At 61.6% G+C, this 56544-nt stretch carries 57 protein-coding genes (1 of these 57 cut by a window edge); 21 read left to right on the top strand and 36 right to left on the bottom strand.

Features of this window, described 5'->3' with window-relative positions; genetic code table 11:
- Positions 1 to 255: 255 nt before the first annotated feature.
- Positions 256 to 1002: a class I SAM-dependent methyltransferase gene (locus ACP15O_RS16515; RefSeq protein ID WP_425097220.1), complete on the bottom strand. Its 747-nt coding sequence runs from the start codon at positions 1000 to 1002 to the stop codon at positions 256 to 258.
- 63 nt (positions 1003 to 1065) lie between these two features.
- Here ACP15O_RS16515 and gloB point away from each other — a divergent pair, with 63 nt between their 5' ends.
- The 3 genes from gloB to ACP15O_RS16500 all read left to right on the top strand — a co-directional run bounded on the left by gloB (position 1066) and on the right by ACP15O_RS16500 (position 5291).
- A complete protein-coding gene (gloB, locus tag ACP15O_RS16510; RefSeq protein ID WP_425097219.1) occupies positions 1066 to 1833 on the top strand; it encodes a hydroxyacylglutathione hydrolase in 768 nt (255 codons plus the stop codon).
- Between the two features lie 171 nt (positions 1834 to 2004).
- Positions 2005 to 4338, top strand: a complete 2334-nt coding sequence (gene clpA, locus ACP15O_RS16505) for an ATP-dependent Clp protease ATP-binding subunit ClpA (RefSeq protein ID WP_425097218.1) — start codon at positions 2005 to 2007, stop codon at positions 4336 to 4338.
- Positions 4335 to 5291, top strand: coding sequence for a M23 family metallopeptidase (locus ACP15O_RS16500; protein ID WP_425097217.1), 957 nt, complete (start codon positions 4335 to 4337; stop codon positions 5289 to 5291). The genes clpA and ACP15O_RS16500 overlap by 4 nt, the downstream gene beginning before the upstream one ends.
- Here ACP15O_RS16500 and ACP15O_RS16495 read toward each other — a convergent pair whose 3' ends face one another.
- The 3 genes from ACP15O_RS16495 to ACP15O_RS16485 all read right to left on the bottom strand — a co-directional run bounded on the left by ACP15O_RS16495 (position 5292) and on the right by ACP15O_RS16485 (position 8829).
- Complete coding sequence (locus tag ACP15O_RS16495; protein ID WP_425097216.1) at positions 5292 to 7061, bottom strand: peptidoglycan -binding protein; 1770 nt, start codon at positions 7059 to 7061, stop codon at positions 5292 to 5294.
- A gap of 2 nt (positions 7062 to 7063) precedes the next feature.
- Positions 7064 to 8233: a biopolymer transporter ExbB gene (locus ACP15O_RS16490; RefSeq protein ID WP_425097215.1), complete on the bottom strand. Its 1170-nt coding sequence runs from the start codon at positions 8231 to 8233 to the stop codon at positions 7064 to 7066.
- Between the two features lie 68 nt (positions 8234 to 8301).
- Positions 8302 to 8829, bottom strand: a complete 528-nt coding sequence (locus ACP15O_RS16485) for a gamma-glutamylcyclotransferase (protein ID WP_425097214.1) — start codon at positions 8827 to 8829, stop codon at positions 8302 to 8304.
- 64 nt (positions 8830 to 8893) lie between these two features.
- Here ACP15O_RS16485 and ACP15O_RS16480 point away from each other — a divergent pair, with 64 nt between their 5' ends.
- On the top strand, positions 8894 to 9892 hold the full coding sequence (locus tag ACP15O_RS16480; protein ID WP_425097213.1) for a DUF2125 domain-containing protein: 999 nt from the start codon (positions 8894 to 8896) through the stop codon (positions 9890 to 9892).
- Position 9893: 1 nt separating this feature from the next.
- On the opposite strand, the gene ACP15O_RS16475 is transcribed toward ACP15O_RS16480, so the two are convergent.
- The 7 genes from ACP15O_RS16475 to ACP15O_RS16445 form a co-directional block, all read right to left on the bottom strand.
- Positions 9894 to 10691, bottom strand: a complete 798-nt coding sequence (locus ACP15O_RS16475; protein ID WP_425097212.1) for an extensin-like domain-containing protein — start codon at positions 10689 to 10691, stop codon at positions 9894 to 9896.
- Complete coding sequence (locus tag ACP15O_RS16470; protein WP_425097211.1) at positions 10688 to 11605, bottom strand: prephenate/arogenate dehydrogenase family protein; 918 nt, start codon at positions 11603 to 11605, stop codon at positions 10688 to 10690. Before ACP15O_RS16470 ends, ACP15O_RS16475 begins: the two co-directional genes overlap by 4 nt.
- Positions 11602 to 12687, bottom strand: coding sequence for a histidinol-phosphate transaminase (gene hisC / locus ACP15O_RS16465; protein ID WP_425097210.1), 1086 nt, complete (start codon positions 12685 to 12687; stop codon positions 11602 to 11604). Before hisC ends, ACP15O_RS16470 begins: the two co-directional genes overlap by 4 nt.
- A gap of 100 nt (positions 12688 to 12787) precedes the next feature.
- Positions 12788 to 13318 (bottom strand): TIGR00645 family protein, encoded by a 531-nt coding sequence (locus ACP15O_RS16460; RefSeq protein WP_446033531.1) that lies wholly within the window; start codon positions 13316 to 13318, stop codon positions 12788 to 12790.
- 214 nt (positions 13319 to 13532) lie between these two features.
- Positions 13533 to 13880 carry a hypothetical protein gene (locus ACP15O_RS16455; protein ID WP_425097209.1) on the bottom strand — a complete coding sequence of 116 codons (348 nt, stop codon included), beginning with the start codon at positions 13878 to 13880 and terminating at the stop codon, positions 13533 to 13535.
- 168 nt (positions 13881 to 14048) lie between these two features.
- Positions 14049 to 14669, bottom strand: coding sequence for a 30S ribosomal protein S4 (gene rpsD, locus ACP15O_RS16450; protein WP_425097208.1), 621 nt, complete (start codon positions 14667 to 14669; stop codon positions 14049 to 14051).
- A 246-nt stretch (positions 14670 to 14915) separates the two neighbouring features.
- On the bottom strand, positions 14916 to 15980 hold the full coding sequence (locus ACP15O_RS16445) for a Hint domain-containing protein (RefSeq protein WP_425097207.1): 1065 nt from the start codon (positions 15978 to 15980) through the stop codon (positions 14916 to 14918).
- A 430-nt stretch (positions 15981 to 16410) separates the two neighbouring features.
- On the opposite strand from ACP15O_RS16445, the gene nirB reads away from it, so the two are divergent.
- Both nirB and nirD read left to right on the top strand, forming a co-directional pair.
- Complete coding sequence (gene nirB, locus ACP15O_RS16440; protein WP_425097206.1) at positions 16411 to 18858, top strand: nitrite reductase large subunit NirB; 2448 nt, start codon at positions 16411 to 16413, stop codon at positions 18856 to 18858.
- A complete protein-coding gene (nirD, locus tag ACP15O_RS16435; protein WP_425097205.1) occupies positions 18855 to 19175 on the top strand; it encodes a nitrite reductase small subunit NirD in 321 nt (106 codons plus the stop codon). Before nirB ends, nirD begins: the two co-directional genes overlap by 4 nt.
- A 51-nt stretch (positions 19176 to 19226) precedes the next feature.
- Here the strand turns inward: nirD and hpaR are convergent, their stop codons facing one another.
- The gene (gene hpaR / locus ACP15O_RS16430) at positions 19227 to 19682 is read right to left on the bottom strand and encodes a homoprotocatechuate degradation operon regulator HpaR (RefSeq protein ID WP_425097204.1); all 456 of its coding nucleotides are present in this window, start codon (positions 19680 to 19682) and stop codon (positions 19227 to 19229) included.
- Between the two features lie 99 nt (positions 19683 to 19781).
- Here hpaR and ACP15O_RS16425 point away from each other — a divergent pair, with 99 nt between their 5' ends.
- The 6 genes from ACP15O_RS16425 to hpaH are packed head-to-tail and all read left to right on the top strand — an operon-like array spanning position 19782 to position 25265.
- The gene (locus ACP15O_RS16425) at positions 19782 to 20165 is read left to right on the top strand and encodes a 5-carboxymethyl-2-hydroxymuconate Delta-isomerase (RefSeq protein WP_425097203.1); all 384 of its coding nucleotides are present in this window, start codon (positions 19782 to 19784) and stop codon (positions 20163 to 20165) included.
- Between the two features lie 3 nt (positions 20166 to 20168).
- Positions 20169 to 21680, top strand: coding sequence for a 5-carboxymethyl-2-hydroxymuconate semialdehyde dehydrogenase (gene hpaE, locus ACP15O_RS16420; RefSeq protein ID WP_425097202.1), 1512 nt, complete (start codon positions 20169 to 20171; stop codon positions 21678 to 21680).
- 46 nt (positions 21681 to 21726) lie between these two features.
- Entirely contained in the window at positions 21727 to 22581 is an 855-nt protein-coding gene (hpaD, locus tag ACP15O_RS16415) for a 3,4-dihydroxyphenylacetate 2,3-dioxygenase (RefSeq protein ID WP_425097200.1), read from the top strand.
- Between the two features lie 26 nt (positions 22582 to 22607).
- Entirely contained in the window at positions 22608 to 23588 is a 981-nt protein-coding gene (hpaD, locus tag ACP15O_RS16410; protein WP_425097199.1) for a 3,4-dihydroxyphenylacetate 2,3-dioxygenase, read from the top strand.
- A gap of 22 nt (positions 23589 to 23610) precedes the next feature.
- Positions 23611 to 24468 (top strand): fumarylacetoacetate hydrolase family protein, encoded by an 858-nt coding sequence (locus tag ACP15O_RS16405; RefSeq protein WP_425097198.1) that lies wholly within the window; start codon positions 23611 to 23613, stop codon positions 24466 to 24468.
- Positions 24465 to 25265 (top strand): 2-oxo-hept-4-ene-1,7-dioate hydratase, encoded by an 801-nt coding sequence (gene hpaH, locus ACP15O_RS16400; protein ID WP_425097197.1) that lies wholly within the window; start codon positions 24465 to 24467, stop codon positions 25263 to 25265. The genes ACP15O_RS16405 and hpaH overlap by 4 nt, the downstream gene beginning before the upstream one ends.
- On the opposite strand, the gene ACP15O_RS16395 is transcribed toward hpaH, so the two are convergent.
- Positions 25252 to 26244, bottom strand: a complete 993-nt coding sequence (locus tag ACP15O_RS16395) for an acyltransferase family protein (protein WP_425097196.1) — start codon at positions 26242 to 26244, stop codon at positions 25252 to 25254. The genes hpaH and ACP15O_RS16395 overlap by 14 nt on opposite strands.
- Positions 26245 to 26368: 124 nt before the next feature.
- On the opposite strand from ACP15O_RS16395, the gene ACP15O_RS16390 reads away from it, so the two are divergent.
- Positions 26369 to 27781: an FAD-binding oxidoreductase gene (locus ACP15O_RS16390; protein ID WP_425097195.1), complete on the top strand. Its 1413-nt coding sequence runs from the start codon at positions 26369 to 26371 to the stop codon at positions 27779 to 27781.
- Here the strand turns inward: ACP15O_RS16390 and hemC are convergent.
- Positions 27768 to 28724 carry a hydroxymethylbilane synthase gene (hemC, locus tag ACP15O_RS16385; RefSeq protein WP_425097194.1) on the bottom strand — a complete coding sequence of 319 codons (957 nt, stop codon included), beginning with the start codon at positions 28722 to 28724 and terminating at the stop codon, positions 27768 to 27770. The two genes, ACP15O_RS16390 and hemC, sit on opposite strands and share 14 nt — an antisense overlap.
- A 99-nt stretch (positions 28725 to 28823) precedes the next feature.
- Between hemC and hemE the strand changes: the two genes are divergently transcribed.
- Complete coding sequence (hemE, locus tag ACP15O_RS16380) at positions 28824 to 29858, top strand: uroporphyrinogen decarboxylase (protein ID WP_425097193.1); 1035 nt, start codon at positions 28824 to 28826, stop codon at positions 29856 to 29858.
- Between the two features lie 207 nt (positions 29859 to 30065).
- On the opposite strand, the gene hemF is transcribed toward hemE, so the two are convergent.
- From hemF to clpS, 4 genes are all read right to left on the bottom strand, one after another.
- Positions 30066 to 30959, bottom strand: a complete 894-nt coding sequence (gene hemF / locus ACP15O_RS16375; protein WP_425097192.1) for an oxygen-dependent coproporphyrinogen oxidase — start codon at positions 30957 to 30959, stop codon at positions 30066 to 30068.
- 72 nt (positions 30960 to 31031) lie between these two features.
- Positions 31032 to 31832 (bottom strand): SDR family NAD(P)-dependent oxidoreductase, encoded by an 801-nt coding sequence (locus ACP15O_RS16370; protein WP_425097191.1) that lies wholly within the window; start codon positions 31830 to 31832, stop codon positions 31032 to 31034.
- Between the two features lie 39 nt (positions 31833 to 31871).
- Positions 31872 to 32846 carry a class I SAM-dependent methyltransferase gene (locus ACP15O_RS16365; protein WP_425097190.1) on the bottom strand — a complete coding sequence of 325 codons (975 nt, stop codon included), beginning with the start codon at positions 32844 to 32846 and terminating at the stop codon, positions 31872 to 31874.
- A gap of 33 nt (positions 32847 to 32879) precedes the next feature.
- Positions 32880 to 33197 carry an ATP-dependent Clp protease adapter ClpS gene (gene clpS, locus ACP15O_RS16360; protein ID WP_425097248.1) on the bottom strand — a complete coding sequence of 106 codons (318 nt, stop codon included), beginning with the start codon at positions 33195 to 33197 and terminating at the stop codon, positions 32880 to 32882.
- Between the two features lie 121 nt (positions 33198 to 33318).
- On the opposite strand from clpS, the gene ACP15O_RS16355 reads away from it, so the two are divergent.
- From ACP15O_RS16355 to ACP15O_RS16340, 4 genes are all read left to right on the top strand, one after another.
- Positions 33319 to 34026 (top strand): HAD family hydrolase, encoded by a 708-nt coding sequence (locus tag ACP15O_RS16355; RefSeq protein ID WP_425097189.1) that lies wholly within the window; start codon positions 33319 to 33321, stop codon positions 34024 to 34026.
- Between the two features lie 54 nt (positions 34027 to 34080).
- The gene (locus ACP15O_RS16350; RefSeq protein WP_425097188.1) at positions 34081 to 34623 is read left to right on the top strand and encodes a helix-turn-helix domain-containing protein; all 543 of its coding nucleotides are present in this window, start codon (positions 34081 to 34083) and stop codon (positions 34621 to 34623) included.
- 7 nt (positions 34624 to 34630) lie between these two features.
- Complete coding sequence (locus ACP15O_RS16345; RefSeq protein ID WP_425097187.1) at positions 34631 to 35185, top strand: GNAT family N-acetyltransferase; 555 nt, start codon at positions 34631 to 34633, stop codon at positions 35183 to 35185.
- 195 nt (positions 35186 to 35380) lie between these two features.
- Positions 35381 to 36838: a D-alanyl-D-alanine carboxypeptidase family protein gene (locus ACP15O_RS16340; RefSeq protein ID WP_425097247.1), complete on the top strand. Its 1458-nt coding sequence runs from the start codon at positions 35381 to 35383 to the stop codon at positions 36836 to 36838.
- Positions 36839 to 36906: 68 nt separating this feature from the next.
- Here the strand turns inward: ACP15O_RS16340 and ccoS are convergent, their stop codons facing one another.
- From ccoS to ACP15O_RS16315, 5 genes are all read right to left on the bottom strand, one after another.
- Positions 36907 to 37065 (bottom strand): cbb3-type cytochrome oxidase assembly protein CcoS, encoded by a 159-nt coding sequence (gene ccoS, locus ACP15O_RS16335; protein WP_425097186.1) that lies wholly within the window; start codon positions 37063 to 37065, stop codon positions 36907 to 36909.
- 3 nt (positions 37066 to 37068) lie between these two features.
- Positions 37069 to 39255 (bottom strand): heavy metal translocating P-type ATPase, encoded by a 2187-nt coding sequence (locus ACP15O_RS16330; RefSeq protein ID WP_425097185.1) that lies wholly within the window; start codon positions 39253 to 39255, stop codon positions 37069 to 37071.
- 16 nt (positions 39256 to 39271) lie between these two features.
- Positions 39272 to 39739, bottom strand: a complete 468-nt coding sequence (locus tag ACP15O_RS16325; protein ID WP_425097184.1) for a FixH family protein — start codon at positions 39737 to 39739, stop codon at positions 39272 to 39274.
- Positions 39739 to 41175, bottom strand: coding sequence for a cytochrome c oxidase accessory protein CcoG (gene ccoG / locus ACP15O_RS16320; protein WP_425097183.1), 1437 nt, complete (start codon positions 41173 to 41175; stop codon positions 39739 to 39741). The genes ACP15O_RS16325 and ccoG overlap by 1 nt, the downstream gene beginning before the upstream one ends.
- 122 nt (positions 41176 to 41297) lie before the next feature.
- Positions 41298 to 42197: a LysR family transcriptional regulator gene (locus tag ACP15O_RS16315; protein WP_425097182.1), complete on the bottom strand. Its 900-nt coding sequence runs from the start codon at positions 42195 to 42197 to the stop codon at positions 41298 to 41300.
- Between the two features lie 354 nt (positions 42198 to 42551).
- Between ACP15O_RS16315 and ACP15O_RS16310 the strand changes: the two genes are divergently transcribed.
- Positions 42552 to 43238, top strand: coding sequence for a DUF2270 domain-containing protein (locus ACP15O_RS16310; protein ID WP_425097246.1), 687 nt, complete (start codon positions 42552 to 42554; stop codon positions 43236 to 43238).
- 120 nt (positions 43239 to 43358) lie between these two features.
- Here ACP15O_RS16310 and ccoP read toward each other — a convergent pair whose 3' ends face one another.
- From ccoP to ccoN, 4 genes are read right to left on the bottom strand one after another with little or no spacing between them, the layout of a single operon-like run.
- Positions 43359 to 44231, bottom strand: coding sequence for a cytochrome-c oxidase, cbb3-type subunit III (ccoP, locus tag ACP15O_RS16305; protein ID WP_425097181.1), 873 nt, complete (start codon positions 44229 to 44231; stop codon positions 43359 to 43361).
- 3 nt (positions 44232 to 44234) lie between these two features.
- Positions 44235 to 44429 carry a cbb3-type cytochrome c oxidase subunit 3 gene (locus tag ACP15O_RS16300; RefSeq protein WP_425097180.1) on the bottom strand — a complete coding sequence of 65 codons (195 nt, stop codon included), beginning with the start codon at positions 44427 to 44429 and terminating at the stop codon, positions 44235 to 44237.
- Between the two features lie 15 nt (positions 44430 to 44444).
- Positions 44445 to 45173 (bottom strand): cytochrome-c oxidase, cbb3-type subunit II, encoded by a 729-nt coding sequence (ccoO, locus tag ACP15O_RS16295; RefSeq protein ID WP_425097179.1) that lies wholly within the window; start codon positions 45171 to 45173, stop codon positions 44445 to 44447.
- A 15-nt stretch (positions 45174 to 45188) separates the two neighbouring features.
- Positions 45189 to 46790 (bottom strand): cytochrome-c oxidase, cbb3-type subunit I, encoded by a 1602-nt coding sequence (gene ccoN / locus ACP15O_RS16290; RefSeq protein ID WP_425097178.1) that lies wholly within the window; start codon positions 46788 to 46790, stop codon positions 45189 to 45191.
- A gap of 203 nt (positions 46791 to 46993) precedes the next feature.
- On the opposite strand from ccoN, the gene ACP15O_RS16285 reads away from it, so the two are divergent.
- On the top strand, positions 46994 to 47833 hold the full coding sequence (locus tag ACP15O_RS16285; protein WP_425097177.1) for a universal stress protein: 840 nt from the start codon (positions 46994 to 46996) through the stop codon (positions 47831 to 47833).
- Positions 47834 to 47896: 63 nt separating this feature from the next.
- On the opposite strand, the gene fnrL is transcribed toward ACP15O_RS16285, so the two are convergent.
- Positions 47897 to 48643 carry a transcriptional regulator FnrL gene (fnrL, locus tag ACP15O_RS16280; protein ID WP_425097176.1) on the bottom strand — a complete coding sequence of 249 codons (747 nt, stop codon included), beginning with the start codon at positions 48641 to 48643 and terminating at the stop codon, positions 47897 to 47899.
- Positions 48644 to 48710: 67 nt separating this feature from the next.
- Here fnrL and hemN point away from each other — a divergent pair, with 67 nt between their 5' ends.
- On the top strand, positions 48711 to 50066 hold the full coding sequence (hemN, locus tag ACP15O_RS16275) for an oxygen-independent coproporphyrinogen III oxidase (RefSeq protein ID WP_425097175.1): 1356 nt from the start codon (positions 48711 to 48713) through the stop codon (positions 50064 to 50066).
- Between the two features lie 9 nt (positions 50067 to 50075).
- Here the strand turns inward: hemN and era are convergent, their stop codons facing one another.
- The 8 genes from era to ACP15O_RS16235 form a co-directional block, all read right to left on the bottom strand.
- Entirely contained in the window at positions 50076 to 50984 is a 909-nt protein-coding gene (gene era, locus ACP15O_RS16270; protein ID WP_425097245.1) for a GTPase Era, read from the bottom strand.
- A gap of 89 nt (positions 50985 to 51073) precedes the next feature.
- Positions 51074 to 51757 carry a ribonuclease III gene (rnc, locus tag ACP15O_RS16265; RefSeq protein ID WP_425097174.1) on the bottom strand — a complete coding sequence of 228 codons (684 nt, stop codon included), beginning with the start codon at positions 51755 to 51757 and terminating at the stop codon, positions 51074 to 51076.
- Complete coding sequence (gene lepB / locus ACP15O_RS16260; RefSeq protein ID WP_425097173.1) at positions 51754 to 52584, bottom strand: signal peptidase I; 831 nt, start codon at positions 52582 to 52584, stop codon at positions 51754 to 51756. The genes rnc and lepB overlap by 4 nt, the downstream gene beginning before the upstream one ends.
- Before the next feature lie 55 nt (positions 52585 to 52639).
- Positions 52640 to 53041, bottom strand: coding sequence for a holo-ACP synthase (gene acpS, locus ACP15O_RS16255; RefSeq protein WP_425097172.1), 402 nt, complete (start codon positions 53039 to 53041; stop codon positions 52640 to 52642).
- Positions 53042 to 53044: 3 nt separating this feature from the next.
- Positions 53045 to 53461, bottom strand: coding sequence for an ABZJ_00895 family protein (locus tag ACP15O_RS16250; protein ID WP_425097171.1), 417 nt, complete (start codon positions 53459 to 53461; stop codon positions 53045 to 53047).
- Positions 53458 to 54219 (bottom strand): pyridoxine 5'-phosphate synthase, encoded by a 762-nt coding sequence (locus ACP15O_RS16245; protein WP_425097170.1) that lies wholly within the window; start codon positions 54217 to 54219, stop codon positions 53458 to 53460. Before ACP15O_RS16245 ends, ACP15O_RS16250 begins: the two co-directional genes overlap by 4 nt.
- A 44-nt stretch (positions 54220 to 54263) precedes the next feature.
- On the bottom strand, positions 54264 to 54926 hold the full coding sequence (locus ACP15O_RS16240; RefSeq protein ID WP_425097169.1) for a DUF2062 domain-containing protein: 663 nt from the start codon (positions 54924 to 54926) through the stop codon (positions 54264 to 54266).
- A 17-nt stretch (positions 54927 to 54943) separates the two neighbouring features.
- Positions 54944 to 56544, bottom strand: the 3' portion of a protein-coding gene (locus ACP15O_RS16235) for a RelA/SpoT family protein (RefSeq protein WP_425097168.1). Its footprint extends 532 nt past the window's final position; only the last 1601 of its 2133 coding nucleotides appear in the window; its start codon lies off the right edge, out of view; it ends in the stop codon at positions 54944 to 54946.

Genomic DNA, 56544 nt, shown 5'->3' with positions numbered 1-56544 from the left:
GTTGCTTTTCAGCAGCTTAGCCCAACTGCGACGCTTTGGACCTGTTTTTCAGCTGCATTTTTTTCACCAAAATGGTTGTTTTCGATCCCTCCAATGCCAAGGCGGCCGGGCAAGTTATCGCTATCACTGTCCAAGATGGCGAATGACGTAGCGAAATTTCCACAATCAACCCCGTCTGACGCAAGGATTCGGGTATTCTCTGATTGTTAGGATTCGCAACATTTGCGCACAGAAATCAGGCAGAAAAATGCCCGGTCAGACTGGCTTGGCCTCTTTTGCGGCGGTCGGAGCCAGCACTGACAGCGGGCGGCGCACGGCCTCTTTCAGCCCTGGCCCGCTGGGCGCATGAACCCGTTTCGAGGCCTCAACCATGATCACCCCGCCGGACACGATCACAGACATCGAGGCCCCCAGTTTTTCCCACATCTCTCCGGTTTTGCGCCAGAAACGGCGCTGCGAGGGCGGCTGAAAAAGCGTGGTCGCCGTGCGTTCCGGCATGAAATTATGCCGTTTCAGCTGGGTCTCCAACTGGCTATGCGTATAGGGGCGTCCATAGCCAAAAGGCGTGCGATCACTGCGCGACCACAGGCCCGCGCGGTTGGGCACGATGAACATCGCCTTGCCCCCCGGCCCCAGCACCCGCCAGCATTCCTCCAGCACGGCCGAGGGCTGCTCGCTGGTTTCCAGCCCGTGCAGCACCACCAGACGATCCACATGGCCGGTCTCGATCGGCCACAGCGTTTCCTCGCACAGAACCGACAGGTTGGGCATCCCCGCAGGCCAGGGCATCACCCCCTGCGGGCCCGGCATCAGGGCCGTCACCCGGCGCGCCTCGGCCAGATAGGGCCGCAACAAAGGCACCGCGAATCCGAACCCCACAACCGTCTGACCTGCCGCCTCGGGCCACAGGCTGACCAATTGATCGCGCACGGCCTTCTGCGCCGCTCGGCCCAGCGTACTGCGGTAATAGAAATTGCGCAGATCCTGCACATCAAGATGCATTGCAGCCAGCCCTGTGATCAGCCTAGTCTGACCCTAAGAATAACCAACAGCGGAGGAAACACCATGCCCCTTGAGCTTGTTACGGTGCCATGCCTGTCCGATAACTACTCTTTCGTGATCCACGATGCCGAAACCGGCGACACGGCCGTTGTGGACGTCCCCGACGCGGCCCCGATCAGCGCCGAGCTGAAACGGCGGGGATGGCGACTGACCCACATTCTGCTGACCCATCATCACTGGGACCACATCGACGGAGTGCCCGACCTGCTGGCCGCCCATCCCGCCAAAGTGGTCGGCGCGGCGGCCGATGCGCACCGCCTGCCCCCGCTGGACATCGCGCTGTCCGAAGGCGACACGCTGAAGCTTGGCTCTGAAACCGCCAGCGTTCTGGACGTGTCCGGGCATACGATCGGGCATATCGCCTTTCATTTCCCCGACAGCCAGTTGCTGTTCACCGCGGACAGCCTGATGGCCCTGGGATGTGGCCGCCTGTTCGAAGGCACCCCCGATCAGATGTATGCCAGCCTGTCCAAACTGGCCGCCCTGCCGCCCGAAACCACCGTGTGTTCGGGGCATGAATATACGGCCTCGAATGCTAAATTCGCGCTGACGGTTGATCCCGGCAATGCGCAGCTTATCTCTAGGGATGCAGCCATCGCCCAGGCCCGCGCGGCCGGCCAGCCAACCGTCCCGTCCCTTCTGTCGCAAGAGCTGGCCACCAATCCGTTCCTGCGCTGCCATACCGAAGGGGTTCAAAAAGCGGTGAATATGATCGGCGCGGACCCCGCCCTGGTCTTTGCCGAAGTCCGCAAGCGCAAGGATAATTTCTGAAACAGGCCCGCCCAAACACAGCCCAGACACACAGCAGCTCCGGATTTTGTGTTGAAAAAATCACAGAAAAGACTTGAAGCCCGGCGCTTATCGACCAAACTTTAATCTTATGAGGCCAAGGTTGGGTGAACACCCCGTTTGTCCGGCCCAGATCAGGAAGGAGCACCCGCCGTGCCTTCATTCTCGAACACATTAGAACAGGCAATCCACGCTGCACTGGCCCTGGCCAATGCACGCAAACACGAATTTGCAACGCTTGAGCACCTACTGCTGGCGTTGATTGACGAACCCGACGCCCTGCGCGTGATGAAGGCCTGCTCGGTCGATACGGATGAATTGCGCACCACCCTGGTGGAGTTCATCGACGAGGATCTCTCGAATCTGGTCACCGATATCGAAGGCTCCGAGGCCGTGCCCACCGCCGCCTTTCAGCGCGTCATTCAGCGCGCCGCGATCCACGTGCAATCCTCGGGCCGGACCGAGGTGACGGGGGCCAACGTGCTGGTCGCCATCTTCGCCGAACGCGAATCCAACGCCGCCTATTTCCTGCAAGAACAGGATATGACGCGCTATGATGCGGTGAATTTCATCGCCCATGGCGTGGCCAAAAACCCCGCTTTTGGCGAACAGCGCCCCATCACCGGCGCCACAGAAGAAGAGGAAAGCACCGCCTCGGGCAGCGCCTCTCAGGACACGGTGGAACAAAAGGAATCCGCGCTGGCCAAATATTGCGTGGACCTGAACGCCAAGGCGAACAAAGGCGACGTGGATCCGCTGATCGGCCGCGATTCCGAGGTGGAACGCTGCATTCAGGTGCTGTGCCGCCGTCGCAAGAATAACCCGCTGCTGGTGGGCGACCCCGGTGTCGGCAAAACCGCCATCGCCGAGGGGCTGGCCCGTAAAATCGTGCAGGGTGAAACACCCGAAGTCCTGTCGAAAACCACGATCTATTCGCTGGACATGGGCGCGCTGCTGGCTGGCACCCGCTACCGCGGCGATTTCGAGGAACGGCTGAAGGCTGTCGTGACCGAACTGGAAGATCACCCCGACGCCGTGCTGTTCATTGATGAAATTCATACGGTTATCGGCGCGGGCGCAACCTCGGGCGGGGCCATGGATGCCTCGAACCTGCTGAAGCCGGCGCTTCAGGGCGGCAAATTGCGCTGCATGGGCTCGACCACCTACAAGGAATTCCGCCAGCATTTCGAAAAGGACCGCGCGCTCAGCCGCCGGTTCCAGAAAATCGACGTGGTGGAACCCTCGGTCGAAGACGCGGTGAAAATCCTGAAGGGCCTGAAACCCTATTTCGAGGAACATCACAGCGTCCGCTACACCGCAGATGCGATCAAAACTGCGGTTGAACTGGCCGCGCGCTATATCAATGACCGCAAATTGCCGGACAAGGCGATTGACGTCATTGACGAAGCGGGCGCCGCACAACATCTGATCGCCGAATCCAAACGCCGCAAAACCATCGGCGCCAAAGAGATCGAGGCCGTGGTCGCCAAAATCGCGCGCATCCCGCCGAAAAACGTCTCTAAAGACGATGCCGAGGTGCTGAAAGACCTGGAGAAAACGCTCAAACGCGTGGTCTTCGGTCAGGACAACGCGATCGAGGCCCTGTCCAGCGCCATCAAACTGGCCCGCGCAGGCCTGCGCGAGCCCGAAAAACCCATCGGCAACTACCTGTTCGCTGGCCCCACTGGCGTCGGCAAGACCGAGGTTGCCAAACAACTGGCCGATACGCTGGGCGTGGAATTGCTGCGTTTCGACATGTCCGAATACATGGAAAAACACGCCGTCAGCCGCCTGATCGGTGCGCCTCCGGGCTATGTTGGGTTTGATCAGGGCGGTCTGCTGACCGATGGTGTTGACCAGCACCCCCACTGCGTGCTGCTGCTCGATGAGATCGAGAAGGCCCACCCCGATGTCTACAACATCCTGCTACAGGTGATGGATCACGGCAGCCTGACCGATCACAACGGTCGCACCGTCGATTTCCGCAATGTGGTGCTGATCATGACATCGAATGCCGGGGCGGCCGAACAGGCCAAGGCGGCCATCGGCTTTGGCCGTGATCGTCGCGAGGGCGAGGATACCGCCGCCATCGAACGCACCTTCACCCCTGAATTCCGCAACCGCCTGGATGCCGTCATCAGCTTCCAGCCGCTGCCGAAAGAGGTGATCCTGCAAGTGGTCGAAAAATTCGTCCTGCAACTCGAAGCGCAGTTGATGGATCGCAATGTCCATATCGAGCTGACACGCCCCGCCGCCGAATGGCTGGCCGAAGAAGGCTATGACGCGAAAATGGGGGCCCGCCCGCTGGGCCGCGTGATTCAGGAAAACATCAAGAAACCCCTGGCAGAGGAGCTTCTCTTTGGCAAACTGTCCAAGGGCGGCGTGGTTCAGGTTGGTGTCAAGGATGGCAAAATTGACCTGCGGATCGACGGGCCGGGCCAGAAACGTCTGTCAGGCGACAAGCCTCCGCTGCTGACAGCCGAATGAAGCAATGGGCGACGCTGGTCGCTCTGAGCACCCTCGCCACTCCAGCCGTGGCGGGGGATTTTATATTGCAGTTTCCGCTGGAGTGCGCCCTGGGGGATAGCTGCTTCATTCAGCAATATGTGGATCACGACAGGGGGCCAGCCGCGCTGGATTTCACCTGCGGGCCGCTCAGTTATGATGGCCATAAGGGCACCGATTTTGGCCTGCCATCGTTCCAGGCGATGCGCAAAGGCGTGACCGTCATCGCCGCCGCCTCCGGAGTGGTCCGCGGCCTGCGCGATGGTGTGCCCGATGTCGGCATCCGTGCGCAGACGGACGGGCAGGAATGCGGCAACGGTATCGTGCTGGACCACGGAGACGGCTGGATCACGCAGTATTGCCACCTGAAACGTGGTTCGATCAAGGTAACCCAGGGGCAGCATGTCAGCGCCGGCGAGGCGATGGGACAGGTTGGATTCTCCGGCCGCACACAGTTTCCGCATCTGCACCTGTCCGTGCGCCACAAGGGGCAGGTGATTGACCCGTTTGACCCCGATGGGCAGATCACCTGCGGTACTGCCGATCCGGAGACACTTTGGCAGATGGCCCTGCCCTACACGCCCGGATCCCTGATCAGCACCGGATTTTCCAGCAAAATTCCCGCATACGACCAGATCAAAGACGGCCGCGCAGGGCAAACGAGCCTTCCGGGCAAAACCGATGCGCTGGTTCTGTGGGCATATGCCTTTGGCAGTCGCGCGGGGGACGTGCTGCGCCTGCAAATCGACGGTCCAAACGGGGTGTTCCTGACCAAAGAAATCCAGTTGGACAAGCCTCAGGCGCAGTTTTTCCGGGCCGCTGGAAAACGCCGCCCCCCTGAGGGGTTCGCGCCTGGCCGCTACACGGGCCTGATTCAGCTGATCCGGAACGGGGCCATCATCGACAGTCAGACCACCCGAACGCAGCTTCGCTGATCATTTCTCGGTCAGTTTCAGCTCAATCCGCCGGTTTTGCGCGCGCGCTTCGGCGGTGTCGGCCAGGTTAACCGGCTGATATTGCCCAAAACCGTTCGCGCTTAGCCGATCGGGGGGCAAGGCCAGGAAGTTCACCATATAGCGCACCACGGACAGCGCGCGCGCCTGGCTCAGTTCCCAATTGTCGGCGAATTCACCTGTTCCGGACAGCGGCACATTATCCGTATGGCCATCGACACGGATCACCCAGTCGATTTCAGGGGGAATATCATCCGCGATGCCACGCAGGATACGAGCGATCTTGGCAATTTCGGCCTGGCCCGCGGGCGACAGTTCAGCACTGGCGGATTCGAACAGAACCTCTGAGGAAAAAACAAACCGATCCCCGACAATCCGCACGCCCTCTTGTGCGCCCAGCACATCCCGCAGGCGACCGAAGAAATCGCTTTTGTAGCGCTCCAGATCCTGCTTTTCGGCCTCAAGCGCCTGTTTTTCCTGTTCCAGACGCAGGCGCTCGGCCTCTTCCAGCTCCCGTCTTTTGCGCTCTTCCGAGGCCGCGCGGGCAAGCGCCGCGTTCAGATCGCTGCCCAGCGTTTCCAGTTGCACGCGCGCGGCGGCATCCCGTTCCTGATAGTCATCCAGCAACGCCTGAAGGCTGCCCAATTGCGTGCGCAACGCGGCGATTTGCTGGTTCAAGAGCGCCTGCTGACGCTGCGCTTCGGCGGAAACTGCCTGCTCTTGGGCCAGCGCACGATTGGCTGTGGCCAGCAACAGAGCCTGACGCTCCGCCTCGGTCAGCTGTGCCTGATTGGCCTGCTCGGCGGCCAGTTTCTCTGCCAGAGCCCGCGCCAAAGCGGTCTCTGCCTGCTGCAATTGCACCTGCAAATCCGCGCGCGATTCAGCGTCCAGCCCCTGTTGCGCCAGCGCTTCTGCCAGTTTCGCCGCCAAATCCTCGCCTGCGGCCTCGGCGGCGGCCAGCAGGGTCAGAGTTTGCTCGGCCTTCTTGCGCTGCGCCTCTAATGCCAGCGTCATCGCCGTCAATTCAGTGTCCGCATTTTGCAGCCGCTCCCGCAGGGCCTGAGCGGCGGCGGCTTCGGCCAGGCGTGTTTTCTCGGCCTCGGATAGTTGCGTTTCCAGATCGCTGACACGGCTGTCCAAGACCGCGCGGGCGGCTTCGGTCTGGGCCTGATCGGCACGCAGATCGGCGATCAACGCCTCCAGCGCCGCGCGTTTCGCTGCGGCCAGACGGGCGGCCTCGGCCCCTTCATCAATCTCATCCCGCGCCTGCGCCAGGGCCAATTGCAACGCCGCCCGTTGATCGGTCAGCTCCTGCCGCTCCCCTTCCAGGCTGGCAACTTGCCCCAAAGCCTGATCGCGCTGTGCGAGAAGCGTGGCAACCTGCGTTTCGAAATCCGCAATCCGCCCGGCCTGCGCGTCACGTTCAGCCGTCAAAGCCGTGATCAGCGCCAATTGCTGCCGTGTCTGTTCCTGCGCATCCGCCAACGTGGCGTTCAATTCCCCCATTTCGGCGGTCAGCTCGGCTGATTTCTTGCGCTCCAACCCCAGCGCACTGGCCAGCGCGGCGACCTCGGTCGAGAGTTCATCCAACTGGCTTTCCTGCCCCGAGATCGTCTCTCGCAACACGAATTGCACCACCATGAAAATGGTCAGAACGAACATCAGAACCAGCAGCAGCCCGGTCATCGCATCGACGAACCCCGGCCAGATAGAGGCCTGAAAACGCTGTCCTGTTCGCCGGGAAAGCGCCATGATCAGCTCTCCGAGGGGCCGTCAGACCCGCGGCGGCGGGCCAGATACCCCGTAAGCGAGGACAGGTTCGTGCGCAGCTCGGCCATGGTTTCCTGACGTCCGGCGCTGATTTCCTCAAGAATGCGCAGCAATTGCACGTCGATCGAGCGCAGGCGCATCCGGCTTTCGGCGTCCATCCCGTCAGAGCCCTGCTCGGACAGCAATTCGATCAGGCGGTCCTGCCCCTCGGCCATGCGGACAATCGCATCATTGGCCCGCGCGGTGCCGGCCATCCGGTCGGTCAGACGTTCGATGGACACCGCCAAAGAGGACAGTTTTTCATCCACCATCGCGCGGCTGACGTCAGATTCCACGAACATCTGCTGCATGGCCTCGATCTGCTGGGTCATGTGATCCAGAACCGACGCCACGGGCGAGCCATCCCCCGATCCGTCCCCATCCGAGAATCCAACGCGGGTGATCGTGGACAGCCATTCCTCCAGTTCGCGATAAAAACGATTCTGCCCGTGCCCGGCGAACAGCTCCAGCAGGCCCACAACCAGCGACCCCGCCAGCCCCAGCAAGGACGAGCCAAAGGCCACGCCCATACCCGACAGCTGCGCATCCAACCCGTTCATCAGGCGGCCAAACACCTCGACTCCGGCCTCGCCCTCTTGTGGGGCCAGGCTGCGGATCGTGTCCACCAGCGCGGGAACGGTGGTAGCCAGCCCATAGAATGTACCCAAAAGGCCAAGGAAAATCAGCAGGTTAACGATATACCGCGTGATCTCTCGCGCTTCGTCCACGCGGGTGCCGACAGAATCCAGAATCGAGCGGGTCGAAGAGGCGCTGATCTGCATCCGTGCCCCGCGCGTGCGCAGCAATGCCGCCAAAGGGGCCAGCAGGCGCGGCGCGTGCAGCCCGTCGGTAACGGAATGATCCCGAGCAAAGGACTCGATCCAGCGGACAGAATTCACCAACTGCGCCACCTGCCAGAAACAGGCGATCACCCCCACCGCAAAGACGAACATGATGAACCCGTTTAGATAGGGGTTCGCCTCGAATACGGGCAGAATGCGCGGCAGGGCCAGAAACACCACAAAGGATGTCAGGCCAAGCACCAGGACCATCGACATGATCTGGCGGACGGGTTGCGAAAATTGCGGCTCGGCCTCGCGGTCTGGCAGCTCCATGGCGGTCAGATCCTGACACAGTTATAGTTGCGCAAAGCTTACGGAATGCGCCCCCTCAAGCCAAGGATTTATGCAAGAATCTCACGCACTCTTGCAGTTAACCAGTCCAGTTCGTGATCCTGAATGCCCAATTCGTGAAGATGCGCCGCCGTGTTGAACAGATATTCGGTGTTGGGCCCGCGCCCGCCGACCGCATGAGCGATGATATGGGCCTGCTCTTCCAGCGGCAGACCGCCGCAATATTGCACGTGATCGGGGTCAATGATGTAGGTGACGGCCTGCACCTGCCGCCCATCGCGCAGGCTGACCACCTGTTGCGTTTCCACATAGGCCGAGGACACCAGCTCGCGCTCGCGTAGCGCGGCCAGCACCTGATCCTCCTGGCCCGAACGCACCGAAAGAGCCAGCCCATGACAGACGGCCTCGGCCCGGTCCAGGGCCAGCACCAGGCCCGGATTTTCCTGAGATCCACGATGATGAACCGACCGCATACAAAAACTGCGATGAAAGCCGGGAAGCTGCGCCAGATGGCTTTCGGCCGGGTCAAACCCCGGATTCCACAGCAACGATCCGTATCCGAACACCCACATCGTCATCAGTCTGGCCCTTTCCTGTTGCCCCCTGTAAACACCACGACAAGCGAACATGAAAGGCCCTGGGATGAAACGTCTGCTGATTGCGATTGTCGTCATTGCTGCCCTTTGGGCCGGCTATTGGGTCTTTGCCTCGCAAACGCTGAAATCCGAAATGGAGGGCTGGTTCGCCGACCGTCAGTCCGAGGGCTGGGTGGCCGAATACAGCGCGCTGAACGTGTCGGGGTTTCCCAACCGTGTGGATGCCACGTTCACCGATCTGTCGCTGGCCGATCCGAAATCCGGCTGGGCATGGGAGGCCCCCCTGTTTCAGCTGCTGACGCTTAGCTATCAGCCGAACCACATCATCGCGGTTTGGCCGAACCAGCAGCTTCTGGCCACGCCGGATCAGAAACTGGACATCACCGCAGCCAAGCTTCAGGCCAGCGTCATTCTGGATACCGGCGCGGCGCTGCCGCTGAACCGCTCGAATCTGGTGGCCGATACGCTGACCCTCCAAACCCGCGATGGCCAGGCCACCACCATGACCGCCCTGCGCGCCGCCATTCAGAAAACCGAGACCGCCCCCAACACCTATCAATTCGCGATCGAGGCCCAGGATTTCGCCCCCCCGATGCAGATGCGCGGATTGCTGGGCGCAGCCGAGCTGCCCCGTACCTTCGATGCCCTGCGCGCGCAGGTGCAGGTGTCATTCGATGATCGGTGGGATCTCAGCTCGGTGGAAACGCGGCGCCCGCAGCCCACGCATATCGACCTGACCCTGGCCGAGGCCCGCTGGGGCGAGTTGGAGCTTTGGGTCGCCGGAGCCGCCGATGTGGATGATCTGGGCCGCCTGACGGGCGATGTCACGATCAAGGCCCGCAATTGGCGCGAAATCATTCAGATGGCGGTGAACTCGGGCCAGGTTTCGCGCAAAATGGGCGAGAATCTAGAGGAAACCCTGGCGCTTCTGGCCGCGCTGGCAGGTAACCCCAAAACGCTGGATCTGCCGCTGGAGCTGCGCAAAGGCACGGCCTATCTGGGCCCCGTCCCCGTCGGCAAACTGCCCCGGCTAGAACTGCGCTAGGTTATTTGCAATAGGATCCGCTGCGATACCGCGCCGTGTCAAAATGGAAGTGATCCTTGTGATACTTATCCGAATTCGGCCCCAGAACCGTGCCGAACGGACCGCAGGCCTCGGTGTGCATCTCTTTGAGAATACGGCCCTTTTTACCGCGCCCCCAGTCCTTTAGCACGGAAATCTCGGATCCGTCCTTTAGCGTGAAGGCCCCGATGTCAATCGCCCGCCCCTTACCATGTTCCGAGATTTTCGCCCCCTTCTTGTTGTTGCGCGTCCGGCAGGCATAGCTGGCAAACACGCGCATTTTGGAAACGCCTCCGCCCCGTCGCCCGACCGCCGGTTTCATTCCGCGCTCGACCCATAGTTTCAGGGATTTCGCGGTGGTGCAGTCAATCAAGGCGCTGGTGGACAGCTGTACCCCAGATACAGAATGGACGCGCACCGCATCAGACAGCCCACAGCCCGAAATCTTACCCGGAACCCGCCCCACAGGCTGGCCCAAAATCGCCGGATCCCCACAGACCGAGCCCCGACGCGCCGCGCCCCCACTGGTTGCGGCCACCGAGGTCACCTTTGTTTTCAATCGCTTGGGCCGCAGATGAGGGCGCAACGATCGCGCCAGCCCCGCCCGTTCGGGCTGCGCCACCGTCGCAGTGACACCCAGCGTTTTGGGGTCAATGGACACGATCAACGCGGGGTGGACCTCGCCCCGTGCGATGGGGCGCAAGGACTGTTCGGGGGCATAGGCCACAGCCATCGTGGCCAGGCACAGCGCCCCAATCATCCCCGCCGTCAGCGCCTTCATTTGGGCAGCTGCGCGCGCCCGAAATTGGGGGCGTCCGTATCCTGCCCGGCCTCGATAATCCCGCGGCGAATGGCTCGGGTCCGGGTAAAGTAATCGTGCAGTTGGTCCCCATCGCCAGTGCGAATGGCCCGTTGCAGGGCGAACAGCTCTTCGGTGAAGCGCCCCAGGATTTCCAGCGTCGCCTCTTTGTTGGTCAGGAAGACGTCGCGCCACATCGTGGGGTCCGACGCGGCAATCCGGGTGAAATCCCGAAAACCAGCGGCCGAGAACTTGATAACCTCGGTATCCGTCACGCGGTTCAGATCATCGGCCACACCGACCATCGTATAGGCGATCAGGTGCGGGATATGGCTGACCACTGCGCAGACGATATCGTGGTGCTGCACGTCCATCCGTTCGCAATTGGCCCCCAGAGCGCGCCAGAAATCCTCCAGCGTTTGGGTGGCCGTTTCGTCCGCACCGTTGGGCACGATCAGGCACCAGCGGTTATCAAACAGGGTGGCAAACCCGGATTCGGGGCCGGAATGTTCCGTCCCTGCCATAGGGTGCGCGGGAACGAAATGCACGCCTTCGGGAATATGCGGGCCGACGGCCTCGATCACCGATTTCTTCACCGAGCCCACATCCGACACGGTTGCGCCAGGTTTCAGATGCGGAGCAATATCGGCCATCACCGCCCCCATCGCCCCGACAGGCACACACAGGACGATCAGATCGGCATCGCGCACGGCCTCGACCGCGCTGTCGCAGACGTGATCGCACAGGCCGATCCGGCGGGCGGTATCGCGGGTTTCCTGCGAGCGGGCATAGCCTGTCACCTCGCCGTCAAATCCAGCCCGTTTCAGCGCCCAGTACATGGACGAGGCGATCAGCCCCAGCCCGATCAGCGCCACACGTTGATAGGGGGTATTCACGCGGCACCCCCTTTGAATTGCCCGATCGCATGGGCCACGCGGCGGCAGGCGGGTTCATCGCCGATGGTGATCCGCAAACAGTTGGGCAGGCCGTAGCCGCCAACTTTGCGCACGATAAGGCCCTGAGATTTCAGGTATTCATCGCAGGCGCTGGCCTCGGGTTCGTCCTTGAAACGCGCCAGAATGAAGTTGGTCTCCGACGGGTCGGACGGCACCCCATGCGCCGCCAGAGCCTCGGCCAACCAGTTCCGCAAACGCGTGTTATCGGCCCGGCACTTTTCCGTATAGGCGGTATCGCGCACCGCGGCCTCGGCGGCGGCCAGCTGGATGTTAGACAGGTTGAAAGGCTGGCGCACCCGGTTCAGCACGTCAATGATCGCGCGCGGCGCATAGCCCCAGCCGATCCGCAGCCCGCCCAGCCCGTAGATCTTGGAAAACGTCCGGGTCATGATCACGTTGTCGCGGGTTTCCACCAGTTTGGCGCCGCCGTCATAACCTTCGACGAACTCGGCATAGGCGCCATCCAGCACCAGCAGAGCGCCCTGGGGCAGGCCCTCGGCCAGGCGTGCGCAGTCGTCCAGATCAATCATCGTGCCGGTCGGATTGGCCGGGTTGGCGATGAACACGATGCGGGTTTTATCGGTGCAGGCGGCCAGGATGGCATCCACGTCCACCACGCGTTCGTTTTCAGCCACCTTGACCGGCGTCGCGCCCACCGCATGGGCCAGGATCGGGTACATGGAAAACCCATGCTCGGTATAGATCACCTCGTCGCCGGGGCCGGCAAACGACTGTGCGACGAACTGCAACACCTCGTCCGAGCCAACGCCGCAAATGACATTGTCAGGGGCCACGCCGTGGATGTCGCCAATCGCGGCGCGCAGCCCTGCATGATCCGTGGACGGGTAACGGTGCAATTCAAACGAAGCCCGCCGCAGCGCTTCGACCGCCGCCGGGCTGGGCCCATATGGGTTTTCATTCGAGCTGAGCTTGACCACATCGCTCACACCATCCACATGGCTGGCACCGCCGACATACAGGGCGATTTCCATGATGCCGGGTTGGGGCGTGATCTGGGTCATGTTCGTGTCTCCTTCGGACCTTCCTTACAAAGCCCGTTCAGGCAAGGGAAGATCGAAACCGGCGATTTGAAACCAGTGTGACGCGAAGGACTCGCCCCGATCAGCCCTTTTTGGACTTTGCGCCCAGCCAGTCCGCCGCGGCCATCAGAACGCCCGAGCCGACAAACACCATATGAATCACGACCAGCCAGTACAGGGCCGCCTCGTCCAGAGGCTTGCTGGATTTGCCGATCTCCATGAACTGTTTCAGCAGGTGAATGGCGGAAATCGCCACGATCGAGGCGATCAGCTTCATTTTCAGCCCGCCGAAATCCACGGTGCCCATCCAGCTGGGCCGGTCGCCGCCGTCATCAATATCCAGCTTCGAGACGAAGTTTTCATAGCCCGAGAACAGCACGATCAGCAGCAGGTTCGCCGCCAGCGACAGGTCAATCAGCGTCAGCACCACCAGAATGGCCTTATCGGCGGTCATGCTCAGAACCTGGGGGGCATAGTAGATCAGCTCGCGGCAGAACACGATGGTTAGCATCCCCAGTGACACGACCAGCCCCAGATACATCGGTGCCATCAACCAGCGCGAGGCAAACAGCCCCTGTTCGAATTTCCGTTCCAGCGCGGGTTTCTCGGCCATGTCAGCTCTCCTGTCCTGTCGCAAGGGCGGTTTAGGCGATGCCGCACCGCCGCGCAATGCGTCAGGGTGTATCCGGGGCGGTCATTGTGAATGGCGGGACTGCGGGATGAAGCAACATTTCAATGTCAGATCATGAATGGCCGCCCTGGCGAAACGACCCAAACCAAACCATCTACCGCGAAATAATGAAAACTACTGACGAGCCATCGCAAATTTAGCTGTCAAAACCTATGCTACCGAAAAATCCCGTCCAGTTTTCTGGTTCGGGATAAGCCGAAACAAATTTATCAACGTCTGGTCTGTCGAGAGAGCGTATCCATTGATGGAATGCATGCCAGTAGTCTTCACCAGGCCCCATTCTCCAACCCACTGAATATCTTTCGTATTCTGGAAAGGCTGTCCATGGTGGTTGCTTATGATCTACGGCGTTTTCTTTCATTTCTGCAAGTGCGTCTGTGAGGGTTTCCCTAAGTTCAAAGGACATGGAACCATCAGGTAAAATGTGGTCTTGGACGCTGATGCTGTTTTTTTTCATCCCCGAAGCATAGCCATTCTCGCTCAAAAACTGAAGCTTTTCGGCTTACTAAGCCCGTAGGTCTGACAACTGACCCTCATTCCTGCTGCAGCAACCTATAGAACGGACAAATTCTGGACCTTGGACAGAAACATCAAAAGAAAAACCCGACCGCTGGGGCCGGGGTTTCCTGAATTTTGTCTGGATCGGCGAAGATTAGTTCTTCGCGTAGAATTCCACGACCAGGTTCGGTTCCATCATCACCGGGTAGGGCACGTCCGACAGGCCGGGGGTGCGCACGAAGGTGGCTTTCATCTTCGAGTGGTCGGCGTCGATGTAGTCGGGCACGTCGCGCTCGGGCAGTTGCACGGCTTCCAGCAGGACGGCCAGTTGTTTGGACTTGTCACGAACTTCGACAACGTCGCCTTCTTTGACGCGGTAGGACGCGATGTTCACGCGCTTGCCGTTCACCAGGACGTGTCCGTGGTTCACGAACTGACGGGCCGCGAACACGGTGGGCACGAATTTGGCGCGGTAGACAACGGCGTCCAGGCGGCGCTCCAGCAGGCCGATCAGGTTTTCACCCGTATCGCCTTTGACACGCTCGGCTTCGCCATAGATGCGACGGAACTGTTTCTCGGTCAGGTCGCCGTAGTAGCCTTTCAGCTTCTGCTTGGCGCGCAGCTGGGTGCCGAAGTCGGACAGTTTGCCCTTGCGGCGCTGACCGTGCTGGCCGGGGCCGTAATCACGACGGTTGACGGGGGATTTGGGGCGACCCCAAATGTTTTCGCCCATGCGGCGATCGATCTTGTACTTGGCAGCAGTTCTTTTGGTCATCTGCTGATCTCCTTCAATGTAAAGCATTGCAGCGCGATCCGAAAACCGTTTCCCACTTTTCGGACTGCAATCGCGGGTTCGAAGGGCGTTGTCCTCTCGCCAGGTTTGCCGACGTGACAGGCATCCCCTTGCGGGGGCCACCAACACCAATGAAGCCGCGCTTATAGACAGATTGCCCCCGGAGTCAACAGTTTCTCGGGGCCATTCTCTCAGGCCTATTTTTCTGGTCTCTTTTCAGGTCTCTTTTCAGGCCCGCTCGTGCGTCAGAATGGCTGCTTCGGACTTGTTCAGCGTGCGGCGCACGTATTCGCCATAGGCTGCGGGGTCTCGGGCCACCTCGGGGCGGGCTTGCTCCAGGCGCCGCCGGTCGCTGGCCTCCAACGCGTCGAAATGAGCGCTGGCAGGATGGAAGCTCTCGGTTTCCACGCCATTGGCCCGGATCAGATGATGCTGCGGCAGCAGGATATGGATATAGGTCACCTCGCGCAGGGCCATGTCCACATTGACCCGGTGCCCATCCACCAGATCACGCGCAGCGACCAGAACCTCGGGGGTGTTGAACAAAGCGCGGGCGGCATCGCCTTTCAGCAAAATCCGGTGATCGGGCGAGACCAGCAACTCCTCATCCGGGCGCCCCAGGCCCACGGCACCGGCCCGAATCCGGATCGGGCGCAGATAGGGCATGGTATAAAGACGCGCCCCCGTCATCCGGCGCTTGCCGATCCACTGAATTTCCTGCGCACCGCTGTCCAGCGTCTGCACCGCGTCGCCCTCGCGCAGCTCTTCCACAAGGCGCGGCCCCTCTGGCGTGTCAATCCGCGTGCCGGGGGTAAAGCAGATCACCCCGCGCCGCGCCTCCAGCGCCACCGTGTCCGGCTCCGAGCGCAGGGCCGTATGCACGATCCACAGCTCGCGTTTCTGAGGCGGCATTTCCCCGACGAACATCGCCAGCGGCGCGCCCCCGGTTTCTGGATCAATCAGCGTCACCGTATAAGACCGCTGCCCATCCGTGACGATAAAGTAGCGATCACGCAAAAGAAGCTCGGGATCCGCCTCTTGCGATTCCCGTTCGTGCGACATTGCCATGCCCACCAGCCGCGACACCATGCGCGCGGCGCTTCGTCTTAGGGTTTCTTCTCCGTCCGCATTCTCAAGACGCAGCAGATCATTGCGGCCATCCACGCGCAGCGCCTCGCCGTGCCAGGCCCATATGGCTCCGACAGCCAATTGCCCGACCGAGGCAGCCCGAAGACCGTCCAGTTCCGTTTGCGACCAAGAGATAACGAACGTGCCACGATAGCCCGTCCTCATTACCTGTATACCTGCCGATATTCTTTTTATTCCGGGCAAGATAGCAGATCGCCGAATCGCTGCCTACCCCGAAAGAGCCCGCACTGGGCCGAATTCGGGGGAACTTGCGGGGAATTTTTTGCATCCATTGTCAGCGCCCGGCAATTCCAGGGCAAATCCCTGACAGCGCCAGACAAAGGCTGCACAAAAACTAAGCAGACAGAGGCCGCAAACACGGTTTTCCCGCTTCGGCGCCGCAATGCAGCAACAGCCTGCTTGCAACCTCTCCCGCAGGGCCTGTAACTTATCATGGTCTATCAAGGCACGGCTGCAATGACGTGGCCCTATTCTTTTATGGTCCGGCCCGTCGGATCATCGCGGCAATGGCGCTGCACATCACTCACTGTAAATCCCCGAGTCCCCAGAGACTCTTGTGACGATGGAGCGCCACATGCCTAAACAACGCCTTGTCATCATCGGTAATGGTATGGCCCCCGGCCGGATGCTGGAACATCTGTTCGACCTGACCGATCAATACGAAGTCACCATTTTCAACGCCGAGCCGCGCGTGAACTATGACCGCATCATGCTGTCGCCCGTTCTGTCCGGCGAGAAAAGCTTTGACGACATCGTGATCCACGATGACGCCTGGTACGCCGATCACGGCATCACCCTGCACAAGGGCCAGAAGGTCACGCAGATCGACCGCGAGGCCAAGACCGTCACCTCCGAAGGCGGCGTGACCGAGGCCTATGATAAGCTGGTGATCGCCACCGGCTCGTCCCCGTTCATCATCCCGGTTCCGGGCAAGGATCTGCCCGGCGTTCTGGCCTACCGCGATCTTGATGACGTGGACGGAATGCTGGAGGCCTCGGACAAGGGCGGGCGCGCCGTTGTCATCGGGGGTGGCCTGCTGGGTCTGGAGGCCGCCGCCGGCCTGAAGGCGCGCGGCATGGACGTGACCGTCATTCACCTGATGCCCACCCTGATGGAGCGTCAGCTGGACCCCGCCGCCGGCTACCTGCTGCAACGCGAGCTGGAATCGCGCGGGATCGAAGTAAAGTGCGAAGCCAACACCAAGCAAATCCTGGGCACCGATAAGGTGGAGGGCGTGGAACTAGCCGACGGCACGGTGATCGACGCCTCTCTGGTGGTCATGGCCGTGGGCATCCGCCCCAGCACCCAACTGGCCGCCGATGCGGGCCTGGAGGTCAACCGCGGGATCGTCACCACCGCGTCGATGCAGACCTCGGACGCCGATATTTATTCGGTCGGCGAATGTGTCGAGGTCGGCGGCATGGTTTACGGCCTGGTCGCCCCGCTGTATCAGATGGCGCGCGTCGCCGCCGCCCATCTGGCCGGCCCTGCGGACACCGAATTCAAACACGCCGAAACGCCGACAAAACTGAAGGTCACGGGCTGTGATCTCTACTCGGTCGGTGATTTCGCCGAAGGCCCCGACCGCGAGGATATCGTCCTGCGCGACGCCACCCGCGGCACCTATAAGCGCGTGATCTTGCAAGACAACAAGGTGATCGGCGCGGTTCTGTACGGCGATGTCGCCGACGGCGCCTGGTATAATGAGCTGCTGAAATCCGGCGAAGACATCGAGGAAATGCGCGAAACCCTGATCTTCGGTCAGGCCTATCAGGGGGGCGCGGCGGCCGATCCGCTGGCCGCCTTGGCGAACCTGCCCGATGACGCGGAAATCTGCGGCTGTAACGGCATCTCCAAGGGTCAGATCATGACCGCGATCAAGGATAAGGGCCTGACCACCCTGGCCGAGGTCCGCGCCGTGACCAAGGCCAGCGCCTCGTGCGGGACATGTACCGGCCTGGTCGAAGGCGTGATGGGCCTCGCCCTGGGCGATGATTTCGTCCTGCCCGCAGCCGAGGGCATGTGCCCCTGCACCACCCACACCCACGGCGATGTGCGTCGCCTGATCAAGGCCAAGGAACTGAAATCCATCCCCGAGGTCATGCAGGAACTGGAATGGTCCACGCCCGAAGGCTGCGCCAAATGCCGCCCTGCGCTGAACTACTATCTGGTCGCCGATTGGCCGGGTGAATACGTGGATGACATGCAGTCGCGCTTTATCAACGAACGCGTCCACGCGAATATCCAGAAGGATGGCACCTACTCGGTTGTGCCGCGTATGTTCGGCGGCCTGACCACCCCGGACGAGCTGCGCGCCATCGCCGATGTGGCCGACAAATACGAGATCCCCACCGTCAAGGTCACCGGCGGCCAGCGGATTGATCTGCTGGGCGTGAAAAAAGAAGACCTGCTGCCGGTCTGGAAGGATCTGAACGATGCGGGCATGATCTCGGGCGCGGCCTATGCCAAGGGTCTGCGGACGGTGAAAACCTGCGTCGGCACGGACTGGTGCCGCTTTGGCACGCAGGATTCGACGGGTCTGGGCGTGAAGCTTGAGAAAATCCTGTGGGGCTCGTGGTCCCCGGCCAAGCTGAAACTGGCCGTCACCGGCTGCCCGCGCAACTGCGCCGAGGCCACCTGCAAGGACATCGGCGTGATCTGCGTCGATAGCGGCTATCAGATCGTCTATGGCGGCGCGGCGGGTCTGCACATTCAGGGCACCACCGATCTGGGCACCGTGAAAACCGAAGAAGAATGTATCGAGACCATCTGCGCCATGACCCAGATGTATCGCGAACAGGGCTACTATCTGGAACGCATCTACAAATGGGCCGATCGCGTGGGCTATGACCACATCAAAGAGGTCATCTTTGACGATCTGGAACAGCGCCAAGCCTATTACGAACGCTTCGTCTATAGCCAGCAATTCGCACAGGTCGATCCCTGGGCCGAACGTGTGGCCGGCGCCGAAGCGCATGAATTCGCCCCGATGGCTGAAATCAAACTGGAGGCGGCAGAATGAACGTCCAAGCACAACAATGGGTCTCGGTCGGAGACATCTCGGACATCCCGCGCCAGGGTGCGCGCTGCGTGAAAAACGGCGACATGACCATCGCGATTTTCCGCACCAGCGATGACCGCATCTTCGCGCTGGAGGATAAGTGCCCGCATAAAAACGGCCCGCTCAGCCAGGGCATCGTGCATGACGGATGCGTCACCTGCCCGCTGCATAACTGGGTGATCTCGCTGGAAACCGGCGCTGCTCAGGGCGCGGATGAGGGGCAAACCGCCAGTTTCCCGGTCAAACTGGACGGTCAGACGGTTCTGCTTGGCCTATAGCGGAACCTACCGGAACGAATCGAGCTGGCGGGCCCTGCGGGGCCTGCCGCTTCAGTGATCTTCCAGACGCTCCAACGCGTCCAGCTCGTTCAGAAGATCCAGCAAGGCATCCAGCTTTTCATCACCAAAGGACTCTCGCAGCCACGCGTTCAGGCGCTGGCTTTCCTTCATGTTGTCCAGAATCATCTGCTGACCGGCCCCGGTGATCGTGACCAGCTGCTTGCGCCGGTCCGTCGGATGCGGTGCGCGTGAAATCAGCGCTTTGCTCTCCAGCGTTTGTAAAATCCGCGTCAAGGACGGCAGCAGCAGGCAGGATCGCTCGGCGATCTCGGTCGGGTCCAGGGTGCCGCATTCGTTCAGCACACGCATCACGCGCCACTGCTGTTCCGTCACGCCGACATCCATCAGCATAGACCGGATCGGCCCCATCACCTTTTCGCGCGCCCTGAGCAACGCAATTGGCAAAGACCGATTCGTTTCCGGCGGGAGGTGTCCTTTTGCATCCATAACCCTGTTTTGCCCCGGTTTTTTGCGCCTGACAATACGGGGGCTTGACGCAGCTTCGGAATTTTATTTAACATGTTAATGACTGAGCGGGGAGGACACATGCCGCATTTCATGATCGACTATTCCGCCAACCTCGAAGAGGCGGTGGATTGGCCCGCATTCTGCGACCTGCTGCGGCGCGAAGCGATTGCCACGGGTGTTTTCCCCATGGCCGGCGTCAGAGTGCGGGCCTTTCGGGCCGATCATGTCAGCCTGGCCGACGGAGACCCCAAACACGGCTATATCGACCTGAGCGTTCGCCTGCGGGCCGGCCGGGATCTGGACACGCGCAAACGCGCCACAGCCGCCATTTTCGACGCTGCCCAGGTATTTCTGAAACCCGTGCTTGAGACGCGCTCGCTGGCTCTGTCGATGGAGATGCGCGACATCGACCCCCAGCTTTCCCCCAAAACCGGCACTATCCGCGACCATCTGAAAGGCTGAGACATGTCCGATCTGCAAACCAATATCGAGAAACTGAGCGGCTATCTGGCGCGGTTCAAGGACACCGGCGTGCTGAACCGCATCGGTGGGCAGGATCTGCCCGCGGGCAGCGGGCTGACCTTTGAAAACCGCTCGCCCGTGGATGAGACCTTCATCTGCAACGTCGCCAAATCGGATGCTTCGGACATTGACGCCGCCGCCAGGGCCGCCAGCGATGCCTTCCCTGCCTGGCGCGACATGCCCGCCGCTGAACGCAAAAAGATTCTGCACAAAATCGCCGAAGGCATCGAGGCGCGCGCCGAGGAAATCGCCCTGTGCGAATGCTATGACACCGGCCAGGCGCTGCGGTTCATGTCCAAGGCCGCGCTGCGCGGGGCCGCGAATTTCAAGTTCTTCGCCGACAAAGCGCCCAGCGCGCGGGACGGTCAGGCCCTGCCCTCGCCCACGCTGATGAACCTTACCACGCGCACCCCCATTGGCCCTGTCGGCGTGATCACCCCGTGGAACACGCCCTTCATGCTGTCCACCTGGAAGATCGCTCCGGCGCTGGCGGCGGGCTGTACCGTGGTGCACAAACCGGCCGAGTTCAGCCCTGTCACCGCGCGCATCCTGATGGAGATCGCCGAAGAGGCGGGCCTGCCCCCTGGCGTCTGGAACCTGGTCAACGGCTTTGGCGAGGATGCAGGCCGCGCGCTGACCGAACACCCCGACATCAAGGCCATCGCCTTTGTGGGCGAATCCAAGACCGGCTCGATGATCATGAAACAGGGCGCCGACACGCTGAAACGCGTCCACTTTGAGCTGGGCGGCAAGAACCCCGTCATCGTCTTTGACGACGCCGATCTGGACCGCGCGCTGGATGCCGCGATCTTCATGATCTATTCGCTGAACGGTGAACGCTGTACCTCGTCCAGCCGCCTTCTGGTGCAATCCACCATTGCGGAGGCGTTCATTGAAAAACTGATCGCCCGTGTGAACAATATCCGTGTCGGCCACCCTCTGGACCCGAAAACCGAGGTCGGCCCGCTGATCCATCAGACCCATTTCAACAAGGTGTGCAGCTATTTCGACATCGCCAAACAGGACGGCGCCACCATCGCCGCCGGCGGCGAACCGCTGGATCAGCCCGGATACTACGTCAAACCCACGCTGTTCACCGGCGCACAGAACGACATGCGCATCGCCCAAGAGGAAATCTTTGGCCCGGTGCTGACCGCCATTCCCTTCGACACCGAGGAACAGGCGCTGCAAATCGCCAATGATGTGCAATACGGGCTAACCGGCTATGTCTGGACAAACGATCTGACCCGCGCGCTGCGCTTTACCGATAAGCTGGAGGCCGGGATGATCTGGGTCAACAGCGAAAACGTCCGCCACCTGCCCACGCCCTTTGGCGGGGTCAAGGCCTCGGGCATCGGGCGCGACGGTGGCGACTGGTCCTTCGAATTCTACATGGAGCAAAAACACATCGGTCTGGCCATCGGTCAGCACAAGATCCCTCAGCTGGGCGCGTAAATCGCCCACAGGAAACGCGCGACAGTTTCTATCGGAGGAGAAAGAGATGGGTGAAATCGTCCTTGCCGCCAAGGTAACCCACGTTCCGACAATGCTGATGTCGGAACAGCCCGGCCCGATCCAGGGCAAACGCCAGCCGGCCATCGAGGGCCACTATGAAATCGCGCGCAGGGCCAGAGCCCTGGGGGCCGACACCGTGGTGATCTGTGATACCCATTGGGTGATCAACGCGGGCTTTCATATCAACGCGAACCATCGCTTCCACGGGATGTTCACCTCGAATGAGTTTCCGCAGTTCATTCAGGATCTGCCCTATGACTATCCGGGCAATCCCCAACTGGGGGATGCGATTGCGCAGGCGGCCTCGGATATGGGGGTGTATACGCTGTCGCACCACCTGGACAGTCTGGAGCTGGAATACGGCTCGCTGGTGCCAATGCGCTTCATGAGCCGCGAACACGACCTGAAGGTGGTCTCAATTGCGGCCTGGTGCACCGTGCACGACCATGACGAAAGCCGTGTGATCGGCGAAGCGATCCGCAAAGCGGTCGAGGCCAGCGATCACAAGGTCCTGCTGCTGGCCAGCGGCAGCCTGTCCCACAAAATCTGGGCCAACAAGGACTATGCCGCCAACAACGGCACCTTCACCATCAGTTCCGAATTCAACCGCCAGATGGACCTGCATGTGCTGGAGATGTGGAAAAACGGCGATCACGCGAGCTTTCTGAAGATGCTGCCAGAATATGCCGCACATTGCTGCGGAGAAGGCGCAATGCATGACACCGCCATGCTGTATGGCGCGCTGGGATGGGACCGATATGACCAGAAATGCGAGATCGTGACCGAGTATTTCCCCAGTTCCGGCACCGGCCAGACCAACGTGATTTTCCCGGTCCCATAGGGCCGACCCGACGACAGGAGACCCTTATGCCCGTTCCCGCCCCAAACCTTTACCCCGCGTTCAACATCGTGCGCCTCAGCCATGTCGAGCTGATCGTCAGGGATCTGGCCGCCAGCCGCGCCTTCTATGTGGACACGCTGGGCCTGCAAGTCACTGACGAGGATGACAGCACCCTCTATCTGCGCGCCATGGAAGAGCGCGGCCACCACTGCATGGTTCTGAAACAGGGGGATGCGCCCTCGGTCAGCTATCTGTCCTATAAGGTGTTCTCCGAAGAAGACCTGGACAAGGCCGCCGAGTGGTTCGCCGCCAAGGATCTGCCCGTCGAATGGGTGGATCGCCCCTATCAGGGCCGCACCCTGCGCAGCACCGACCTGTTCGGCGCGCCGATGGAATTCTACTTCAAAATGGACCGCCTGGCGCCCATCCATCAGGAATATAAGCTGTACAACGGCGTGAAACCCCTGCGGATCGACCATTTCAACTGCTACAGCCCCGATGTGGACGCCAGCGTTGAATTCTACAATGAGCTGGGCTTCCGCGTCACCGAATACACCGAGGACGACGCAAGCAAGAACCTGTGGGCCGCCTGGATGCACCGCAAGGGCGGCATCCACGACATCGCCTTTACCAACGGCAAGGGCCCGCGCCTGCACCACACCGCCTTCTGGGTGCCCACGCCGCTGAACATCATCGACCTGCTGGACCTGATGAGCACCACAGGATACCTGGATAACATCGAACGCGGGCCGGGCCGGCACGGGATTTCCAACGCGTTCTTCCTCTATATTCTGGATCCGGACGGCCACCGGATCGAGATTTATTGCTCGGATTATCAAACGGTTGACCCCGATCTGGAGCCGATCAAATGGGATCTCAAAGACCCGCAGCGCCAGACCTTGTGGGGTGCGCCTGCGCCGAAATCGTGGTTCGAACATGGCAGCGTTTTCCGCGATACCGAATTGCGCGACAGCAAGATGAAAGCGCAACCGATCATCGCTCCCTGACCCGCTGAAGAAAGTGAATAGCATGAAATTTGCGACTGTATCGACAGAGGACGGCCAGCTTTACGGCGCCGTGATCGAAGGGGGATTTGTCGCCCTGTCCGGGGATTTCCCGCAATGGCCCACCCTGCGCGAGGTGATCGCCGCAGACGGTCTGAGCGCCCTAACCAAAGCCGCCGAGAACCGCGCCGTGACGCATCCGGAGGGGACGTTCGAATATGACATCCCGATCCCCGCGCCTGAAAAAATCCTGTGTGTGGGCGTCAACTTTCCCGACCGGAACGCCGAATACAAGGACGGCTCCAGCCAGCCCAAACACATGTCGCTGTTCCCGCGGTTTGCGCGCAGCTTTACCGGCCATGGCCGCCCGCTGATCCGCCCGCCGGAAAACCACACGCTGGATTACGAGGGCGAGGTGGTCATCGTCATCGGCAAGGGCGGCCGCCGCATCAAACCCGAGGACGCCTATGACCACATCGCCGCCCTGACCCTGTGCAACGAGGGCACGATCCGCGACTGGGTGCGCCATGCGAAATTCAACGTGACTCAGGGCAAGAACTGGGACAATTCGGGCGCCATCGGCCCTTGGCTGGTGCCCTTCTCCGATGCCAAACAGCTGGATGACGCGCGCATCATCACCCGCGTGAACGGCGAGGTCCGCCAGGACGACGTGCTGGCGCGCATGATGTTCCCGATCCGCGAGGAAATCGCCTATATCAGTACCTTCACCACGCTGGTGCCCGGCGACATCATCGTGACCGGCACTCCTACCGGCGCGGGCGCGCGGTTCGATCCGCCCAAATACCTGGTCCCCGGCGACGTGGTCGAAATCGAGGTCGAAGGCATCGGCACCCTGACCAACACGGTGGAGGACGAGGCATGACCCCCGACCAGCATGTCGAGGCCGCCGAGGCCCTGTGGCAGGCCGAACAATCGGGTCAGCAGATCGGGCTTTTGTCACTGAAATACCCCGGCATGACGATGGATGACGCCTATGCCGTTCAGGCCGCGTTGATCGCGCGGCGCAAGGCGGTGGGGCGCAAGGTGATCGGCTGGAAAATCGGCCTGACCTCAAAGGCGATGCAGGCCGCGCTGAATATCGACATCCCCGACAGCGGCGTTCTGATGGATGACATGGCCTTTGAAAACGGCGGGGTGGTGCCCAAGGGGCGGTTCATTCAGCCCCGGATCGAGGCCGAGATCGCCTTTGTGATGAAGGCCCCCCTGGCCGGACGCCACGTGACGGCCGCCGATGTGATCGCCGCCACCGATTACGTGACGCCCGCGCTTGAGATTCTGGACACGCGCATTCTGCGGGCGGATCCGGCGACGGGCCAAACCCGGATCATCACCGACACGATCAGCGATAATGCGGCCAATGCCGGGATTGTGCTGGGGGACGAGCGCCACCAGATCGACGCCCATGATCTGCGCTGGGTCGGCGCGATCGTGCAGAAAAACGGCGCGGTCGAAGAAACCGGGCTGGGTGCCGGGGTGCTGAACGATCCTGTGCAGGGCATCGTCTGGCTGGCGCACCGGATGGACCAGTACGGCCAGCAGATCAAACCGGGGCAGGTGATCCTGTCCGGCAGTTTCATTCGCCCGGTCGAGGCCCCCTCGGGGGCGGTCATCGAGGCCGATTTCGGCCCGTTCGGCGGTGTCTCGGTCAGTTTTGCATAGTCGCGCGTCCAGGGCGCTGGCCGAACCCGGCCACTTTCCCCCATCCCAGCCGCTGCACTGCCGCATCCACGATCAGCGGCACGCCAATGCCCATCAGCACCCCCGCCACCAGATGCGGCCCCAGGGCGGTGACGCCCAGTTTCAGCAGGGTCACGCGGGTGGCTGCGGTCAGGATGATATGGATCAGATAAATCGGCATGGTCCGCGCGCCCAGCCAGGCAAAACCGCCCCCCGCCCAGGTGTTGCCGATCCGGGCGAACACACCGCAAAAGCCCATCACCGCCAGCAGAGCCGTGACCTGAAACCACGGCGCGCCGATCCCCTCTTTCAGATGCACGACCTCGGACAGGATCAGCATCAGCGCCCCCACAACAAAGGGCAGGGGCAGCGGGTGGGCCAGCTCTTTGCGGATGGGACGCATCAGGATACCGGCCAGAAAATACGGCGCATTTTCGATAATTGTGACAAAGATTCCCGGATTCAGCCCCAACAGGAAAAACAACACGGACGCGATGGCCAGCCCCAGCATCGCCACCAGCGCGCCCGCCCGGAACAGCCGCTGAACCAGATAGGCGCCGATTTGCAGCACGAACAGCGCCCACAAAAACCAGAACACGCTTTTGACAGGAACCGGATAGGCCAGCACATCCAGCAGCCCCGAGACCCCGCGATCCCCTCCCTGCCCCGAGACCAGCAAGGCCAGAGCTTCGATCCAGCTCCACAGCAACAGAGGCCAAAGCAGGGTCAGCACCTTATGGCGCAAAAACGGGACCGGCGCGGGCTTCGGCATGAAAAACAAGCCCGAAACGAAGAAAAACACCGGCATATGGAACAGGTAGATGGCCTCTTCTACCGTGCGGAACAACTGGGCGTCGCCGATCAGCCCGGCACTGCCCAGCCCCAGCCAGACATGGCCGAAAACCACCAAGATAATCGCTGCGCCCTTGATTGCGTCAAAGCCGTTTTCACGCCCTGTCATGCCTGCTCACCTGTTTATTCCGTTTCAGCATTCCCGCAGGCTTGTTTTGGGTCAAGCCCGCTGTGACATCGCTAGACTTCTGCATACCAATCCGACACAAATACCCGGCGACGAGGGGGGCATCATGATCGAAGAACTTTCACAAATCGTTGGCGCGACACATGTTCTAACCGGCAAGGACATGGCCAAATATACGCGCGACTGGGTGGGGAAATACAGCTATCAACCGGCCGCCGTCGTGCGGGCCGGCAATACCCAAGAGGTCTCGGACATTGTGAAATGGGCCAATCGGACGGGCACGGTGATCGTGCCGGTGTCGGGCAATACGGGGCTTGCGGGTGGGGCCGTGGCCCAAGGGGCGGTGATGCTGTCGCTGGAGCGGATGAATGCCATCCACGAGGTGCGCGCCCCCGCGCGGATTGCGATCGTTCAGGCCGGGGCGATCCTGGCCGATGTCCACTCCGCCGCCGAAGCCCAGGATCTGATCTTTCCGCTGACATTCGGGGCCAAGGGCTCGGCGATGATCGGGGGGGTGCTGTCCACCAATGCGGGGGGCTCGAACGTGCTGCGTTATGGCAATACCCGCGATCTGGTGCTGGGAATCGAGGCCGTCCTGCCCAGCGGTGAAATCATGAATATCATGTCCGAACTGCATAAGGACAACTCGGGCTATAACCTCAAGCACCTGCTGATCGGGGCCGAGGGCACGCTGGGTATCATCACTGCCGCAGTGCTGAAACTGCACCCCAAGCCGCGCGCCTATGCCACCGCGATGGTGGCCGCGCCGGGCCTGCCGCAGGCGCTGGAACTGCTCAACCAGTTACAAGAGGTCACCGGCAGCTGTGTCGAAGCCTTTGAATACATGCCGCGCCATCACATCGGCCTGCATAAGCAGATCAACCCAAATGCCCGCGAGCCTTTCGAGACCCCGCACGAGGTGAACATCTTGGTCGAGATCGGCGTCACCGCCCCTCGTGATGCCACCCCCGGACCGGACGGGCAAATCCCCGTGACAGCCCATCTGGAAAACGTGCTGGCCGGCATGTTCGAACAGGGCGCCGTTCTGGATGCGGTCGTCGCCCAGAATGAAAGCCAGCGCCGCGAAATGTGGGAACGCCGCGAAGCCGCCGCCGAGATTGCCATGTCCCGCCCGCCTCTTTTGTCCAATGACATCGCGGTGCCGCTGGATAAGGTCTCGGTTTTTCTGGAGGTGATGAAAACCCGTCTGCCGCAGATTGACCCCAAGGCCCGCGAGGTGATCGTCGCACATCTGGGCGATGGCAATATTCACTATACCGTCTGGCCCGGTTCCGGCGACGCAGATCACATCGACACGATCATGGAGGCCGTCGAAGAAGAGGTGCGCAAACTGGGGGGCAGTTTCTCGGCAGAGCACGGGATCGGGCTGTCCAAATTGCCCTCGATGCAGCGCCGCAAAGACCCGGCCGCCCTGGCCGCAATGCAGGCAATCAAAACCGCGCTGGACCCCAACGGCATTCTTAATCCGGGGAAAGTCCTGCCCCCTAGCGCCAGCTAAAGAAATCCGCCCCCGCCTGCGCCAGCATATCCGCGGCCATGGCGCGGCCCAGCTCGGGGCCGTCCTCGATGGGGCAGGTGCGATCATCGGCGATCACCTCGGAGCCATCGGGGCGCAGCACCTCGCCGCGCAGGCGCAGGGTGCCGCCGTCCAGCGTGGCCAGCCCGGCAATCGGGGTCTCGCAGGAACCATCCAGCGCCTCAAGAAAGGCGCGCTCGGCGTCCAGCCGCTGCCCGGTCACGCTGTCATGGATCGCCTCCAGCAGGCCGGCGGTGTTGCTGTCATCCATCCGCCGTTCAATGCCAATCGCCCCCTGCGCAATGGCCGGCAGCATGTCCTCGGGTGCGATGGCTGCGCGCACAACATCCGCCATGCCCAGCCGGTTCAGCCCCGCCATCGCCAGGAAGGTCGCATCGGCCACCCCATCCTGCAATTTCTTCATCCGGGTCTGCACGTTGCCCCGGAATTCGACCACTTTCAGATGCGGGAACCGATGCAGCAATTGCGCCCGGCGCCGCAAAGAGGACGAGCCCAGCTGCGCCCCTTCGGGCAGATCGGCCAGCGACGCGGCGCTAAGCGACACAAACGCATCGCGCACGTCCTCGCGCGGCAAATAGCACTCCAGCACCAGCCCCTCTGGCTGCAACACCGGCATGTCCTTCATCGAGTGCACGGCGATGTCGATCCCGCCGCGCAGCATGGACTGTTCGATCTCACGCGTGAACAGCCCCTTGCCGCCCAGCGTCTTCAACGGCTGATCCGCGTCGATCAGGCGCTGGTTGTCGCCGGTGGTGTGAATGACCACGATCTCGAATGCCTCGGGGGGCAGATCGAAGGCCCGCGCCAGCCGATCCCGCGTTTCATGCGCCTGCGCCAGCGCAAGCGGCGATCCACGGGTTCCGATCTTCAGGGGCGAGGCGGGGCTGGGCATCGTAAGTGTCATAAGCCAAGCCTTAGTCGCGGCAGGTTGTCCTGACAAGCACCCGATGCTTGACATCTTGTCGCCATAAGGGGACGAACCGGGGGAACGAAAGGAAATCCGATGTCCGAACCCAAAAAGATCCTTCGCGCGCTGGCAGGCGAAACGCTGGAAACGCCTCCGATCTGGATGATGCGCCAGGCAGGCCGCTATCTGCCCGAATACCGTGCCACCCGCGCGCAGGCCGGCGATTTCCTGTCATTGTGCTATAACAGCGAACTGGCCGCCGAGGTCACGCTGCAACCGATCCGCCGCTATGGGTTTGACGCTGCGATTCTGTTCGCCGACATCCTGCTGCTGCCGCAGGCGCTGGGGGCGGATCTGTGGTTCGTCACCGGCGAAGGGCCGCGTCTGTCCACCACCACCACGGCCGATCAACTGGCCGCACTGAAAGACAAGGACGCCATTCACGAGGTACTGAACCCGGTCTATGACACGGTGAAAATCCTGTCCTCGGAACTGCCCTCGGAAACCACTTTGATCGGCTTTGCTGGCGCGCCCTGGACCGTCGCCACCTATATGATCGCCGGGCGCGGCACCAAGGATCAGGGCCCCGCCCACGCGCTGAAGGCTGAAAACCGCGACGTCTTTGAGGGCATCCTGGACCTGCTGACCGTCTCGACCGTCGAATACCTGTCCAAACAGATCGAGGCCGGTGCCGAAGTGGTGAAACTGTTCGATAGCTGGGCCGGTTCGCTGAAAGGCGAGGATTTCGACCGCTACGCGCTGGCCCCCGCCAGGAAAATCATCGCCGCCCTGAAAGAACGCCACCCGAATATTCCCGTCATCGCCTTCCCGCGTGAGGCAGGCGATAAATATATCGGTTTTGCCAAGGCAACGGGGGCCGATTGCGTGGCCGTGGATAACTCGGTCAGCGCCGAATGGGTGGCCCGGAACGTACAGGTCGATGGCTGCGTCCAGGGTAACCTGGCCTCGTCGCACATGGTAACGGGCGGCCAGGCGCTGGTGGACGAAACCCGGCGCATTGTGAAGGCCCTGTCGGGCGGCCCGCATATCTTTAACCTGGGCCACGGCATCACCCCGAATGCAGACCCTGAAAACGTGCAGCTGATGATTGACACCGTCAGAGGCGGCTGACCCATTGACCCAGCGGAGCAGGCCTGGCGGCCTGCACAGGTCTGGCCCTGCGGGCGGATGGGGGGATATCCCCCCAAACCCCCTTGGCTCTCAAATCCAAGTGTCGCTCAGTAAAACTCAGCAGACCGCTCAACACGCGCCAAGCCCGAGGATTTTCCCAAAGGGAAAATCCGAGACATCCTGTGCGCGCTTGCGCGCTCCTTTAGGTCAGGTCCATTTTGCCAGGGGGGGCAGGCTCATAAGGACGGCGTTGGCGTCATGCCCTGTCTCCAGCCCGAATTTCGTGCCGCGATCATAGACCAGATTATATTCAGCATAGAGGCCGCGATGCACCAATTGCGTATCCTTATCGGCCTCGGTCCACGCTGTATTCCGGCGCTTTTCGGTGACCGGCACAAAGGCGGGCAGGAAGGCCCGGCCCACATCCTGAATGAAGGCGAAATCAGCCTCCCAATCGCCGGTGTTGTGATCATCGAGGAAAATCCCGCCGACCCCGCGCGCGCGGCCCCGGTGAGGGACGTAGAAATATTCGTCAGCCCAGTCTTTGAACCGCGGGTAGAAAGCCGCGTCATGCCTGTCACAATGCTCTTTCTGGATGGCGTGGAAATGGGCCGTGTCCTCGGCGTATTCGATACAGGGGTTCAGGTCAGACCCGCCGCCAAACCACCAGGCGTGCGGCGTCCAGAACATGCGCGTATTCATATGGACAGCCGGGCTGTGCGGGTTCTGCATATGCGCCACCAGGCTGATGCCGCTGGCCCAGAAACGCGGGTCGTCCTTCATGCCGGGAATGCCTTTACGCGCGGCCATGGCGGCCTGAGCGCGCGCGCCCAGTTCTCCGTAGACGGTGGATATATTGACGCCCACCTTTTCGAACACGCGGCCGCCGCGCATGACGCTCATCAGCCCCCCGCCCGCATCGCTGCCATCGGCCGAGTCGCGTTTGGTTTCGGTCACTTCGAAACGTCCGGCGGGAAGATCCGCAAAGGGGCCTGAGGTCTGGCTGTCCTCCAGCGCTTCGAAACTGGCAACAATATCGTCCCGCAAACGGCGGAACCAGGCGCTGGCGCGGGCTTTTTCGTCGGCGAATGTATCGGTCATGGGCATCCCTGCTGTCTTTTACACAGACCTAGCAGGCACGTCGGGGTTACGCCACCACCCAAGGGCGCGACATCAATGCGCGGGGGCGGCCACCGGGTCAATCAACGTGCGCCCGCCATCCAGCGTCAGCACCTGCCCCGTCATGAAGGCCGAGGCCTCCGAGGCCAGATATTGCGCGGTATGCACCAACTCCATCGGCGAGGCAATGCGGTGCATCGGCGTGTGGCTCTCGATATCGCGGCGATAATCGGTGTGATCCTTCAGCATGTCCTTCAGGCTGTGCGACATGACCGAGCCAAAAGCCAGCCCATTCACCCGAATCCGATGCGGTGCCAGCGCCACGGCCAACGAACGAGTCATCTGATCCAGCGCCGCCGTAGACACCGAATAGGCCAGCAGGTCCGTATTCGTCCGCCGCGCGGCAATGCAGGACAGGTTCACGATGGTGCCCGCGCTGCCCTCTTCCAGATCCTTGGCCTGTTTGATCATCCGCTTGGCCACCATCTGCGACAGGCGCAGCGCGTTCAGCATATTCTGCTGCAACAGCGTGTCCACCGCATCGTCATCGGCATTCAGCGGGTCCACGGCGATCATCTGACGCGAGGCGTTCACCAGAATATCCACACTGTCAAACGCATCCAGCGTGGCTGACAGCAGGTTGGCCTGAGTCAGTTTTTCGCGCAGATCCCCGGCGAAATAACGATAGGGGTTTTCCTCGTCATTCTCACCGAATTCTTTGATCAGCCGGTCCTCGTCGCGGTCCACGAAAACGACATTCGCGCCCTTGTCCACAAAATGGCGGCCAATCGCCAGCCCGATCCCGTTTGCCCCGCCCGTGACGATAGCGGTCTTGCCGGCAATAGAGAAAGTCATGCAGGTCTCCGTGATTCTGTGGGTTCAGCCTAGCCGCCCTTAGCGCCCCTGACGAGAGGGTCGCGCTGCGTGCAGAATTTTGAACCGATTATCGCCGCCTGTTTCCTGAACTTTGCCAAAAGCGGCAGCAAGCGCGGCCTCATAGGGCAAATGCCGGTTGGCGACAAGCCACAGTTGCCCCGAAGGCGCAAGCGCCGCCGCCGCCGTGGCAATAAAGGCCCGGCCCAGATCCGGTTCCGCTGCGCGCCCGGTGTGAAACGGCGGGTTCATGATCACCGCATCCAGTTTGCTATCGGGCCGCCACAGCGTCGCATCCGCCCAGTGAAACTGCGCGCGCGCATCCGGAACATTCACCTGCGCGCAGTCCAGCGCGGTCAGGTCTGCCTCGACCAGATGCAAGCCGGTCACATCAGGGCTGCGCGCCAGCGTCTGCGCAGACAGGTATCCCCAGCCCGCACCCAGATCGGCCACCTTACCGGACAGCGGCGGCAGCGCCTGCGCCAACAAGGCCGATCCCGCATCCACCTTATCGGCGGAAAAGACACCCGGACGGGTCAGGAACCCATCCACCTTTTGCACCTGCCCCTGCCAATCGGCATAATCCGCCCCCGGCGCGAACCAGAACAGTTTCCCATGCGATTTGGAAATCACCCCCTGGACGGTTTCACGCTTGCGCAGTTCCTTGAGCACGGATTCCACACCGTCGGTTTTCTGCCCGTCAACAGCCACCAGAGGCACCAGGCGCACCTGTGCCAGCATCGCCCGCGCCAGCGCCTTGGCCCGCGGCAGCACGACCAGAGCCATGCTGAAATCGCCCTCGGAGTCAGTGGCCACATCATAGCCCCGCGCGGCGAACGCCTGGAAATCGGGCTTGAACCGGGTGATCAGAACCAGCCGGTCTTTGGGCAGAGCCGACAAATCCATCCCCGCACGCGGGCCCAGAACGGCGATTTTTCCGGTCGCGGGCAGCGGCAAGCCGGCCTCCAGCGCCAAGGCGATGCGGGTATCACTCATTGATCTGTTCAGAATGCGCAGGCGGGGCCGGCGTCACTCTTTCTCCATCGTGCATTGCAGGGGGTGTTGATGACGGCGCGCGAAATCCATCACCTGTGTCACCTTTGTCTCGGCGATTTCATGACTGAAGACGCCGACCACGGCCAGCCCTTTTTTATGCACGGTCAGCATAATTTCAAAGGCCTGCGAATGCGACATGCCGAAGAACCGTTCCAGCACATGCACGACGAATTCCATCGGCGTGTAATCGTCATTCAGCAGCATCACCTTGTACATCGGAGGGCGCTTTGTCTTGGGGCGCGTTTTCAGCGCGATAGACGGATCTCCGCTATCGTCCTCGTTGCCCGACATTTTCACGTCAAATTCTGCCATATGTTCGCTTTGCATGGTTTGACCCGGCCCACCTTGAAGGGTCTATATAACCTCTGTGCCCAATTAGGAAAGAGGGCGCGCCGAACGGAAAGCGCGAGAAATGGCAAAACTCACCACCATCGGTTTCGATGCTGACGATACTTTGTGGCAAAATGAGCGATTTTTTCGCCTCACGCAGGACCGATTCGCCGATCTGCTGCGCGATTATGCAGATCCCGATCACCTGATGCAGCGCCTGCTGGAGGCGGAAAAACGCAACATTCAGCACTATGGTTTCGGGATCAAGGGCTTCGTTCTGTCGATGATCGAAACCGCCCTGGATGTCACCGAAAACCGCGTGCCCGCGCCGGTGATCCGGTCCTTGATCGACGCTGGCCAGGATATGCTGCAACACCCGATCGAGTTGCTGCCCCACGCCGCCCAAGCCGTCCGCGCCGTGGCCGCCACCCATCGCGTTTTGCTGATCACCAAGGGCGATCTGATTGATCAGGAACGCAAACTGGCGCAATCCGGGCTGGGCGAGATGTTCGACGGGGTTGAGATTGTCTCGCATAAGACCCGACCGATCTACCAAGAGATCTTCACCCGACATGGCGAGGGCCCCGCGCAGGGGATGATGATCGGCAACTCGATGAGAAGCGATGTCGTGCCCATGGTGCAGGCCGGCGGGTGGGGCGTGCATGTGCCCCACGGTCTGGAATGGGAAATCGAGCGCGCGGACCCTCCAACCGGCGCCGCACGGTTTGTCACCTTGCCGGATTTGAGCGCCCTGGCCGATTTGGTGACACAGATCGAGAAAGAGGCTTGATCGCATGGCGGATTTTCCCAAATATGGGATAAAGTTCCTTATTTGGGAATCGCCATGCAAAACGACCTTCATCTGGCGCGGCATCTGGCCAGTATGCGCGCCGAACGTGGCTGGACGCTTGCCCAGCTGGCTGCGCAGTCCGGGCTAAGCCGGGCCACCCTGTCGCGGATTGAAAACGCCGAGGTCAGCCCCACCACGCAGGCTTTGGGCCAGCTGTGCGCCGCGTTCGGCCTGTCCATGTCGCAGGTTCTGGCCATGGTCGAGCACAGCTTCCAACCCGTCATTCCCCCCGCGCAGCGGGCCCGCTGGACCGATCCGCAAACCGGATTCACCCGCACCGTGGTGTCGAACGCTGCCGCCCCCCTGCGCGGCGAGCTGCTGCTGTGCACCCTGCCTGCCGATGCCTCTCTCAGCTATGATACGCCGCCGCGCCCCGGATTAGAGCACCATCTGCTGGTCAATTCCGGCCAGCTAACCGTCACTGTCGATGGCACGCAGTACGCCCTGCGGCCCGGCGATTGCCTGCGCTATCAGCTATGGGGGCAAACCCGGTTTCACAGCCCGACGGGGGCCGAATACCTGCTTTTTCTGACCTGAGGTTTCGATGCAGATTTCCCAATGGACCGCCAATGACCTGCGCACCGAGATCGAAGCGCTGACCGAAATTCTCTATGCCTGTGTGTATCAGGGGGCCAGTGTCGGCTTTATCCTGCCGCACCCGAAATCCGAGGCGCGCGCCTTCTGGTCAGACATCGCCACGGCTGTTGGCGCGGGGGATCGCGCCCTGTTTGTCGCCACGCAGAACGGGCGCCCCGTCGGGACGGCTCAGTTGGTGCTGGCGACGCCCGCAAACCAGCCGCATCGTGCCGAAGTGTCCAAAGTTCTGGTGCACCCGCAGGCCCGACGCCAGGGCGTGGCCCGCGCGCTGATGCACCATCTGGAAACCTACGCGCGCGCCGCCGAAAAAACGCTGCTGACGCTGGACACCCGCACCGGCGACATGGCCGAGCCGCTGTACCTGAGCCTTGGCTTTCAAAAGGCGGGCGTCATCCCCGGCTATTGCCTGGCCCCGTCCGGGCAGATTTTCGACTCGACCAGCTACATGTATAAGCAGCTTTCGCAAAGGTCGCTCAGCAAGATTTCGCCAACATACATCTGATATCCCATTTTATAGGGGCGCGCGTTTTTTCGCCCCCTAGATATAGCAATTCCGCGCAGCGCAAGCCGACAAATCTATAGAAATAAAGGCTTTATCGGTCAGATTTTCCATGTTAGCCTTTTCTTAAGAACAAAAAGCCGACTGAAAAATCAGCGGCATGAGGCAGAAAAGGCAGTGATCGTGACAGATCATCGTATGAAGCGGACCCACTGGGGCCTGCTGGCAATTGCATTCGTGTGGCTCTTGATCGTGGTGCCTGCCTCTGTGCGCGCCGCGCCCTATGCGGCAATGGTGATGGACGCGCGCACCGGCGAGGTCCTGCATTCCGCAAACGCTGACACCCGGCTGCATCCGGCCTCGCTAACCAAGATGATGACGCTGTACCTGGCGTTTCAGGCTGTCGAGCGCGGTGAGATTTCGCTGGACACCATGGTGCGGATTTCCCGCAATGCCGCGGCCGAGCCTCCGTCCAAGCTGGGCCTGCGCGCCGGGCAGAAAATCAAACTGCGCTATCTGATCCGGGCTGCGGCGGTGAAATCCGCCAATGATGCGGCCACTGCCATCGGCGAAGCGATCGAAGGATCCGAGGCCGCCTTTGCCCGCCGCATGAACCGCACCGCGCGCGCGATGGGCATGACCCGCACGACCTTTAAGAACGCGCATGGGCTGACCCGTCAGGGCCACCTGTCCACCGCGCGGGACATGACAATTCTGGGGCGGCATCTGCTGTATGATTACCCGCAGTATTATAACCTGTTCGGCCGCAAAACGACCGACGCGGGGCTGCGGACCGTGAACAATACCAACCGCAAATTCCTGTCCGCCTATCGCGGCGCCGACGGGATCAAGACCGGCTACACCCGCGCGGCGGGCTTTAACCTTGTGGCGTCGGCCGAGCGGGGCCGCGAACGCGTGATCGCGACAGTGTTCGGCGGGCGCTCGACCGCGACGCGCAATGCAAAGGTCGCCGAGCTGCTGGACCTGGGATTCCGCCGGGCCCCCAGCCGTGTGGCGCTGCGCAAGCCGGCCAAGCCGGGCTATACCGGATCCGGACCTGCGGGGACGCCGGGCGGCTCGGGGAAAACCATCCGGCTGGTGACTGCCGTCAAGCAAAGCCTGCGTCCGCATCCCCGGCCGGGCAGCGCCCAGGCGCCGGTCCTGGTGGCGGTGAAAGACGACATCAACGATGCGCTCAAAGAGGTAATGGCCGAGAAAAAACCTGCCACCGCCCCCCCGGCCCTGCCCAAAGAATCCCTGCCCGTCCAGTTGGCGGACACGAACACACCGACACCGCGGATGCGGCCCTCGGGCCTGGTGCTGGCCAGCACCGGAGAGCAGAAACGCGCGGTCGAGGATGCCCTGGCCTCAGCCGCAGTGGAAGAGCGCGAGGTCGTCACTCGTCTGTCCACATCCGGCGGGCGTCACTGGGGGATCAACGTGGGCCGCTATCCCAGCAGCTACGCCGCCGAGAAAGTGCTGGTGAAAACCGCCCTGGCCGAGATGGCCACGCTTGAGGGCAGCCTGCGCAAAGTGGTCAACCGCAAGGGCGGGTTCGATGCGAATTTCATGGGGCTGACCCGCGAAAAGGCCGATCTGGCCTGCCGCAGATTGCAGGCCCGTCAGGTGACGTGCTTTATGATAGGACCGGGCTAAGCCCCGCATACAGAAGACAGACATAAGCCGCCCAATGGGCGGCTTTTTCATGGGGCAGGCACCGCGGGTCAGGGCTTGGGGTGGTCGTCCCATTCGCCCGACAGGATCCGCTGGCTGTTGCCCTCGGGGTCATCATATTGGTTCGAGCGCACGGTAAAGACAAAAGCCAGCAGGCCAATGCCCCCCATGACCAGCGAAATTGGGATCAGATATGCCAGGACTTCCATTCTTTACCTCAGGCGCAGCGCATTCAGCGACACAGTAATCGAGCTGGAGGACATCGCCAAGGCCGCAACCAGCGGTGTGGCCAGCCCAACCACCGCAATCGGCACGGCGATGACGTTGTAAATCGTTGCGATGCGGAAATTTTCACGAATCCGCTTGGTGGCCGATTTGGCCGTATCCAGCGCGTCATTGATCGGCGACAGATCCCCGCCCAGCAGCACGATATCCGAGGCCACACGCGCCGCATCCAACGCCGACGCGGGCGAGATGGACACATGCGCCGCCGCCAGCGCCGCCGTGTCGTTCAGCCCGTCGCCCACCATCAGCACATGCTTGCCCTGATCGGACAGCGCCGCGATCCGGGCGGCCTTGTCTGCGGGCAGGGCCTCGGCCATCCAGTGCTTGATGCGCAGACGATTGGCCAATTCCTCGACCGCGCGGCTGGTATCGCCCGAGATCAGGATCACCTCTTTGCCCGCGTCCAGCAGGGATTTCACGGCCTCTTCGGCACCGTCGCGCAGACGGTCGGTAAAGGTAAACCCGCTGGGGGCCTCGCCCTCGATGCTCAGCCAGGCGGCGGTGGTTCCGGCCGGCTTGGCCCCCACCCAAGCGGCGCGGCCCAGACGCACACGATGCCCGTTCCATGTGGCCTCGGTCCCGTATCCGGGCACCTCGGTCAGCGCCTCAATCGGGGCCGGTGTGATGCCCGCCGCCCGCGCCGCCCTGGCCAATGACACAGACAAAGGATGCGAGGATCCCTCGGCCAGGGCCAGGGCGATTTGCAGATCGCGCGGGCTGTGATCGGACAGGTTGGTCAGCTCGGGCGTGCCTGCCGTCAGCGTGCCGGTTTTGTCGAACACCACGGTATCGACCTGGGCCAGACGTTCCAGCGCGGTGGCATGTTTGATCAGCATCCCCTTGCGAAACAGCCGCCCCGAGGCCGCCGTGGTCACCGCAGGCACGGCCAGCCCCAGCGCACAGGGGCAGGTGATGATCAGCACGGCGGCAGCAATATTCAGCGCGGTGCGCACGTCAAAGGTAAACAGCCACCAGCCCACAAAGCTGAGCGCCGACAGGATATGCACACCGGGCGCATAGAGTTTCGCCGCCTTATCCGCCAATGACGTATAGCGCGAGCGCCCCGATTCCGCGATGGCCACCAGATCGGCCATCTGATGCAGGGATGTATCCTTGCCCACAGCGGTGGCGCGGATGGTCAGGGGGCCGGTCAGGTTGACCTCGCCAGCAGAGACCCCCCGCCCCGGCTGCGCCAGCACGGGCACGGTTTCGCCAGTCAGAAGCGAGCGGTCGATCTCGCTGAAGCCTTCGGTGATTTCACCGTCCACGGGCATCCGGCCGCCGGGCCGCACCAGGATCAGATCCCCGACCGAGACCTCAGAGACGGGCACTTGCACCTCTTCTCCATCGCGCAGCAGGATGGCGCGGGGTACCTCCAGCGCGGCCAGTTCCTCGGCGGCCGAACGGGCAATCGCGCGGGTCCGGTGATCCAGATAGCGCCCCGCCAGCAGGAAAAAAGTCAGCGTCAGCGCCGCGTCGAAATAGGCGTGATGGCCAGACAGCGAAGTTTCCCAAAGCGAGGTCACCAGCGCCAGCACGATTGCCAGAACGATGGGCACATCCATGTTCAGACGGCTGTGTTTCAACGCGCCCCAGGCGCTTTTGAAAAAGGGCACACCGGAGAAGGCAATCGTCGGCAGGGTGATCGCCGCCGAAATCCAGTGGAACATATCGCGGGTCGCATCCTCGGCCCCGGCCCAGACGGAGACCGACAGCAGCATCACATTCATCGAGGCAAACCCGGCCACCGCCAGCCGCATCAGCAGATCGCGCCCGGCCTTATCGGTCTGGGTGGCGGACAGCGCGCCGGCGTCCAGCTCGTGCGCCTCATAGCCCACGCGCTCCAGCACCTTGATCAGATCGTCGGGCATGACATCGGGGGCGGCCTCGATCTGGGCGCGTTTCAGCGTCAGGTTCACCCGCGCGGACTGTACGCCGGGCACATCGGCCAGCGCCTTTTCCACGGTCGAGATACAGGCCGCGCAATGCACCGCCGGAACGGACAGGGCGATCCGCGCCTCTTGCGGGGCGTCCAGTGCGGCCAGAGCCTCGGCCGCGGGGGCCGCCGAACAGGCCGGACAGGCAGAGGGGGTGGGACGCATCGTGGCAGTCATGGCGGGGCCTTTGAGGTTATTTGACGTGCAAAATCACGCGCTGGGTAAATTCCGAACCATTCTGGGCCAGCGCCGTCATCCGGATATTCCAGTTGCCATCGGCCAGAGCGATCTCGGCCACATGGGCGGTGCCGTCAAAGGTAAACGCAGGCTCGACATCATCCGCAACCGAGGTCGCCCGGCCGACAACCGCGTGCAGCTCTTTGGGCTGGACGGGCTGGCCGTCTGCATCGGTGATGTTCAGGTACAGCTTGCCCTTCAGATGGATGGCGTTGACCGTCCATCCCAGCGCCTCTTGGGCGGCTTTGCGTTTGTTGAATTCCTGGCTGGCGACGTAGGAATTTGCCACCTCCAGCCCCGGAAATGTCTTAACGGCGCTCACCGCCATGAAGATATTCACGGCGATGATAACCCCGAAGGCGGCGACAAATCCGAATAGAACATGTCGCCCGGTAAGTTGGCCTTTGGTTTGGCGTTCTGCCATCAGTTTTTCCTTCCGTGGAACACGGTGTCCTTATAGGCGCGGGCGCCGTCCGAGTTGTCCTCGACCCAGATCCGGACATCCACGCGTTCGCTTTCTGCGGGGGCCGAGCCCTTGGGGGCCATGATATAGACCCGTTGCAGTTTCATCGAGTCCGCAGGCACCGCAACCGAGGCATAGGGCGTGCCCTCCAGCTGGACATAGAGCGCGCTATCGCCCTTGACCGAAATTTTGAAAGAGCGTTCCTCGCCATGTTTGTTGCGCAGACGCACGTCATAGGTGTTGCGAATGGTGCCATCGGACAGCGTTACGAACGTCGGGTTCCGCACCGGGGCCACCGTCAGATCGATCTCAGAGCGCATGAACAGCGCCACAACCAGCGCCACCCCAACCAGAGCCCACAGCGTGGTGTACAGGATCGTGCGCGGACGGAAGATGTGTTTCCACACGGATTTGGGCGGATTGCCGGCACGTTCGGCGGCCTCGTCCGTCAGGGCCATATAGTCGATCAGACCACGCGGTTTGCCGATCTTGTCCATCACCTCGTCGCAGGCGTCGATACACAGGGCGCAGGTGATGCACTCCAGCTGCTGACCGTCGCGGATGTCGATCCCCATGGGGCAGACGTTCACGCAGGCCATACAGTCAATGCAATCGCCCAGGTTCTCGGCCTCGGCGGATTTGCGATGCTTGCCGCGCGGCTCGCCGCGCCAGCTGCGATAGCCCACCACCAGCGAATCTTCGTCCAGCATGGCCGCCTGAATCCGTGGCCAGGGGCAGGCATAGATGCAGATCTGCTCGCGCGCGAACCCACCGAAAAAGAAGGTGGTCAGCGTCAGAACCAGCATCGTCGAATAGGCGATCGGATGGGCATTCAGCGTCACCAGATCCACCAGCAGCGTGGGCGCATCGGTGAAATAGAACACCCAAGCCCCGCCCGTCGCCAGAGCGATCAGGAACCAGGCCACCCATTTCGTCAGCCGCAGCCGCAACTTGCGAAAATCCATCTTTTTCTGGCGGTGCAGGCGCAGACGCGCGTTACGGTCGCCCTCGATCCAGCGCTCCACCAGGATGAACAGGTCCGTCCAGACGGTCTGCGGGCAGGCATAGCCACACCACACCCGCCCCAGAGCCGAGGTAAACAAAAACAGCCCCAGCCCCGCCATCACCAAAAGCCCGGCAACAAAGTAAAACTCGTGTGGCCAGATCTCGATCATAAAGAAGAAAAAGCGCCGGTTCCCCAGATCAACCAGCACCGCCTGATCGGGCAAAGCAGGCCCGCGATCCCAACGCAACCAAGGGGTTAGATAGTAAATCCCCAGCGTGATCGCCATGATCCACCATTTGAGATTCCGGAATTTCCCGCTGACACGGCGCGGGAAAATCGGCTCGCGGGCGGCATAGAGGCTCGGTGGGGTTTCTGGCTGGGTTTGCGACACGGAATCACTCCGACATTTGGCTACTAATTGCGCCGTTTTCACAGGGATACGGCCTGGCGGCTTTGACCTGCATCAAATCTGCATTTTCCAGTCACCTATTTCTGAATCCCCCATTCCTGAAATCAAGGGCGCGCCACTGTTTCACGGCCCGGCGCCCCCTGGCCCTGCCTGCGGATCCAACGCGAAAAATCCCGCAAAGCCTGACGCTGCGGGCCGGGGCGCGTAACCAGATAATAGCCCTTGCCCTGCCCGTCCTCATGCAGAACCTTCAGATGCCCCGAGGCGATCTCGGACAGGATAATCGCGCGGGCCACAACGGCGGCGGCCTGACCGCTGCGCGCGGCCTCGATCACCATATTGCCGGGCAAAGAGGTCACGTTGATCCGCGTGTCCTGGCTGACCCCCTGCGATTTCAGAAAATCCGTCGCCTCATTCGTGCCCAGCTCTTGCACCCAAGGCAGACTATGCAGCCTTTCCTGCGTCACCGGCCCCGGCCCCACCAATTGCGCCGCAGCGACCACGACAACGGGCGATGCGACAATCAAATGGGTCTCCAGCCCCGGTTGATGGCCGTCACAGTGGCGCAACGCCGCCTCGATCCCGCCGGGTTCTAATGTCTGCAACTCGGCCGTTGGGTTGATCATCAGGTTGACCTCGGGGTGGCGCATCCGGAAATCGGCCAGGCGCGGCAGCAGCCAGTTGCTGGCAAACGAAGACGTCGCCGAGATTTGCAGCGGCCGGTCGTCCTCTTGCTGTGTCAGCTCGCTGATCACGTCCGAGATCTCACGAAACCCGCGATCCAGGGACTGCGCCAACTGGCTGCCCTGAGCCGTCAGCCGCACCCCGCGCCCGGACCGATCCAGCAGCGGAACACCCAGGTGCGTTTCCAACAGTTTGATCTGCTGACTGACAGCGGCATGGCTGACGTTCAGCGCCGCCCCGGCCCGCACCATCGTTCCCGTCCGATAGAGGCTGTGAAAGGCACGCAAGGCATTCAGCGGGGGAAAACTCATCCAATCCATATGTTAGCTTTCCTTACATTTGTGAAAAATTACCGATCTGCCGATACGCCCCATAGCTTATTAAAACAGGCATATACCCAACGCGCAAAGGAAATATCCATGCTCTCGATCTATGCCAAATCTTTCATGACGGCCACCCGAACCGAACCGTTTAAAACACGCAATCAGCGCGTCGATCCGCGCTGCCACACCCGCAGGGCCCCGCCCGCTGCCCCGCGCAAACGGCTGCGGCATCTGCTTAACTTTTGACCCGGCGCTTCCCCCCGTGCATAGTCTTCGCAGGAGCAGGAGACCTCGGGCCATTGGCCTGAACAAGACAAACGGGGGGAATACGTGACCCAAACCGCGGGCAGGCTGGCCCAAGAAAACACCGCCAGGGATTTCGAACGCACCACACTTACCAATTCCGAAGTGACCGCCATCGCGCATCTGTACCGGGGCGAGGTCTATCGCAGCACAATCTGGCGCACGCGGCTGGATACGACCACGAACTGGGCCGTGGTGACGCTGGGGGTGGCGCTGTCGATCTCATTCGCCTCGCCCGATGCCTCGCCTTTGCCGCTGGTTCTGGTCGGGGTGCTGATCATCTTTTTCCTGATGCAAGAGGCCCGGCGCTATCGCTACTTCAACGTCTGGCGCGCCCGCGCCCGCTGGATGGAGACGCATTTCTATGCGCCCATGCTGTATGACGGCGATCTGCACATGGAGGAAAACTGGCAAAAAACCCTGTCCGAAGATTACCTGCGCCCCAAATACCATGTCGGCATGATGACCGCGATCGGGCGACGCATCCGGCGCAATTACCTGTGGATTTTGCTGATCCAGTCGCTGGCCTTTGCCGGCAAGCTGGCCGTGCATCCCACCCCGGTTGAATCTCTGGATCAGGCCTTTCGCCGCGCCGATGTCGGCCCCCTGCCGGGCGAGGTGATCGTGGTCTTCGGGGTGCTGTACATGTTTGCCTGGACCGGCATCGCCATCTGGAGCGATCAAAACGATAAAAACCGCGCGCGCGGGCGCAGCACGGACAGCTCGATGGGTTGAAATTCAGGACAGGTGCCTAAATTAATTGGCACCGGCCTTCCAGGAAACGCGCGAACAGGACGGAAGAGCCGGTGCCGAACTCGGGGACGCGGGAAACGCCCCCGAGTATTCTTTGGCGGGTTACTCGCCCCCGCCCAACTGGTGGACGTAGGTGGCAACCGCGCGGATCTGTGCTTCGGTCAGACGGGTGTTCCAGTTGGGCATCACGCCATAGCGCGAGTTGGTCACCGTCTCTTTGATGGCGTCATAATCGCCGCCATACAGCCAGATCGCATCGCTCAGGTTCGGAGCGCCCTGGAACCGATCCCCGGTGCCGTCCTCCATGTGGCAGGACGAGCATTCATCCGCGAACACAGTGGCACCGGCTTCGACCAGCGAAGCATCCATCGGATCGCCCGACAGCGACATGACGTAGTTCACGACCTGTTCGATCTGTTCGGGCTCCAGCAGCTCGTCCGCACCGAAGGCAGGCATTTCCGACAGGCGGGCCTCTTCTTCGGGGTCGTCCTCGTTGCGGATACCGTGGGTGACGGTGAAGTGGATGTCCTCGATAGAGCCCCCCCACAGCCAGTCATCGTCCAGCAGGTTGGGATAGCCGACAGCGCCAGCCGCGCCCGAGCCATGACACTGCGAGCACCAGGTTTTGAACACAGCCGCACCGGCCGACACGGCATAACCGTTCAGTTCGGCATCCCCGGCGATGTCGGTCAGCTCGACCGAAGCCAGCCTCTCGTTGATCGGACCCAGTTTGGTTTCATGAGCAGCAATATCCGCCGCCACGTCACCGCGGGTTGACCAGCCCAGGAACCCGGCCGTTGCGCTGCTGACACCGGGCCATGCAGGGTAGGCAACCGAGTAGATCACCGCCCAGAAGATACAGGCATAGAAGGTCCACAGCCACCAGCGCGGAAGCGGCGTGTTGAGCTCCTCAATCCCGTCCCATTCGTGGCCGGTCGTGCCCACATCTTGGTTTTGGTTTGGTTTTTTAGCCATTTCTCACGCCTCCTTGGCGTCACCACCGCGCGGGGCGGCGGGTTTGTCTTCGTGCCGGAAGGGGATGTCAGCCACGTCGTCGTAGACCTTCGAGGAACCGGGACGGAAGGCAAAGACCACCACCCCGATAAAGAAGGCAAACAACGCAATCAGCATCCAGCTATCCGCGAACTCTCGTAGGATCGAGTAGGTTTCCATGATGGTCCCCTCCCCTTACCGGCTCGCGTCCGGGGTGAAGGTCGAGAAATCAACCAGCGTTCCCAGCATCTGCAAATAAGCGACCAGAGCGTCAGCTTCGGTAACACCGGGCTGACCGTCGAAGTTGCGCACCTGCACAGCCTCGCCGTAGCGTTCCAGCAGACCGTCATAGTCGCTGTCCGGATCGGCCTGGGCGGCAAAGTCCGCTTTGGCGTTTTCGATCATCTCCTCCGAGTAGGGAACACCAACCAGGCGATGGGTTGCCATGTTATCGGCAATGTATTTCCCGTCGATCAGCTTGTTTTCCAGATGCCCGTATTTAGGCATGACCGATTCCGGCACCACCGACTGCGGATCGCGCAGGTGGTCAATGTGCCACTCGTCCGAGTAACGGCCACCCACACGCGCCAGATCAGGTCCGGTCCGCTTCGAGCCCCACTGGAACGGGTGGTCATACTGCGATTCCGCCGCCAGCGAGTAGTGGCCATAACGCTCGACCTCGTCGCGCATCGGACGGATCATCTGGCTGTGACAGACATAGCAGCCTTCGCGGATGTACACGTCACGCCCGGCCAGCTCCAGCGGGGTGTAGGGGCGCATGCCCTCTACGTCCTCGATGGTGTTTTCCAGCCAGAACAGAGGCGCAATCTGCACAATGCCGCCGATGGTCACGACCAGGAAGGCGAAGATCGTCAACAGAGTTACGTTCTTCTCAAGAATCGCGTGTTTATCAAGAATTGCCATTGTTCCGATCTCCTCTTACTCGGCCGGAACCAGGTGGTTCTTGGCTTCCACGGCTGGCGACTTCTTCACGGTCATGAACAGGTTGTAGCACATGATGACAGCGCCCAGCAGGAACAGGATTCCGCCCGTGCCGCGCACAACGTACATCGGCAGTTTCGCAGCCACGGTGTCAGCAAAGGTGTTCACCAGGAACCCGTTCGCGTCCACTTCGCGCCACATCAGGCCTTCCATGATGCCGGTCACCCACATGGATGCGGCGTACAGAATGATCCCGATCGTCGCCAGCCAGAAGTGCCAGGACACCAGGCTCAGACTGTACAGGCGTTCCTTGTTCCACAGCTTGGGCACCAGGAAGTACAGCGCACCAAAGGTGATCATCCCGTTCCAGCCCAGAGCCCCCGAGTGCACGTGACCGATGGTCCAGTCAGTATAGTGCGACAACGAGTTCACAGCGCGGATCGACATCATCGGGCCTTCAAACGTGGACATGCCGTAGAAACCGACCGAAATGACCATCATACGGATGATCGGATCGGTGCGCAGCTTGTCCCAGGCGCCCGACAGGGTCATCAGACCGTTGATCATACCACCCCAGGACGGCATCCACAGCACAACCGAGAACACCATGCCCAGCGTCGAGGCCCAGTCAGGCAGCGCGGTATAGTGCAGGTGGTGCGGGCCGGCCCAGATATAGATGAAGATCAGCGCCCAGAAGTGGATGATCGACAGCTTGTAGGAATAGACCGGACGTTCGGCCTGTTTGGGCACAAAGTAATACATCATGCCCAGGAAACCCGCCGTCAGGAAGAAGCCCACAGCGTTGTGGCCGTACCACCACTGGGTCATGGCGTCCTGCACACCGGCAAAGACCTGAACCGATTTAGAGCCGAAGAACGAAACCGGGATCGACAGGTTGTTGACGATATGCAGCATCGCAACAGTCAGGATGAACGACAGGAAGAACCAGTTCGCCACATAGATATGCGGCTCTTTGCGTTTCACGATGGTGCCGACGAAAACCGCCAGATAGGCCACCCAGACGACAGTCAGCCACCAGTCAACGTACCATTCGGGCTCGGCGTATTCTTTGGACTGGGTTGCTCCCAGGATATAGCCGGTTGCCGCCAGAACGATGAACAGGTTGTAACCCCAGAACACAAACCAGGCCAGGTTCCCGCCCCAAAGGCGCGCAGCCGAGGTCCGCTGCACCACATAGAACGACGTCGCGATGAGAGCGTTGCCGCCGAATGCGAAAATCACAGCCGAGGTGTGCAGAGGGCGCAGCTTACCAAAGTTGGCATAGCCCATGGCCCAGTCAAAGTTCAGCTGCGGAAAAGCCAGCTGAAATGCAATAAACGTCCCCGCAAGGAAGCCAACGACCCCCCACAGCGCGGTTGCGATCACGCCGGCGCGCACAACACCGTCGAGATATTCATTTTGAGGCGCGGGCTTGGCGTCCTCGCCAGTGCCCCGCAGCACGAACAGGAACGCGACAGCCGCGGCCAGAGCCACGGTAATCGCGTTCACCTGATAAGCCAGGTCACGCCCGTAATTGGCCGCGATCATCGCCAGAAGCGTGACCAGACCAAGCGCGATCAGCTTGATGTAATTTACCATTTTGCGTCCCTTCGTCTTGTACCCGCACGATTCGTAACCCGCGCGGGCGGTTCTAGACTGGCCGTTTAATGCGATTGGCTGCGTCCGGCTGCCTTGATCTGTGTCAAAACCCCCATCTGCATTTTTTGACACGGGTCAATGTGCCTCGGTCCGGGGGCGTCTAATCTAAGCCTGTAGCGGTCACATGCGGATGGGAGAAAACCATGGCCTACAAAAGTTTATTTTCGGTACTGACGGACACCAAGTTCATCGGCCCGGTGCTTGAGCGCGGGATCGCTCTGGCGCGGGCGAACGACGCGCATCTGGATGTGCTGTGCATGGGCGTCGATCGGACGCAAACGGGGTATTACTATGCGGGGGCCAACGCGATGGTCCTGCAAGAATCCCTGACCCGCGCCCAGGAAGAAGCCCAGGAAATCGAAGAGAAAGTCCAGACCCGCCTGTCGAAATCCGACATCCGCTGGGGAACGGATACCGGCGTGGCCCAGCTGGCGGACATCGGGCGCCATATCTCGGCCCATGCGCGGTTCTCGGATCTGGTGATTTTGCCGCAGCCCTATGGCAAGGATCACGGGGCCGAAATGGAGCCCGTGATGGAGGCCGCCCTGTTCGAAGGCAAGGTGCCTGCGGTGATTCTGCCCGACGGGGTGGACATGGCCGACACGCCTCGGAACATCACCGTCGCCTGGAACGAAAGCAACGAGGCCCTGACCGCCGTGCGCGCCGCCATCCCCTTTTTGCAGCAGGCCGATACCGTGCGGGTTGTGGTGATTGATCCTCCGACGCATGGGCCGAATCGCTCGGATCCCGGCGGTCTGCTGTCGCAATACCTGGCCCGTCAGGGTGTCCGTGCCGAGATTGACGTGCTGTCAAAAACCCTGCCGCGCGTATCGGACGTGCTGCTGCGCCACGCCAAAGACACCGAGGCCGACCTGATCGTCATGGGTGCCTACGGGCATTCGCGTTTCCGCGAGGCGATCCTGGGCGGGGCCACCCGCTATATGCTGGAGCAGGCCGAAATTCCGGTTCTGATGGCCCACTGACAACTGCACAAACAAAACGGGGCCCCAGCGGGCCCCGGCCTTTGTCTGCATCCAGCAACGGGATCAGGCGAAAATACCGCCATCCGCGTCATCCCCGGCCTCTTCCATCAGGCGGTTGTAATCGGGGACAGTCACGTGGCGCTTCCCCTCAAGATGGATCACCCCGTCGCGTTTCAGCGCGGAAATCTGGCGGCTGACCGTTTCCAGAGTCAGCCCCAGGTAATCGGCCATGGCCTCGCGTGTCAGGGGCAGGTCGAACACCAGCTCCCCATTCGCCGGCCGCAGGTTCAACGAGGCATCGCGCCGCGCGATGATCGACAAAAGCGAGGCGATCTTCTCGCGCGCGGTTTTTCGGCCCAGCACCAGCATCCATTCACGGGCGGCGTCCAGTTCGTCCAGCGTCATCTCCAGCAGGCGCTGCGCCACGTGGGGCGTGCCTTCCATCATCTGCTCGAACGGTTTCTTGCGGAAGCAGCACATCACCAGATCGGTGGTCGCCACCACATCATAGGCCGACCCCTCGCGCCCCGGACGCCCGACAAAATCGCTGGGCAGCAGCAGGCCCACCATCTGGGTGCGGCCGTCCTCCATCGTTTGGGTCAGCGTCGCGATTCCCGACACGACCGAGCCGACGAAATCCATCTTATCGCCCGACCAGATCACCGTCTGACCGGCCTCGAAGGTCCGGTAATATTTGATTTCTTCGAGCTGAACCAACTCGTCGGTATCGCACCGGGCGCACACAGCCTTGTGGCGAATGGGGCATTCTCCACAATGGTGATTGTGAGTCAGAGTTTCATCCTGAAGCATTTTTGTCCGTCGCGCGCTTGATCTGGGTCAAAGTTGACCCGTCCTGTTTCACCTAAAGGCTAGGCCTATGGAAACGAAAACGCAACTTGCAAAACTGGGGCTGTTTGACGCGAAGGTACCTCGTTACACGAGCTACCCGACGGCGCCGCACTTCTCAAACAACGTCACCAGCGGGGATTTCACCAATTGGATCAAGGGTATAGTCCCCGGATCCGAAATATCCCTGTATCTGCATGTGCCGTTTTGTCGCCGTCTGTGCTGGTTCTGCGCCTGTCGGACCCAGGGCACACAAAGCGAATCTCCCGTGCGTGCATATCTGGAAACGCTGAAGGCCGAATTGCAGCTGCTACGGCAGAATCTGCCGGAAAACGTGTCACTGAACCGGCTGCATTGGGGCGGCGGGACGCCAACCTTGCTGTCTGCCGCGATGATGACCGATCTGGCCGAGGCCATTCTGAACGTGGCCCCCTTTGCCCCGGACTATGAATTCTCGGTTGAAATCGACCCGAACGAGATCGACGATTCCCGCCTGTCCGCCCTGGCCGCAGCGGGGATGAACCGGGCCTCGATCGGGGTGCAGGATTTTGACGAGGGCATCCAGAAAACCATCGGTCGCCTGCAAAGCTATAACGTGACCCGTGACGCAATCGAGGCGATCCGCGCCCATGGTGTATACAGTCTGAACGCGGATATTCTGTATGGCCTGCCGCACCAATCCAAAGAGCGGATCACCGAAAGCGTCCAGAAACTGCTGTCGCTCAATCCCGACCGCGTGGCGCTCTATGGTTATGCCCATGTGCCCTGGATGGCGAAACGCCAGCAGATGATCCCCTCGGATGCGCTGCCCACCCCGCAGGAACGGCTGGACCTGTTCGAAACCGCCCGCCGCCTGTTCGTATGGGACAATTACGCCGAAATCGGGATCGACCATTTCGCCACCCAGTCGGACGGGCTGACCATCGCGCAGAAAACCGGCAAGCTGCGCCGGAATTTCCAGGGCTACACCGATGATACCTCGGATGTGCTGGTGGGGGTTGGCGCCTCTTCCATCTCGCGTTTTCCGCAGGGCTATGCGCAGAATAACGCCAGCACCGGGGCCTATACCGGCGCCATTCGGGACGGAGGTTTCGCCACCGCCCGCGGGCATATGTTCACCCCCGAGGATAAGCTGCGTTCACGCGTGATCGAGATGCTGATGTGCGATTTCCGCACCAACGACGCCGAGCTGCGCGACACGTTCCAGATGTCTCAGGCCAATCTGGATCAGCTCTATGCCGGGGCCAAATCCGACTTCAAAGGACACCTGGACCATTCGGGCGGAGGACTGTTCATACCCCCGGAATCGCGCCCGCTGACCCGGATGATCGCCCGCGCCTTTGACGCCTACGATCTGTCAAAAGCGGGGCATTCCTCGGCGATCTGAGCGGCGGGCTCAGGCGTTCCCGTCGCGGAAATCCAGCCCCATTTCGGAATAGCGCGCGGCCTCTTCCTGCCAGTTTTCACGCACTTTGACCTGCAAGAACAGATGGACCTTGCGGCCCAGGAATTCCTCCAGATCGGCGCGGGCGGCCTGGCTGACGGCCTTGATCGTCTCGCCGCGTTTGCCCAGAACGATGCCTTTGTGCCCGTCCCGCGCGACATAGATGATCTGATCTATCCGGGCCGAGCCGTCTTTGCGCTCGTCCCATTTTTCGGTCTCGACCGTCATCTGATAGGGCAGTTCCTGATGCAGGCGCAGGGTCAGCTTTTCGCGGGTCATTTCCGCTGCGATCATCCGCATGGGCAGATCGGCGATCTGATCCTCAGGATACAGCCACGGGCCTTCGGGCAGTTCGGCGGCCAGCCATTTGCGCAGATCGTCCACGCCGTGGCCCTTTTCAGCCGAGATCATGAACGTCTGCGCGAAATCGAACCGCGCGTTCAGATCCTCGGACAGCGCCAGCAGTTTTTCAGCCTTCACCCGGTCGATTTTGTTGATGGCCAGGGCGATCCGGCGGTGTTCGCCCAGATCGGCCAGACCTTCCAGAATGCGCTCTACACCCGGCGTGATCCCGCGATGCGCCTCGATCAGCAGCACGATCACATCCGCATCCGCAGCCCCGCCCCAGGCCGCCGCCACCATCGCGCGATCCAGACGGCGACGCGGCTGAAACAGGCCCGGCGTGTCAACGAATACGATCTGGCTGTCACCTTCCAGCGCCACGCCCCGAATGCGCGCGCGCGTCGTCTGCACCTTATGCGTCACGATCGACACTTTGGCGCCGACCATGCGGTTGGTCAGCGTGGATTTGCCGGCGTTCGGCTCTCCGATCAGGGCAACGAAACCCGCGCGGGTGGTCATCTGGGTGTCTCCTTTGGTCAGGCCATGGACATAGCCGGAAATTGCGGGTTTCACCAGCCCGCATCCGTTTCCACACCGCCAAATAAGGGTTAGCCTGCCTGCACCTGCGCCAGCAGCGCCTTGGCGGCGGCTTGTTCGGCCTGACGTTTGGACCCTGCCGTCGCCTGCGCCGTCTCCCCCGAGGCCAGCGTCACACCGATGGTGAAAACCGGCGCATGATCAGGGCCCGCGCGCTTCAGTTCGGCATATTTCGGAGGCTGCTGCCCCCGCGCCTGCGCCCATTCCTGCAACGCGGTTTTGGCATCGCGCGCGTCGGCCTTGACCGTGTCCACCCGTTTACCCCAGTGCCGCAGGATCAGCGTCTGCGCGGCCTCAAGCCCCGCATCCAGATAGACGGCGGCGATCACGGCCTCCATTGCGTCGCCCAGCAGCGCCTGTTTGCGCCGCCCGCCGGACATCATTTCCGAGCGCCCCAGCTTCAGCACATCGCCCAGGCCGATGTCGCGCGCAACATCGGCGCAGGTTTCCTTGCGAACCAGGGCATTGAAACGGGGGGCCAGCTGCCCCTCCGAGGCGGCCTGATCCTGGGACAGCAGCGCCTGAGCCATCACCAGCCCCAACACCCGGTCGCCCAGAAATTCCAGCCGCTGATTATCCTGCCGCGAAGGCGAGGACACCGAAGAATGCGTCACCGCGCGCAGCAGCAGTTCGGGCTGGGAAAACCTGTGCCCGATCCGGCCCTCAAAGGCCTTCAATTCCGCTGACAGCTTCACTCGATCCCCTTAAAGAAGCGATCACCCCGCCAGGCCCAGACCGAGAACAGCGACCGCCCCGCAGACGAGAACATGATGCGATCGGCGCGGCCAATCAGGTTTTCGAACGGCACAAAGCCCACGCCGCCCGCGGTTTTCGGCACGCGGCTATCAGTGGAATTATCGCGGTTATCGCCCATAAAGAAGTAGTGGCCCTCGGGGACGGTAAAGACCCCCGTGTGATCCGAGCGCTGATTGCCGATGTTCAGCACCGTGTGCTGCACGCCATTGGGCAGCGTTTCGATGGCGCGGGTTTTCTGACAGACACCGCCAGTGCCAACCGGGCCGTTTTCACAACGCGGGCGCAGACGCTGCGGGCCCTGGGCCTCGCTCGTTTCCTCGAACACACCATCGGGGGTCTGCGGCACCTCGCGCCCGTTCAGGAACACCACGCCATCCTTCATTTGCACGGTATCGCCGGGCAGGCCGATCAGACGTTTGACATAATCGGATCCGGTCACGGGGTGGCGAAACACGATGACATCGCCGCGCTCGGGCTGGCTGCCCATGATGCGGGTGTTCTCGCCGTCGATAAAGCCGCAGATGTCCTTGGCGTCGATGTTCAGACCAAAAGCGCGGATGCTGGGACACGAGGCATAGGAATAGCCGTAGACCATCTTGTTCACGAACAGGAAGTCCCCGATCAGCAGCGTGTCCTTCATCGAGCCCGACGGAATCCAGAAGGGCTGAAAGAACAGGGTCCGGAACACACCCGCGATCAACAGCGCATAGACGACGGTTTTGATCGTCTCGATCACGCCGCTGTCTTTCTTTTCCTTCTTCGCCATTCCTGAGGACTCCTGAGTTTTGATGCAGGCTACATGCGGGGTGGGATGCAAGGTGTCAACCCAGCGGACGGGCCTCGATCACGACAAAGGCCTGCGCCCAGGGGTGATCATCGGTCAAGGTTACGTGAATGATGGCCTCGTGCCCTTCGGGCGTCATGTCCTGCAACCGTTCGCGCGCCCAGCCTGTGACCTCCATCACCGGCTGGCCGCTGCGCAGATTGCTGACGGCCATGTCCTTCCAGCTGATGCCCATGCGCAGGCCGGTGCCCAGCGCCTTTGAGCACGCCTCTTTCGCGGCCCAGCGCTTGGCATAGGTGCCTGCCACATCCTTGCGGCGCTCGGCCTTGCGCTGTTCGGTTTCGGTGAAAACGCGGTTGCGAAACCTGTCGCCGAACCGATCCAGCGTGCCCTGGATACGGTCAATATTGGCCAGGTCCGTGCCGATACCCAGGATCATGGATCAACGCCCGTTCAGGCCCGATTTGGCGCCCAACCCCAGAAAGAACCGGGTCACCAGAAAGGCCAGGAATGCCTGCAACACCACAGCCCCCAGCAGCAGCCCCGCCCCCATCGGCTGAGACATCATCGCGCGCAGTTGCGGAATGACAAAGGTCATCACGACGCTGAACACCATGGTGATCGCCAGCACGACCAACGCCGCCGTCCGCGCGAATTTCCACATTTCGCTGCTTTCTGGCAGGCGTTTGGTGCGGCGGGCGAATCTGTTGCCCTCGATCATCGCAGCGAACAGAGGCGGCACGATCACCATCCCCCCGTTCGAGATGTCAAAGTCAAAGACCTGCCCGATCATCAATGTCAGAAACCACAGTCCAACGCTGACACCCAGAAAGACAAAGGTATATCGGGGGATGCTCATGCTGTTTCTCCGGTGCGGGCCAGATCCATCAGGCGGCGCATTTCGTGGATGGCCGGGGTCAGCCCGCGGAAGATGGCCTCGCCGATGATGAAATGGCCGATATTCAGCTCCATCACCTCGGGGAAGGCCGCGATGGGGGCAACGGTATCATAGGTCAGCCCGTGGCCTGCGTGCACCTCCAGCCCCAGCGAATGGGCATAGGCGGACATCTCGCGCAGGGCCGCAAGCTCGGCATCGCGATCGTCAAAGCGGCCCTCGGCATGGGCATCGCAATACGCCCCCGTATGCAGCTCGATCACCTGAGCACCGATGCGGGCTGCGGCCTCGATCTGTTTGCGATCAGCGGCGATGAAGATCGACACGCGGCAGCCAGCCTCGCGCAGGGGGGCAATGAAATGCGCCAGCCTGTTTTCTTCGCGCGCGACTTCCAAGCCGCCCTCGGTGGTGCGTTCCTCGCGTTTTTCGGGCACCACACAGACGGCGTGCGGTTTGTGCCGCAACGCGATTTTCTGCATCTCGTCCGTCGCCGCCATTTCAAAGTTCAGCGGCACCGAAAGAACCTCCATCAGCCCGTCGATATCCGCATCCGAGATATGCCGGCGGTCCTCGCGCAGGTGTGCCGTGATCCCGTCGGCCCCGGCCTGTTCCGCCAGCTTGGCCGCACGCAGCGGATCGGGGTAGGCCCCTCCGCGCGCGTTCCGCACCGTGGCCACGTGATCAATGTTCACCCCAAGGCGCAATTGTCCCAAAGGCTGCATCGCCTTCTCCTTCGATCTGAGTCGTTCTACCCCGTGCGCCGAACCTAGTCTGGTTTCTTACTGTCGTCAGCCGTCAGATGCGCTTTTTTCTTGAGCGCGGCCAGCTTGGCCTTCAGCGCGCCTTTGCGGCGGTGCTGATAGGCACGGATCAGGGGCACGCTGATGTAATAAATAATGATCCCGGTGAGGATGCCGGGGACGATGCCACCGATCATGTAGGGAAAGAACACCTCGTCGTAGAAGACGCGCAGCTCGTGCCATTCCACCTGGCGCCCAGTGAAGATCGCGAACAGGTTGTCCTTTAAATTATCGCCTGCATCCAGGAACTTACCCGCCAGGCTGCGCTTCACCTCATGATCGTCATGCGGCCCCAGGCCCAGCAGGAAATAGCCGGTTTTCATGCTGATCATGCCAATCGGCAGATAGGTCAGCGGGTTGCCAAAGAACGTCCCCAGCAGCGCCGCGATGATGTTCCCGCGCAAGATCAGCGCCAGCAGTCCGGCCACCACGAAATGCATCCCGTAGAAGGGGGTAAAGGTGGTCAGAACCCCGGCAAAGATCCCTCGGGCGATTTTTTCAGGGGAATCTGGCAGACGGCGCAGACGGTGTTTGACATAGAGCGCCGCGCGCCCCCAACCGCCGCGGGGCCAGAAGAATTCGAACACGATCTTCCAGATCGGTCTTCTGTCCCTGCGTTTGAATACCAAGGGGGCCGCCCTTCCTTTTAGCCAGTTTGCATTCCCGCCCGCGACGGATCGCGATGGCGCTGCACGGCGGCCACATCGCTCTCTGCTTCCAGGGCCGAAATCACCGAATGCAGATGCTCGGCGTCTCTGAGTTCCAGATCGACCAGCAGACGGAAGAAATCCGGCTTTCGGTCAAGAAAATTCAGGTCCGAGATATTGGCCTTTTGTTCGCCGATCAATGTGCAAATCCGTCCCAGTACCCCTGCGTCATTCCCAATGGTCAACTCCAGAGAAGCCGTGTGCACCGCCGGGTGTTTGCCCGCGTGCCAATGCAGATCCATCCAGCGTTCGGGCTGGTCTTCGTATTGGGTCAGCGCTTCGCAATCAATCGCGTGCACAACCACGCCCCTACCGCGATAAGTGATGCCGACGATGCGTTCGCCGGGCAGCGGGTTACAGCATTTGGCTAGGTCAAACCGCTGATCGGCGGACAGGCCGACAACGGCGCGATGCGGGGCCACCTCTTCGCCCTCGCGCGAGCTGAGCTCGGGGTAGACAGCGTGAATCACCTCGCGGGCGGTCAGCTCGGCGCTGCCAAGACGGGCCAGCACTTCGTTCCGGCCGTCGATCCGCAAATGGCGCGCGGCGGTGTCCAGCGCCTTATCCGTCGCCTTTTTGCCGACATGTTCAAAGGCCGAGCGCGCCAGTTCCTTGCCCAATTTGATAAAGCGTTCCCGATCCACGGCGCGCAAGGCCCGGCGAATCGCGGCCTTGGCCTTGCCGGTCGTGGCGATCTCCAGCCAGGTGGCCTGAGGCGTCTGCCCCTCGGCGGTGATGATTTCCACCGACTGGCCGTTTTTCACCCGCGTCCACAGGGGCACGCGCATCCCGTCCACCTTGGCGCCGACACAGGCGTTGCCGATCCGCGTGTGGATGGCATAGGCGAAATCAATCGGCGTGGCACCCTTGGGCAGCTTCACCACCTCGCCCTTGGGGGTAAAGCAGAACACCTTGTCCGAGTACATCTCCAGCTTCACAGCTTCCATGAACTCGTCGTGGTCCTCTTCTCCGCCCATCTGTTCGGACAGGTTGGCGATCCATTTGGCCGGATCCACGGCAAAGGGGTTTTGGCTGCGCACCCCATCGCGATAGGACCAGTGCGCGGCAACCCCGGTTTCGGCCACATCGTGCATCTGTCGAGTGCGGATCTGAACCTCGACCCGTTTGCCATCGCGCCCCGACACCGACGTATGAATCGAGCGATACCCGTTCGATTTGGGCTGGCTGATATAATCCTTGAATCGGCCCGGCACCGCGCGCCAGCGCTGGTGGATCACGCCCAGGGCGCGATAACAGTCTTCCTCGGAATCGGTGATGACGCGGAACCCGTAGATGTCGGACAGGCGGCTGAACCCCATGTCCTTTTCTTCCATCTTGCGCCAGATCGAGTAGGGCTTCTTCGCGCGGCCAAAGACCTGCGCTTCGATCTTGGCCTCTTCCAGTTCGTGACGCATGTCGCCGGTGATGCGGTGAATGACGTCGCCGGTTTCCTTCTGCAACATCACGAAACGGCGCATGATGCTGGCGCGCCCTTCGGGGTTCAGCACCTTGAAGGCCAGATCCTCCAGCTCTTCTCGCA

The organism is Youngimonas ophiurae (nom. illeg.) (genome assembly GCF_049803795.1).
Lineage (GTDB): Bacteria > Pseudomonadota > Alphaproteobacteria > Rhodobacterales > Rhodobacteraceae > Thalassobius.
This window is presented reverse-complemented; position numbering and strand designations above follow the sequence as displayed.

Coding starts and splice junctions, on each gene's coding strand:
- ACP15O_RS16480 (WP_425097213.1), top strand. CDS start 8,894: ATGAAACGTCTGCTGATTGCGATTGTCGTCATTGCTGCCCTTTGGGCC.
- hpaH (WP_425097197.1), top strand. CDS start 24,465: ATGACCCCCGACCAGCATGTCGAGGCCGCCGAGGCCCTGTGGCAGGCC.
- hpaE (WP_425097202.1), top strand. CDS start 20,169: ATGTCCGATCTGCAAACCAATATCGAGAAACTGAGCGGCTATCTGGCG.
- ACP15O_RS16325 (WP_425097184.1), bottom strand. CDS start 39,739: ATGGCAGAACGCCAAACCAAAGGCCAACTTACCGGGCGACATGTTCTA.
- ACP15O_RS16460 (WP_446033531.1), bottom strand. CDS start 13,318: ATGGCCGAGAAACCCGCGCTGGAACGGAAATTCGAACAGGGGCTGTTT.
- rpsD (WP_425097208.1), bottom strand. CDS start 14,669: ATGACCAAAAGAACTGCTGCCAAGTACAAGATCGATCGCCGCATGGGC.
- ACP15O_RS16355 (WP_425097189.1), top strand. CDS start 33,319: ATGGCAAAACTCACCACCATCGGTTTCGATGCTGACGATACTTTGTGG.
- ccoO (WP_425097179.1), bottom strand. CDS start 45,173: ATGGCAATTCTTGATAAACACGCGATTCTTGAGAAGAACGTAACTCTG.
- acpS (WP_425097172.1), bottom strand. CDS start 53,041: ATGATCCTGGGTATCGGCACGGACCTGGCCAATATTGACCGTATCCAG.
- ACP15O_RS16405 (WP_425097198.1), top strand. CDS start 23,611: ATGAAATTTGCGACTGTATCGACAGAGGACGGCCAGCTTTACGGCGCC.
- ACP15O_RS16315 (WP_425097182.1), bottom strand. CDS start 42,197: ATGGATTGGATGAGTTTTCCCCCGCTGAATGCCTTGCGTGCCTTTCAC.
- ACP15O_RS16340 (WP_425097247.1), top strand. CDS start 35,381: ATGAAGCGGACCCACTGGGGCCTGCTGGCAATTGCATTCGTGTGGCTC.
- nirB (WP_425097206.1), top strand. CDS start 16,411: ATGCCTAAACAACGCCTTGTCATCATCGGTAATGGTATGGCCCCCGGC.
- ACP15O_RS16390 (WP_425097195.1), top strand. CDS start 26,369: ATGATCGAAGAACTTTCACAAATCGTTGGCGCGACACATGTTCTAACC.
- hpaD (WP_425097199.1), top strand. CDS start 22,608: ATGCCCGTTCCCGCCCCAAACCTTTACCCCGCGTTCAACATCGTGCGC.
- ACP15O_RS16285 (WP_425097177.1), top strand. CDS start 46,994: ATGGCCTACAAAAGTTTATTTTCGGTACTGACGGACACCAAGTTCATC.
- era (WP_425097245.1), bottom strand. CDS start 50,984: ATGACCACCCGCGCGGGTTTCGTTGCCCTGATCGGAGAGCCGAACGCC.
- clpS (WP_425097248.1), bottom strand. CDS start 33,197: ATGTCGGGCAACGAGGACGATAGCGGAGATCCGTCTATCGCGCTGAAA.
- fnrL (WP_425097176.1), bottom strand. CDS start 48,643: ATGCTTCAGGATGAAACTCTGACTCACAATCACCATTGTGGAGAATGC.
- ccoS (WP_425097186.1), bottom strand. CDS start 37,065: ATGGAAGTCCTGGCATATCTGATCCCAATTTCGCTGGTCATGGGGGGC.
- ACP15O_RS16330 (WP_425097185.1), bottom strand. CDS start 39,255: ATGACTGCCACGATGCGTCCCACCCCCTCTGCCTGTCCGGCCTGTTCG.
- ACP15O_RS16300 (WP_425097180.1), bottom strand. CDS start 44,429: ATGGAAACCTACTCGATCCTACGAGAGTTCGCGGATAGCTGGATGCTG.
- ACP15O_RS16365 (WP_425097190.1), bottom strand. CDS start 32,846: ATGAGTGATACCCGCATCGCCTTGGCGCTGGAGGCCGGCTTGCCGCTG.
- lepB (WP_425097173.1), bottom strand. CDS start 52,584: ATGGCGAAGAAGGAAAAGAAAGACAGCGGCGTGATCGAGACGATCAAA.
- ACP15O_RS16250 (WP_425097171.1), bottom strand. CDS start 53,461: ATGAGCATCCCCCGATATACCTTTGTCTTTCTGGGTGTCAGCGTTGGA.
- hemE (WP_425097193.1), top strand. CDS start 28,824: ATGTCCGAACCCAAAAAGATCCTTCGCGCGCTGGCAGGCGAAACGCTG.
- gloB (WP_425097219.1), top strand. CDS start 1,066: ATGCCCCTTGAGCTTGTTACGGTGCCATGCCTGTCCGATAACTACTCT.
- ACP15O_RS16485 (WP_425097214.1), bottom strand. CDS start 8,829: ATGACGATGTGGGTGTTCGGATACGGATCGTTGCTGTGGAATCCGGGG.
- ACP15O_RS16370 (WP_425097191.1), bottom strand. CDS start 31,832: ATGACTTTCTCTATTGCCGGCAAGACCGCTATCGTCACGGGCGGGGCA.
- ACP15O_RS16245 (WP_425097170.1), bottom strand. CDS start 54,219: ATGCAGCCTTTGGGACAATTGCGCCTTGGGGTGAACATTGATCACGTG.
- hisC (WP_425097210.1), bottom strand. CDS start 12,687: ATGACCCAGATCACGCCCCAACCCGGCATCATGGAAATCGCCCTGTAT.
- ACP15O_RS16395 (WP_425097196.1), bottom strand. CDS start 26,244: ATGACAGGGCGTGAAAACGGCTTTGACGCAATCAAGGGCGCAGCGATT.
- nirD (WP_425097205.1), top strand. CDS start 18,855: ATGAACGTCCAAGCACAACAATGGGTCTCGGTCGGAGACATCTCGGAC.
- ccoP (WP_425097181.1), bottom strand. CDS start 44,231: ATGGCTAAAAAACCAAACCAAAACCAAGATGTGGGCACGACCGGCCAC.
- ACP15O_RS16515 (WP_425097220.1), bottom strand. CDS start 1,002: ATGCATCTTGATGTGCAGGATCTGCGCAATTTCTATTACCGCAGTACG.
- ACP15O_RS16445 (WP_425097207.1), bottom strand. CDS start 15,980: ATGAGGACGGGCTATCGTGGCACGTTCGTTATCTCTTGGTCGCAAACG.
- ACP15O_RS16350 (WP_425097188.1), top strand. CDS start 34,081: ATGCAAAACGACCTTCATCTGGCGCGGCATCTGGCCAGTATGCGCGCC.
- ACP15O_RS16425 (WP_425097203.1), top strand. CDS start 19,782: ATGCCGCATTTCATGATCGACTATTCCGCCAACCTCGAAGAGGCGGTG.
- hemC (WP_425097194.1), bottom strand. CDS start 28,724: ATGACACTTACGATGCCCAGCCCCGCCTCGCCCCTGAAGATCGGAACC.
- ACP15O_RS16475 (WP_425097212.1), bottom strand. CDS start 10,691: ATGAAGGCGCTGACGGCGGGGATGATTGGGGCGCTGTGCCTGGCCACG.
- hpaD (WP_425097200.1), top strand. CDS start 21,727: ATGGGTGAAATCGTCCTTGCCGCCAAGGTAACCCACGTTCCGACAATG.
- hpaR (WP_425097204.1), bottom strand. CDS start 19,682: ATGGATGCAAAAGGACACCTCCCGCCGGAAACGAATCGGTCTTTGCCA.
- hemN (WP_425097175.1), top strand. CDS start 48,711: ATGGAAACGAAAACGCAACTTGCAAAACTGGGGCTGTTTGACGCGAAG.
- ACP15O_RS16500 (WP_425097217.1), top strand. CDS start 4,335: ATGAAGCAATGGGCGACGCTGGTCGCTCTGAGCACCCTCGCCACTCCA.
- ACP15O_RS16490 (WP_425097215.1), bottom strand. CDS start 8,233: ATGGAGCTGCCAGACCGCGAGGCCGAGCCGCAATTTTCGCAACCCGTC.
- hemF (WP_425097192.1), bottom strand. CDS start 30,959: ATGACCGATACATTCGCCGACGAAAAAGCCCGCGCCAGCGCCTGGTTC.
- ccoN (WP_425097178.1), bottom strand. CDS start 46,790: ATGGTAAATTACATCAAGCTGATCGCGCTTGGTCTGGTCACGCTTCTG.
- ACP15O_RS16495 (WP_425097216.1), bottom strand. CDS start 7,061: ATGGCGCTTTCCCGGCGAACAGGACAGCGTTTTCAGGCCTCTATCTGG.
- ACP15O_RS16345 (WP_425097187.1), top strand. CDS start 34,631: ATGCAGATTTCCCAATGGACCGCCAATGACCTGCGCACCGAGATCGAA.